Source organism: Mycobacterium sp. ML4, assembly GCF_054515735.1.
The window spans coordinates 168,443-226,113 of sequence record NZ_JBTNSY010000010.1 but is presented as its reverse complement, the minus strand read 5'-3'; the positions used below and the strand labels follow the sequence as shown (position 1 = coordinate 226,113).

48 protein-coding genes and 2 pseudogenes (2 of these 50 running past the window's edge) are annotated in these 57,671 nt (G+C 67.9%); 40 read left to right on the top strand and 10 right to left on the bottom strand.

Annotated features, from left to right (window positions below; all coding sequences use genetic code 11):
• A protein-coding gene (locus tag ACX9NE_RS13980) for a CocE/NonD family hydrolase (protein ID WP_459361936.1) crosses the window boundary here: on the bottom strand, positions 1-1,330 show its 5' portion. 365 nt of this gene lie to the left of the window's left edge; only the first 1,330 of its 1,695 coding nucleotides appear in the window; the start codon lies at positions 1,328-1,330; its stop codon lies beyond the left edge, outside the window.
• A gap of 22 nt (positions 1,331-1,352) precedes the next feature.
• Positions 1,353-1,928: a DUF3558 domain-containing protein gene (locus ACX9NE_RS13975; RefSeq protein WP_459361938.1), complete on the bottom strand. Its 576-nt coding sequence runs from the start codon at positions 1,926-1,928 to the stop codon at positions 1,353-1,355.
• 104 nt (positions 1,929-2,032) lie between these two features.
• Between ACX9NE_RS13975 and ACX9NE_RS13970 the strand changes: the two genes are divergently transcribed.
• The 6 genes from ACX9NE_RS13970 to ACX9NE_RS13945 all read left to right on the top strand — a co-directional run bounded on the left by ACX9NE_RS13970 (position 2,033) and on the right by ACX9NE_RS13945 (position 10,486).
• Positions 2,033-3,031: a metallophosphoesterase family protein gene (locus tag ACX9NE_RS13970; protein WP_459361939.1), complete on the top strand. Its 999-nt coding sequence runs from the start codon at positions 2,033-2,035 to the stop codon at positions 3,029-3,031.
• Positions 3,028-3,708, top strand: a complete 681-nt coding sequence (pptT, locus tag ACX9NE_RS13965; protein ID WP_459361941.1) for a 4'-phosphopantetheinyl transferase PptT — start codon at positions 3,028-3,030, stop codon at positions 3,706-3,708. Before ACX9NE_RS13970 ends, pptT begins: the two co-directional genes overlap by 4 nt.
• A complete protein-coding gene (truB, locus tag ACX9NE_RS13960) occupies positions 3,705-4,592 on the top strand; it encodes a tRNA pseudouridine(55) synthase TruB (protein ID WP_459361942.1) in 888 nt (295 codons plus the stop codon). Before pptT ends, truB begins: the two co-directional genes overlap by 4 nt.
• A gap of 153 nt (positions 4,593-4,745) precedes the next feature.
• Complete coding sequence (locus tag ACX9NE_RS13955; protein WP_459361944.1) at positions 4,746-5,948, top strand: lipid-transfer protein; 1,203 nt, start codon at positions 4,746-4,748, stop codon at positions 5,946-5,948.
• A gap of 3 nt (positions 5,949-5,951) precedes the next feature.
• Complete coding sequence (locus ACX9NE_RS13950) at positions 5,952-7,202, top strand: acyl-CoA dehydrogenase family protein (protein ID WP_459361946.1); 1,251 nt, start codon at positions 5,952-5,954, stop codon at positions 7,200-7,202.
• 1,508 nt (positions 7,203-8,710) lie between these two features.
• Positions 8,711-10,486, top strand: a complete 1,776-nt coding sequence (locus ACX9NE_RS13945) for a PE family protein (protein WP_459361947.1) — start codon at positions 8,711-8,713, stop codon at positions 10,484-10,486.
• An 87-nt stretch (positions 10,487-10,573) separates the two neighbouring features.
• On the opposite strand, the gene mntR is transcribed toward ACX9NE_RS13945, so the two are convergent.
• On the bottom strand, positions 10,574-11,266 hold the full coding sequence (gene mntR / locus ACX9NE_RS13940; RefSeq protein ID WP_459361949.1) for a manganese-binding transcriptional regulator MntR: 693 nt from the start codon (positions 11,264-11,266) through the stop codon (positions 10,574-10,576).
• 416 nt (positions 11,267-11,682) lie between these two features.
• Here mntR and ACX9NE_RS13935 point away from each other — a divergent pair, with 416 nt between their 5' ends.
• From ACX9NE_RS13935 to ACX9NE_RS13885, 11 genes are all read left to right on the top strand, one after another.
• Positions 11,683-11,808 (top strand): hypothetical protein, encoded by a 126-nt coding sequence (locus ACX9NE_RS13935; RefSeq protein WP_459361951.1) that lies wholly within the window; start codon positions 11,683-11,685, stop codon positions 11,806-11,808.
• A gap of 1 nt (position 11,809) precedes the next feature.
• On the top strand, positions 11,810-13,768 hold the full coding sequence (locus tag ACX9NE_RS13930; RefSeq protein ID WP_459361953.1) for a PE family protein: 1,959 nt from the start codon (positions 11,810-11,812) through the stop codon (positions 13,766-13,768).
• A 34-nt stretch (positions 13,769-13,802) separates the two neighbouring features.
• Positions 13,803-15,761 (top strand): PE family protein, encoded by a 1,959-nt coding sequence (locus ACX9NE_RS13925; protein ID WP_459361955.1) that lies wholly within the window; start codon positions 13,803-13,805, stop codon positions 15,759-15,761.
• 82 nt (positions 15,762-15,843) lie between these two features.
• Positions 15,844-17,655 carry a PE family protein gene (locus ACX9NE_RS13920; protein WP_459361957.1) on the top strand — a complete coding sequence of 604 codons (1,812 nt, stop codon included), beginning with the start codon at positions 15,844-15,846 and terminating at the stop codon, positions 17,653-17,655.
• A gap of 66 nt (positions 17,656-17,721) precedes the next feature.
• On the top strand, positions 17,722-19,662 hold the full coding sequence (locus tag ACX9NE_RS13915) for a PE family protein (protein ID WP_459361959.1): 1,941 nt from the start codon (positions 17,722-17,724) through the stop codon (positions 19,660-19,662).
• Between the two features lie 42 nt (positions 19,663-19,704).
• On the top strand, positions 19,705-20,685 hold the full coding sequence (locus ACX9NE_RS13910) for a bifunctional riboflavin kinase/FAD synthetase (RefSeq protein ID WP_459361961.1): 981 nt from the start codon (positions 19,705-19,707) through the stop codon (positions 20,683-20,685).
• An 89-nt stretch (positions 20,686-20,774) separates the two neighbouring features.
• On the top strand, positions 20,775-21,044 hold the full coding sequence (rpsO, locus tag ACX9NE_RS13905) for a 30S ribosomal protein S15 (protein WP_055580898.1): 270 nt from the start codon (positions 20,775-20,777) through the stop codon (positions 21,042-21,044).
• Positions 21,044-21,577 (top strand): LppU family putative lipoprotein, encoded by a 534-nt coding sequence (lppU, locus tag ACX9NE_RS13900; protein WP_459362148.1) that lies wholly within the window; start codon positions 21,044-21,046, stop codon positions 21,575-21,577. The genes rpsO and lppU overlap by 1 nt, the downstream gene beginning before the upstream one ends.
• A gap of 324 nt (positions 21,578-21,901) precedes the next feature.
• Entirely contained in the window at positions 21,902-24,178 is a 2,277-nt protein-coding gene (locus ACX9NE_RS13895; protein ID WP_459361963.1) for a polyribonucleotide nucleotidyltransferase, read from the top strand.
• Positions 24,156-25,487: a M16 family metallopeptidase gene (locus ACX9NE_RS13890; RefSeq protein WP_459361965.1), complete on the top strand. Its 1,332-nt coding sequence runs from the start codon at positions 24,156-24,158 to the stop codon at positions 25,485-25,487. The genes ACX9NE_RS13895 and ACX9NE_RS13890 overlap by 23 nt, the downstream gene beginning before the upstream one ends.
• Positions 25,488-25,491: 4 nt before the next feature.
• Positions 25,492-26,520: a nitronate monooxygenase gene (locus ACX9NE_RS13885; RefSeq protein WP_459361967.1), complete on the top strand. Its 1,029-nt coding sequence runs from the start codon at positions 25,492-25,494 to the stop codon at positions 26,518-26,520.
• Here the strand turns inward: ACX9NE_RS13885 and ald are convergent.
• Complete coding sequence (gene ald / locus ACX9NE_RS13880) at positions 26,517-27,635, bottom strand: alanine dehydrogenase (protein ID WP_459361969.1); 1,119 nt, start codon at positions 27,633-27,635, stop codon at positions 26,517-26,519. The two genes, ACX9NE_RS13885 and ald, sit on opposite strands and share 4 nt — an antisense overlap.
• A gap of 101 nt (positions 27,636-27,736) precedes the next feature.
• Here ald and aldR point away from each other — a divergent pair, with 101 nt between their 5' ends.
• The 5 genes from aldR (at position 27,737) to ACX9NE_RS13855 (ending at position 32,518) form a co-directional block, all read left to right on the top strand.
• The gene (gene aldR, locus ACX9NE_RS13875) at positions 27,737-28,219 is read left to right on the top strand and encodes an HTH-type transcriptional regulator AldR (RefSeq protein ID WP_459361971.1); all 483 of its coding nucleotides are present in this window, start codon (positions 27,737-27,739) and stop codon (positions 28,217-28,219) included.
• A gap of 28 nt (positions 28,220-28,247) precedes the next feature.
• Positions 28,248-28,709 (top strand): SRPBCC family protein, encoded by a 462-nt coding sequence (locus tag ACX9NE_RS13870; RefSeq protein WP_459361973.1) that lies wholly within the window; start codon positions 28,248-28,250, stop codon positions 28,707-28,709.
• 64 nt (positions 28,710-28,773) lie between these two features.
• On the top strand, positions 28,774-29,691 hold the full coding sequence (locus ACX9NE_RS13865) for a metal-dependent hydrolase (protein WP_459361975.1): 918 nt from the start codon (positions 28,774-28,776) through the stop codon (positions 29,689-29,691).
• A 3-nt stretch (positions 29,692-29,694) separates the two neighbouring features.
• Entirely contained in the window at positions 29,695-31,431 is a 1,737-nt protein-coding gene (locus ACX9NE_RS13860; protein ID WP_459361977.1) for an SDR family oxidoreductase, read from the top strand.
• A 4-nt stretch (positions 31,432-31,435) separates the two neighbouring features.
• Positions 31,436-32,518: a PDR/VanB family oxidoreductase gene (locus tag ACX9NE_RS13855; protein ID WP_459361979.1), complete on the top strand. Its 1,083-nt coding sequence runs from the start codon at positions 31,436-31,438 to the stop codon at positions 32,516-32,518.
• On the opposite strand, the gene ACX9NE_RS13850 is transcribed toward ACX9NE_RS13855, so the two are convergent.
• Both ACX9NE_RS13850 and ACX9NE_RS13845 read right to left on the bottom strand, forming a co-directional pair.
• A complete protein-coding gene (locus tag ACX9NE_RS13850; protein WP_459361981.1) occupies positions 32,515-34,242 on the bottom strand; it encodes an alpha/beta fold hydrolase in 1,728 nt (575 codons plus the stop codon). The genes ACX9NE_RS13855 and ACX9NE_RS13850 overlap by 4 nt on opposite strands.
• Before the next feature lie 80 nt (positions 34,243-34,322).
• A complete protein-coding gene (locus ACX9NE_RS13845; protein ID WP_459361983.1) occupies positions 34,323-35,696 on the bottom strand; it encodes an HNH endonuclease signature motif containing protein in 1,374 nt (457 codons plus the stop codon).
• A 103-nt stretch (positions 35,697-35,799) separates the two neighbouring features.
• Between ACX9NE_RS13845 and dapB the strand changes: the two genes are divergently transcribed.
• The 3 genes from dapB to ACX9NE_RS13830 are packed head-to-tail and all read left to right on the top strand — an operon-like array spanning position 35,800 to position 37,438.
• Entirely contained in the window at positions 35,800-36,537 is a 738-nt protein-coding gene (gene dapB / locus ACX9NE_RS13840) for a 4-hydroxy-tetrahydrodipicolinate reductase (RefSeq protein ID WP_459361985.1), read from the top strand.
• Positions 36,534-36,989, top strand: coding sequence for a hypothetical protein (locus ACX9NE_RS13835; RefSeq protein ID WP_459361987.1), 456 nt, complete (start codon positions 36,534-36,536; stop codon positions 36,987-36,989). Before dapB ends, ACX9NE_RS13835 begins: the two co-directional genes overlap by 4 nt.
• On the top strand, positions 36,986-37,438 hold the full coding sequence (locus ACX9NE_RS13830; RefSeq protein ID WP_459361989.1) for a flavodoxin family protein: 453 nt from the start codon (positions 36,986-36,988) through the stop codon (positions 37,436-37,438). Before ACX9NE_RS13835 ends, ACX9NE_RS13830 begins: the two co-directional genes overlap by 4 nt.
• Positions 37,439-37,485: 47 nt before the next feature.
• Here ACX9NE_RS13830 and ACX9NE_RS13825 read toward each other — a convergent pair.
• Positions 37,486-37,721: pseudogene (locus ACX9NE_RS13825) on the bottom strand (thioesterase family protein); the annotation flags it as partial.
• A 194-nt stretch (positions 37,722-37,915) separates the two neighbouring features.
• Here ACX9NE_RS13825 and ACX9NE_RS13820 point away from each other — a divergent pair.
• The 6 genes from ACX9NE_RS13820 to ACX9NE_RS13795 all read left to right on the top strand — a co-directional run bounded on the left by ACX9NE_RS13820 (position 37,916) and on the right by ACX9NE_RS13795 (position 46,675).
• The gene (locus ACX9NE_RS13820; protein WP_459361991.1) at positions 37,916-38,317 is read left to right on the top strand and encodes a nitroreductase family deazaflavin-dependent oxidoreductase; all 402 of its coding nucleotides are present in this window, start codon (positions 37,916-37,918) and stop codon (positions 38,315-38,317) included.
• A gap of 54 nt (positions 38,318-38,371) precedes the next feature.
• Entirely contained in the window at positions 38,372-39,898 is a 1,527-nt protein-coding gene (locus ACX9NE_RS13815) for a class I adenylate-forming enzyme family protein (RefSeq protein WP_459361993.1), read from the top strand.
• Between the two features lie 205 nt (positions 39,899-40,103).
• Positions 40,104-40,892, top strand: a complete 789-nt coding sequence (locus ACX9NE_RS13810) for a PPE family protein, SVP subgroup (protein WP_459361995.1) — start codon at positions 40,104-40,106, stop codon at positions 40,890-40,892.
• Between the two features lie 21 nt (positions 40,893-40,913).
• A complete protein-coding gene (locus ACX9NE_RS13805; RefSeq protein WP_459361996.1) occupies positions 40,914-42,053 on the top strand; it encodes a PPE family protein in 1,140 nt (379 codons plus the stop codon).
• Between the two features lie 205 nt (positions 42,054-42,258).
• Positions 42,259-43,413, top strand: coding sequence for a PPE family protein, SVP subgroup (locus ACX9NE_RS13800; protein ID WP_459361998.1), 1,155 nt, complete (start codon positions 42,259-42,261; stop codon positions 43,411-43,413).
• 22 nt (positions 43,414-43,435) lie between these two features.
• The gene (locus ACX9NE_RS13795) at positions 43,436-46,675 is read left to right on the top strand and encodes an acetyl-CoA carboxylase family protein (protein ID WP_459362000.1); all 3,240 of its coding nucleotides are present in this window, start codon (positions 43,436-43,438) and stop codon (positions 46,673-46,675) included.
• Between the two features lie 10 nt (positions 46,676-46,685).
• Here the strand turns inward: ACX9NE_RS13795 and ACX9NE_RS13790 are convergent, their stop codons facing one another.
• Positions 46,686-48,896: a PE family protein gene (locus ACX9NE_RS13790; RefSeq protein WP_459362001.1), complete on the bottom strand. Its 2,211-nt coding sequence runs from the start codon at positions 48,894-48,896 to the stop codon at positions 46,686-46,688.
• A gap of 237 nt (positions 48,897-49,133) precedes the next feature.
• Here ACX9NE_RS13790 and ACX9NE_RS13785 point away from each other — a divergent pair.
• Positions 49,134-49,546, top strand: a pseudogene (locus tag ACX9NE_RS13785) (carbamoyl-phosphate-synthetase); the annotation flags it as partial.
• 12 nt (positions 49,547-49,558) lie between these two features.
• Here ACX9NE_RS13785 and ACX9NE_RS13780 read toward each other — a convergent pair.
• Positions 49,559-49,906 carry a PE-PGRS family protein gene (locus ACX9NE_RS13780; RefSeq protein WP_459362002.1) on the bottom strand — a complete coding sequence of 116 codons (348 nt, stop codon included), beginning with the start codon at positions 49,904-49,906 and terminating at the stop codon, positions 49,559-49,561.
• An 81-nt stretch (positions 49,907-49,987) separates the two neighbouring features.
• On the opposite strand from ACX9NE_RS13780, the gene ACX9NE_RS13775 reads away from it, so the two are divergent.
• From ACX9NE_RS13775 to ACX9NE_RS13765, 3 genes are read left to right on the top strand one after another with little or no spacing between them, the layout of a single operon-like run.
• Complete coding sequence (locus ACX9NE_RS13775; RefSeq protein ID WP_459362003.1) at positions 49,988-50,764, top strand: SDR family oxidoreductase; 777 nt, start codon at positions 49,988-49,990, stop codon at positions 50,762-50,764.
• Positions 50,761-51,954, top strand: a complete 1,194-nt coding sequence (locus tag ACX9NE_RS13770) for an acyl-CoA dehydrogenase family protein (RefSeq protein WP_459362004.1) — start codon at positions 50,761-50,763, stop codon at positions 51,952-51,954. Before ACX9NE_RS13775 ends, ACX9NE_RS13770 begins: the two co-directional genes overlap by 4 nt.
• Positions 51,951-53,045: an acyl-CoA dehydrogenase family protein gene (locus ACX9NE_RS13765; RefSeq protein WP_459362005.1), complete on the top strand. Its 1,095-nt coding sequence runs from the start codon at positions 51,951-51,953 to the stop codon at positions 53,043-53,045. Before ACX9NE_RS13770 ends, ACX9NE_RS13765 begins: the two co-directional genes overlap by 4 nt.
• A 66-nt stretch (positions 53,046-53,111) precedes the next feature.
• Here ACX9NE_RS13765 and ACX9NE_RS13760 read toward each other — a convergent pair whose 3' ends face one another.
• A complete protein-coding gene (locus ACX9NE_RS13760; protein WP_459362006.1) occupies positions 53,112-53,849 on the bottom strand; it encodes a dienelactone hydrolase family protein in 738 nt (245 codons plus the stop codon).
• A 91-nt stretch (positions 53,850-53,940) separates the two neighbouring features.
• On the opposite strand from ACX9NE_RS13760, the gene ACX9NE_RS13755 reads away from it, so the two are divergent.
• The 5 genes from ACX9NE_RS13755 to ACX9NE_RS13735 form a co-directional block, all read left to right on the top strand.
• The gene (locus ACX9NE_RS13755; protein WP_459362007.1) at positions 53,941-54,741 is read left to right on the top strand and encodes a thymidylate synthase; all 801 of its coding nucleotides are present in this window, start codon (positions 53,941-53,943) and stop codon (positions 54,739-54,741) included.
• Entirely contained in the window at positions 54,738-55,220 is a 483-nt protein-coding gene (locus ACX9NE_RS13750; protein WP_459362008.1) for a dihydrofolate reductase, read from the top strand. Before ACX9NE_RS13755 ends, ACX9NE_RS13750 begins: the two co-directional genes overlap by 4 nt.
• A 90-nt stretch (positions 55,221-55,310) precedes the next feature.
• A complete protein-coding gene (locus ACX9NE_RS13745) occupies positions 55,311-56,036 on the top strand; it encodes a cell division protein DivIVA (RefSeq protein ID WP_459362009.1) in 726 nt (241 codons plus the stop codon).
• A 49-nt stretch (positions 56,037-56,085) separates the two neighbouring features.
• Entirely contained in the window at positions 56,086-57,315 is a 1,230-nt protein-coding gene (locus ACX9NE_RS13740; RefSeq protein WP_459362010.1) for a winged helix-turn-helix domain-containing protein, read from the top strand.
• On the top strand, positions 57,312-57,671 hold the 5' portion of the coding sequence (locus ACX9NE_RS13735; RefSeq protein ID WP_459362011.1) for a restriction endonuclease subunit S. 762 nt of this gene lie beyond the right edge of the window; only the first 360 of its 1,122 coding nucleotides appear in the window; the start codon lies at positions 57,312-57,314; the stop codon falls past the right edge of the window. Before ACX9NE_RS13740 ends, ACX9NE_RS13735 begins: the two co-directional genes overlap by 4 nt.

The following is a 57,671-nucleotide window of genomic DNA, read 5'->3' as shown; positions in this document are numbered from 1 at the left end:
CGGGGTTGCCGTAGACGAACAGGTCGCGGGTGAGGGTGGCACCGGTGAAGCTCAGCACGTCGTCGCGCAGGGCGAGGTGGGTGTCCTCCCGGTAGCCGCCCTTGGGCGACAGCAGCGGACCCCCGGTCGTGGGCGTCGGATCGGCCGGGTGGTAGTGAAAGTTCGCCGGTCGTGTCTTGGTCTCCGGCGGTGTTTCGCCCAGACGCCCATAGGGCTGCAGATACAGCGGATGCTCGCGGGTGGCGGGCGGCCACTGGGGCAGGTGACGCCAGCCCTGGCCGGTGACGAAGATGTGCACCGGACTGCGACGGCGCGGCGCCGGCGCATCGCCCAGATGGGCGTCGAGCCAATCCAGCGTTTCGCGGGTGCACAGGGGAAGGCCCTTGGTAAGCATCTGGACGTGCGTCCAGGGCCCCACCGTCAGCGCCACGTCCACGCCGCGGTCGAACAGATGCCGATACTGCCGCATCGTCTGGCCGATGAAAATGTCCTGCCAGCCACTCAGCAACAGGACGGGGACGTCGACTCGGTCCAGCGCGTCGGGGAAACGCAACCGGTCCCAAAACGGGTCGGCGGGGTCGTGGCTGTCCGCCCACGACTCGAACCAGGGTGCCCCCGACCCGAGCAGGTCCCGGGCCGCAGGCCCCAGGGGCACGGCACCGATGGCGCGCGCCACCTTACGCTGGGCTCGCAGTTGACGGAGGCCGGCCCGGAGGCGACCGGCCTCTTCCTGGCGGCTCACCATGTGGCTCCAGCCGAGAAAGTCGTTCACCGCGAAGGTGCCGGTGCCCCAGGTGGATTGCCTGAAGTCGTGCGGGCCGACCATGATCACCGCTGTGGCCAGCTCCGGCGGCGGGTCGTTGAGCAGCGCCCACTGGGTGAAGCCCAGGTAGGACAGCCCGACGGTGGCGAATCGGCCGGTGAACCACGGTTGCTCGCGCAGCCACTGCACGGTGTCGGCGCCATCGGCCGCCTCGTTGACCATCGGCTCGAACTCGCCGGCCGACCCGAAGGTGCCCCGTACGCTCTGCAGCACCACGTGGTAGCCCCGGGCGGCATACAACTTGGCGAAGGCCAGGGAGAACGGCATCGAGCGGCCGTAGGGCCCACGGGCCAACAACGTGCCGGCCGGCGTGGACGTCTGTGGTGCGTAGTGATCGGCCACCAGGCGCACCCCGTCGCGCATCGGGATCTCGACGTGGTTGACGGCAAAGCGGGTGGTGGCGCGGGGCAGGCCGAACGCGGCGCCCAGGGCGCCCAGGGCAACTCGGCCGGCGGCGGTCGGCATGCGCGATTCGGCCCGCTCGCGGCCCAGGGATGTAATGCTCACATTCCCCAGAGTAGGTAGCCGATCAGAACTTGTAGAACGGAGCGAGATCGTTGGCCCGCTGCAGATTGGTGGACGGGCAGTCGACGTCTGGCTCCGAGTAGACCGTGGAGTAGAACAGCGCCTGCTGGATCACGCCGTAACTGGTCTTGAAGGTCACCATGCAGGAGATGTACCAGAAGCTGTTGTGGTAGGTCGGCTTCAAGGTCCAGTACTGGGCGGCGCGGTGTCCCTGGATCGTCGTCTCGACGGCATCGGCGGGCAACGTCTGGGCGTAGGTCCGCCAGACGATGGGCTCCACGGCCAGCTGGTAGTTTCCGGCATCGAACTGGCAGCGCAACCCTTCCAGCGGCTCCGGCGGCGAGAAAGCCAGGCCGAGCCGCTGCACCGCGTCGAAGGGGATGTCCGTGCAGGGATCGAACGGGCTGGGGTCGGTAACTCCGACGATCGGGCTCTTCATCGTGGTTTCCATGGGCTGAGCCGTCGATCGCAATTCGACGGGCGCCCGGGCCGCCGGGACCGGGGGAGCGTACTGGAAGCCCACGATCACCGCTGTGACCAGCGCACTCAGCGCTGCGGCCAGACGCACCTTCGCGAACACGACACCCCCTGCTCCCGGTGATCCTATTTCCGGGAGTTTACAAGTCGTGTTCACGCGGTCACAGAGAACCGCGAACTTGATTCGCCCGTGGCGATCGCAATCGGATGCTTTTCGATCGATCGCTAGGGTGGTTAGTCGTGGCAGGACATGAGTCGACGGGCGGGGGACAGCCCACGCTGTGGGCTGTCTCGGACCTGCACACCGGTCACCTGGGCAACAAGCCCGTCACCGAGTCGCTGCATCCGTCGTCGCCCGATGACTGGCTGATCGTCTGCGGCGACGTCGCCGAACGCACCGACGAGATCCGGTGGGCCCTGGACCTGCTACGGCGGCGGTTCGCCAAGGTGATCTGGGTGCCCGGAAATCACGAGTTGTGGACCACCAACAGGGATCCGCTGCAGATCTTCGGTCGCGCCCGCTATGACTACCTGGTCAACATGTGCGACGAGATGGGTGTCGTCACCCCCGAACACCCCTTTCCGGTGTGGACCGAACGCGGTGGGCCGGCCACCATCGTGCCGATGTTCCTGCTCTACGACTACACGTTTCTGCCCGATGGCGCCGCCACCAAAGCCGAGGGCCTGGCCATCGCCAAAGAACGCAACGTGGTGTGCACCGACGAGTTCCTGCTCTCGTGCGAGCCGTACCCCACCCGTGACGCCTGGTGCCGCGAACGGGTCACCACAACACGCGCCCGTCTCGAACAGCTGGACTGGATGCAGCCGACCGTGCTGGTCAACCATTTCCCGCTGGTGCGCCAACCCTGTGATGCCCTGTTCTACCCGGAGTTCTCGCTATGGTGCGGCACCACCAAGACCGCCGATTGGCATACCCGCTACAACGCGATCTGCTCGGTCTACGGGCACCTGCACATTCCTCGGACCACCTGGTACGACGACGTGCGCTTCGAAGAAGTGTCGGTCGGGTATCCGCGGGAGTGGCGGCGCCGCAAGCCGTACAGCTGGCTGCGGCAGGTGCTGCCCGATCCCCGGTACGCGCCGGGCTACCTCAACGACTTCGGCGGCCACTTCATCATCACCCCGGAAATGAAGGCTCAAGCGGCCCAGTTTCGGGATCGCTTGCGGCAAAGGCAGAACCGGTGACCGCACGGACACTGGTGTCGACGCTGTTGCCCGGCACCCTGGTCGACCATCTAGCCTATGCGGAGTTGTACTCCGACCCGCCCGGACTGACGCCGCTGCCGGAAGAGGAACCGCTGATCGCCCGGTCGGTGGCCAAGCGGCGCAACGAATTCATCACCGTACGGCACTGCGCCCGCATCGCGCTCGGCGAACTGGGCGTGCCGCCGGTGCCGATCCTGAAGGGCGGCAAGGGAGAACCGTGTTGGCCCGACGGCGTCGTCGGCAGTCTCACCCACTGCACCGGCTACCGCGGTGCTGTGGTCGGACGCGACGGCGCGGTGCGTTCGTTGGGAATCGACGCCGAGCCACACGACGTACTGCCGAACGGCGTGCTGGATGCCATCAGCCTGCCGGCCGAACGGGCCGAGATTCCCAGGGCGCTGCCGGGAGGCCTGCATTGGGACCGGATCCTGTTCTGCGCCAAGGAAGCAACGTACAAGGCGTGGTTTCCGCTGACCCAACGCTGGCTCGGCTTCGAAGATGCCCACATCGAGTTGCAGGCGGACTCCGACACGGCCGGGCGGTTCACCTCCCGGATTCTGATCGATCCGGGGGCCCTGTCGGGTCCGCCATTGACGTCGCTGTCGGGGCGCTGGTCGGTCGAGCGCGGCCTGGTGCTCACCGCGATCGTGTTGTGAGCGAGGTTGGCGCCGGGCTGGTCATCGTCGACAAGCCGGCGGGAATGACCAGTCATGACGTCGTCGGGCGGTGTCGCCGGATCTTCGCCACTCGCCGGGTGGGCCATGCGGGGACGCTGGACCCGATGGCCACGGGTGTGCTAGTGGTCGGCATCGAGCGTGCCACCAAGATCCTCGGTCTGCTGACCGCCACCTCCAAGTCTTACGCGGCCACCATCCGGCTCGGCCGGTCCACCAGCACCGACGATGCCGAAGGTGAACTGCTGCAAGTTATTTCGGCGGATCATGTCAGCGATGAAGCGATCGGCGCGGCGCTGGGCCCGCTGCGCGGCGACATTCGGCAAATCCCGTCCGCGGTCAGCGCCATCAAGGTCGCAGGCCGTCGCGCCTATCAACTGGCCCGCGAGGGCCACGCCGTCGAGCTGCAGGCCCGCCCGGTGCGCATCGATCGTTTCGAAGTGTTGGCGGTGCGGCGCACGGACGGCCTCATCGACCTCGACGTGGAGGTCGACTGCTCGTCGGGCACCTACGTCCGGGCGCTGGCCCGCGATCTCGGCGATTGCCTGGGTGTCGGCGGTCATTTGACGTCATTGCGGCGTACCCGGGTAGGTCGTTTCGACCTGAGCCACGCGGTCTCACTCGACGACCTGGCTCAGCGCCCGCGACTATCTCTGAGCCTCGACGAGGCCTGCCTGCTGATGTTCCCGCGCCGCGACCTCAGCCCCGAGGAGGCCGACGCCTCGGCCAACGGCAGGGCCCTGACGCCCGGCGGGATAGACGGCGTCTACGCGGCTACCGCGCCCGACGGCCGGGTAATCGCGCTGCTGCGCGACGAGGGTCGCGGTACGAAATCGGTGGTGGTGATCCGCCCGTCGACCTTGTAGCGGTCCTTCTCCGCCGAGACTGAAAATCAGCGGTCATAGTTCGACCAGGGGTCTGCAGATTTTCAGTTTCGACGTTGGGACGGCCCCGATCCGCGGCACCGCACGGCCACGCTGCACACTGGGAGGCGAGTCGATCAAGCCGAGGGGGCAAAGATGCCTGCGAAGAGTCGTAACAAGGTCTACGTCGTGGGCGTGGGCATGACGAAGTTCGAGAAGCCCGGCCGCCGCGAGGGCTGGGACTACCCGCAGATGGCAAAAGAGTCCGGCACAAAAGCTCTGGCGGACGCCGGGATCGACTACACCGAGATCGAGCAGGGCTACGTCGGGTACGTGGCCGGAGACTCGACCTGCGGCCAGCGTGCCCTCTACGAACTCGGCATGACGGGAATCCCGATCGTCAACGTCAACAACAATTGTTCGACGGGTTCCACCGCGCTGTACCTGGGCGCGCAGGCCATCCGGGGCGGATTGGCCGACTGCGTGCTGGCGCTGGGTTTCGAGAAGATGCAACCTGGTTCGCTGCAGGGTGGCGCCAACGACCGGGAGTCGCCACTGGGCCGGCACGTCAAGGCGCTGGCCGAGATCGACGAATTCGCCTTTCCGGTGGCACCGTGGATGTTCGGCGCGGCCGGGCGCGAGCACATGAAGAAATACGGCACCACCGCCGAGCATTTCGCCAAGATCGGCTTCAAGAACCACAAGCATTCGGTGAACAACCCCTACGCCCAGTTCCAGGACGAGTACACCCTCGACGACATCCTGGCCGCAAAGATGATCTCTGACCCGCTCACCAAATTGCAGTGCTCGCCCACCTCGGACGGCTCGGCCGCGGTGGTGCTGGCCGGCGAGGACTACGTCGCACGCCACGACCTAGCCGGGCAGGCCGTTGAGATCGTCGGGCAGTCGATGACCACCGACTTCGCCTCCACCTTCGACGGCAGTGCCCGCAACATCATCGGGTACGACATGAATGTGCAAGCCGCTCAGCGGGTTTACCATCAGTGCGGCCTCGGCCCCCAGGATTTCCAGGTGATCGAACTGCACGATTGCTTCTCGGCCAACGAGCTGTTGCTGTATGAAGCGCTGGGCCTGTGCGACGAGGGAGAGGCGCCGAAGCTGATCGACGATGAGCAGACGACCTACGGCGGACGCTGGGTGGTCAACCCCTCGGGTGGGCTGATTTCCAAGGGCCACCCCCTCGGCGCGACCGGGCTCGCGCAGTGCTCCGAGCTCACCTGGCAATTGCGGGGTACCGCCGACAAACGCCAGGTGGACGATGTGAGCGCCGCATTACAGCACAACATCGGGCTCGGCGGCGCGGCAGTCGTCACCGCTTACCAGCGCGCCGAGCGCTGAGCCGTGATCGAATGGTCGGACACCGATCTGATGGTGCGCGACGCCGTCCGTCAGTTCATCGACAAGGAAATCCGCCCCAACCTGGACGCCTTGGAAACCGGCGAGATACAGCCCTATCCGATCGCACGCAAGCTGTTCAGCCAATTCGGTCTGGGCGTGCTGGCCGCGGAATCGGTGAAGAAGATGCTGGACCGCGAGCGGGTGCAGGGCAAGGATGCCGCCGAACCTGAAAAGCAAGATGGCTCAGGGGGTTTCGGCGCCCAGGCATCGATGATCGCGGTGCTGGTATCCGAACTCGCCAGCGTCAGCATCGGATTGCTGAGCACGGCGTCGGTTAGCCTGGGCCTGGGAGCCGGGACCATCATGAGCCGCGGCACTCTGGCGCAGAAGGAACGGTGGCTGCCGGAGCTGATGACGCTGAACAAGATCGCCGCATGGGCCATCACCGAACCCGACTCCGGTTCCGATGCGTTCGGCGGCATGAAGACCTACGTCAAGCGCGACGGACAGGACTACCTCCTCAACGGCCAGAAGACCTTCATCACCAACGGGCCGTACGCCGACGTCCTGGTTGTTTACGCCAAGCTCGCGGAAGACACTGCCGGTGAGGCCGCCACGGACCCACGCAACCGGCCGGTCCTGGTTTTCGTGCTGGATTCCGGCATGCCGGGTCTCACGCAGGGCAAGCCGTTCAAGAAGATGGGCATGATGTCCTCGCCGACGGGAGAACTGTTCTTCGACAACGTGCGGCTGAGCCCGGACCGGCTGCTGGGTGAGAGCGAACAGCACAGCGACGGTGACGGCCGGGAAAGCGCCCGGGCCAACTTCGCCGCCGAACGCATCGGGATCGCGATGATGGCGCTCGGCATCATCAACGAATGCCACCGGCTGTGCGTGGATTACGCGAAGAGTCGCACGTTGTGGGGCAAGAACATCGGCCAATTCCAGTTGATCCAGCTCAAGCTGGCCAAGATGGAGATCGCCCGAATGAACGTGCAGAACATGGTCTTTCACACCCTCGAGCGCCAACAAGCCGGCAAGCCACTGACGCTCGCCGAGGCGTCCGCAATCAAGCTGTACAGCTCAGAGGCTGCCACCGATGTCGCAATGGACGCCGTGCAATTGTTCGGCGGCAACGGTTATATGGCGGAGTATCGCGTGGAGCAGCTTGCGCGCGATGCCAAGTCGTTGATGATCTATGCCGGCAGCAACGAGGTCCAGGTGACTCACATCGCCAAGGGGTTGTTGGCCTGAGCCGCGGACGCCGGGGCGGGTTTCGCGGCGGGTTGGCGCAGACGTCCGGCTCGCGATCAGCGGGCCTTGCAGGTTGCTGAGGCGCGTGGCTGCGCCGGCAACGGGCCGCCGGCCTCGCCGGCGGTGGTGCTACCGGCATCATTTCCTGTACGGCCGCGGCGCCACCGCTCTGGTCGAGGCCACCGTCCCCGTGGCACCTGAGTTGCCGGGCAGGCTCAACGGCCCAAATGCGCCGCCGGGGCCACTGAGACCGCCTGCGAGTCGGACGGCTTGGCATAACTCCGGTGAAGATCTGCCCAGAAGGCATTGACTGAATATGTCATCGTAACTGACACTATATTCAAATATAGTCGACGAGTTGGCAGCGTCCGACTTCAATAACGGGCTGAACAGCGATCGAGACCGCCGCCAGCTTGGTAGCATCCCTGTAAGTGAATATTTCTTCAGTGATGCTTGCGTCGAGATGATGCGAGCACAGCAGGCTGGCGATCGTGGAGCTTCCCGCGCACTACCGGACGCCGTGCGATAGGAGGATCTGTTATGTCAGCTGAGAGACCCTCGGGAGCCATAGGCCCGGGCGACGTGGCTCCAAGCATCGATTACGGCCTCGGTGAAGGCACGGGAGCGGTTGAATATGCCTATAGCCAGAGCGGTGACCACACCGACGCTGGACCGGACGATTCCGGCTACAGCCATGCATATGATCGTGGCACCGCAGGCGGACCGGGGACTGAGCCGACGGGCTGGCATCGCAACGCTGCGGTGTTGATCGGGCTCGGCGCGTTCGCCGCGGTAACGATCGGGTTTATCATTTACGGCCTGGTGGTGCTGCTCTATGGCAGCCACGGCGGCGTGCCCGCCGACACGACGTCGTTGCCTTCCTCGGCGCACTCGCCAGCCCCAACGTCATCGCCAATTTCGACACCGATTTCTACGACAACCGTCGCAGGACCCCCCCTCACGACGCCCGCAACCAACACGGTGCCAACGACCGCGGCGCCGGCGCCCGGCACGACTACCCTGTCGTCGACGGAAAGCCCAACCGGTGCGGCCACTACCAGCGCGACGACCGGGCCGTCATCTACTCCGGTCGGCCCCCCACCCCCGCAGGGCCCGGTCGTTCTTGTCCCTCCACAGCCTCGGCTGGGTCCCTAACTCGGGCTGACTGCTGGCGAGCTCCAGCCTGCTGGGCCGGCGTCCGGCGAGCGTCGGCGATTCCCGACCTGCGAGGTTTGGGTCGAACCATCGTTTGCCGCGCGGTCCTGCCGAATGGTGCCGTCGCCCGATCGCTGGGCTGCAGTTGCCGGCCACGCGCAGCACCTACTTCCGCGTGTTGTCAAGGGGCCACGCCGAGCTGAGACCAGTTCGTGAAGAAATCCTCAGTAAAGGCTTGACTGAACAATCCATCATTTATGACAATTACGTCACAAATGGTGAGCGGCAGTGAACCCGCGACGACGGTCGACCTCCCGAGCGGCTGGCACGGCCCATGACAGGGAAGAGCGAACATGGCCCATCTCGTGGTGACCCCAAACCTGGTCAGCGCCGCCGCGGGGGATTTGGCCCGTATCCAATCGGTGATTCACGCCGCTAACGCCGCGGCGGCCCAGACGACGGAGCTGGCGGCGGCGGGCGCTGATGAGGTCTCGGCGGCGATCGCCAGCATGTTCAGTAGCCACGGGCAGGCCTATCAGTCGGTGAGCGCGCAAGCGGCGGCATTCCACCTTCGATTTGTGCAGGTTCTGAACGCGAGTGCGGGATCGTATGCCGGCGCCGAGGCCGCGAACGCCTCGCCCCTGCAGGCCCTCGAGCAGCAGGTCGTCAGTGTGGTGAACGCGCCGACGCAGGCGCTGCTGGGACGCCCGTTGATTGGTAACGGCGTTGACGGTTTGCCGGGCACCGGGCAGCCCGGCGGGCCCGGTGGGCTGCTCTACGGCAACGGCGGCAACGGCGGGTCCGGTGGCGCGGTCGGGCAGGTCGGTGGGGCGGGTGGGGCCGCTGGGCTGTTCGGTGATGGCGGCGCAGGCGGTACCGGTGGCACCGGTGCGGCCGGCGGCCACGGTGGGGCCGGCGGGATGCTGTACGGGTCGGGTGGGGCCGGCGGAGCCGGCGGTGTCGCTGGCGCGGCCGGGACCGTCGGCGGCATGGGCGGTAACGGTGGCAGCGCCGGATTGTGGGGCAATGGTGGGGCCGGTGGAGCTGGCGCAGTCGGTAGTACAGGTTCCGGCGGTGTCCACCCAGGGCCGGCAATCCCGGTGACACCGGCCGCCAACGGCGCTGACAACTCGAATTCCGTGTTTCCCATGCCTGGCGGCGATGGCGCTCCCGGCGCGGCGACCGGGCAAGCTGGGGGCAACGGCGGCACCGCCACTAATCTGTCTTTTTTCAGTGATACTCCACACGGCCTGTCGGGCGGTAACGGCGGCCACGGCGGGTTCGGCGCGCCAGGTGGCGACGGCGGCACCGGCAGCCGGTCTACTGCCGCCGGTTCCGGGAATTTCGCCGTCAACGCGATTGGTGGCGTCGGCGGCACCGGCGGTGATGGCGGCGCCGGCGCGCCTGGCGGTGCGGGTGGCAGCGGCGGCGATGCCGGCAGTCGTGTATTGGGTGGCTTCAGCAAGGGCGGCGCTGGCGGTACCGGCGGTCACGGCGGCATTGGCGCTTCCGGTGGGGACGGTGGCGGCGGCGGGCACGGCGGCGCCGGTGGATTTGGCGCCAGTGGTGGAGCTGGTGGTCACGGCGGCGAAGGTGGTGCCGCTGCCAACAACGCGGGCACCGGCGGTGCCGGCGGAATCGGTGGGACCGGGGGTCGGGGCGGGATCCTGTACGGCGACGGCGGCGCCGGCGGTGTAGGCGGCGCCGGCGGCACGGGCGGGGTCGGTGCAACCGGCGGCAGCGGAGGCCACGGCGGAGTCGGCGGCAACTCGGATCAATGGCGCGCGGGCGATGGCGGCGATGGTGGCACAGGGGGTCAGGGCGGCGATGGCGGCCAGGGCGGCGCCGGGGGAAACGGCGGCGCTGGCGGCCAAGGCGGGCTGTTCGGGCACTCGGGCAGTAACGGGGCCGGCGGCATGGGTGGCTCCGGTGGCGCCGGCGGAACCGGCGGTGACGGCGGAGACGGTGGGCATGCCGGGACCGGCGCGAGCGCCGCGAACGGTGGTAAGGGCGCTGCGGGCGGTTTGGGCGGTCAGGGCGGTGCTGGCGGCGTCGGAGCGGTTGGAAGTGCTGGCAATGGTGCGAATGGCGCTATCGGCGGACACGGCCGCACCGGCAAAGACGGCTGATCGTCGCACCGCGCGGATACGACGACGTCCGCGGGCTCACCACTGCCAACCGAGCAGAGATCCATCGGCGGTAACGGGGGACCTGGTTTACCGCACCACCCAAATCGATCGGGCGGCTGGACTTCCCAACTCGAGGTTGGTCGCGGTCTCACCCCGTGGTTCGAACGCGACGGTGATCGTGCCTGCGAATTCGCGACGCGTCACCACCCGCACCCGCGAGTCCAGGTTGATGCCCACACTGTCGAAATACCGCAGCATCTCGGGGTCGGCATCGGAGATCCGGGCCACCGTGCCGGTTTCGCCGTCCCGGCAGTCCCACAGCTGACGAGCCGGCGGAGTAGGCACTTGCCCGTCGGGGGCCGGAATAGGGTCACCGTGCGGGTCGCGGCGCGGAAAGCCCAGCTTGGCGTCGATGCGAGCCACCAGTCGATCCGACACGGCGTGCTCGAGAATCTCGGCCTCGTCATGTACTTCGTCCCAGCCGTAGCCGAGTTCGCTGACCAAGAAGGTCTCTAGCAGGCGGTGCCGACGCACCATCGCCAGGGCTGCTCGTCGACCGGAGTCGGTCAATGTGATCGCGCCGTATTTCGCGTGATCGACCAGACCCTGCTCGGCGAGTTTGCGGATTGACTCCGATGCGGTGCTGGCCGATACGCCGATCTTCTCGGCCAGCATCTTGGTGCTTACCTTCTCCCGCGACCATTCCTGGGCGGTCCAAATGACTTTCAAGTAGTCCTGAGCAACTGCGGTGAGACCGCCAGGTTCATCGTCAGCGTTCACAACATCAAAGTTTAGGCCGATCGAGCCGTAGTGGGTGTTGACCTGCGCTGCCTGGTTCCTCAAGCCAACTGCGTCTCTCTCCTTGAGGCAGATCCGCACGACGGCTTGACTGAAGCTTTATTCATACATGTGAATTTGGTCACACAGTTGATAGTGGACGGAGCGGCCTCCCAGCGGCGACTCGCACTCGGCGGAAGCAGGGGGCAAACAGTCTCCCGCAGCAAGCCGCATCGCGGTACCCGGAGGGCCGCCGTGCACGCTCATCAGAAGTTGTTTCTTGGTGTCGAAGGTGCCAGATGTCGCTTGCCCGTAGTCCGTTCGAATCCTTTTGAAGAATTCCTCATTTCCTCTTGACTGAAGAAATCCTCGTATATGAGAATCCTTTCAGTTAGGGCCCGAGAGGTGGTGCGGAGAGCGTGATCGACGTCCTGCAGGACGGCGCAGGCGCAACCAACCTGCGCACCCACCTGACGGCATTGGGCCCTCGAGTTTTCCCGACGGCGAACAGCTACGAAGCCAACGTCACTGACGAAAGGAACTGAAATGTCCTATCTGCTCGTCGCGCCGGAGATGGTCCGCGCCGCCGCCGGTAATTTGACAACGATCGGGTCCACCATCGGCGCCGCCAATTCCGCGGCAGCCGCTTCGACGACGGGTCTGCTCGCCGCGGGTGCCGATGAGGTGTCCGCCGCCATCGCGGCACTGTTCAGTTCGCACGGACAGGCCTATCAGCTGCTGAGCTCGCAGGCCGAGGCGTTCCAAAGGCAATTCGTCCAGGCTCTGCAGACCGGCGCAAGTTCATATGCGGGCGCCGAGGCGGCCAATACTTCGCCGCTGGGCCAGCTTGAGCAGCAGGTCTTGGGTGCGGTGAACGCCCCCACCCAAACGCTGGTGGGGCGCCCGCTTATCGGTAACGGTATGGACGGCTTGCCCGGAACTGGGATGCCCGGCGGGCCCGGTGGGCTGTTATACGGCAATGGCGGTAACGGCGGATCGGGCGGCGCGCTGGGGCAGGCCGGCGGTGCCGGCGGCTCAGCCGGTTTGATCGGCAACGGCGGGGCCGGCGGCGTCGGCGGCACGGGCGCGGCCGGGGGACAAGGCGGCGCGGGCGGGTATCTGTACGGCTCGGGCGGGGCGGGCGGTGCCGGCGGAATCGCCGGAACGTCCGGTGTCGGTGGTGTCGGTGGTATTGGCGGTGACGCCGGATTGTGGGGTCACGGCGGTTCGGGCGGCACCGGTGGCGTCGGTGCCGGCGGCGGCAATGGGGGCGACGGCGGCCGGGTGTACGGCATGGGCGGGAACGGCGGTGCCGGTGGCGCGGGTACCGCCGGTGGTGGGACCGGGGGCGCCGGGGGTAGCGGCGGCGACGCCGGATTGTTGGGCCACGGCGGGGCCGGCGGCGCAGGAGGCGTCGGCGGGGCCGGCGCTGACGGGAAAAACCCGGGTCTGGCGACCCCGGTGGCCCCCGCTGCCGATGGCGTGGACAACAGCGGCAACAACGGCAAACAGGGCGGTAACGGCAGCCCGGGTACCGTCGCCGGCCAGGCCGGGGGTAACGGCGGCGGCTCCGGCGACGTCGTCACGGGCTTCCCCAATCCGGCAAATGGCCTAGCCGGCGGTAACGGTGGTAACGGTGGCTTCGGGGCGCCGGGAGGCGACGGCGGCACGGGAAGCCTGGCGGTCAGCGGTGGCAGTCCTTCGGCTGCCACAACAGGCGGCAACGGCGGCAACGGCGGCAATGGCGGAGCCGGGGCGCAGGGAGGCGCCGGAGGCAACGGCGGTGGGTCCCGGAGTCAGACCTCTGGTCTGTTATCCCAGGGTGGTACCGGCGGGACCGGTGGCAATGGCGGCACCGGTGCAAATGGCGGCGCCGGCGGCAACGGCGGCACCGGTACGTTTGCCGAGCACCCGACTTTCAGCGCCAATGGCGGCGACGGCGGGGCGGGCGGTAAGGGCGGGAATGCCGCCAACAACGCGGGTATGGGAGGTACCGGCGGGGTCGGCGGGGCCGGTGGGCGTGGCGGCACTCTGTGGGGCGACGGCGGCGCCGGCGGGTTCGGCGGCGCCGGCGGAAGCGGCGGAAACGGCGTCAACGGCGGTCACGGAGGCTACGGCGGTAGCGGCGGCGACGCGGGTACCGACAACGGGAATCTTCTGATTGCGGGCAAAGGCGGCGACGGCGGCTTAGGCGGTAACGGCGGCGACGGCGGCCAAGGCGGAGCCGGGGCCGCCGGTGGCGCCGGCGGTGCCGGCGGGCTATTTGGCAAGGCAGGTAGCACCGGAGCCGGCGGTATGGGGGGTACCGGAGGCGACGGAGGCGATGGAGGCGGCGGCGGCAACGGAGGCCAAGCAGGGTCGGGTATCTCCCCTCTGGGCGGTAATGGCGGCTTGGGCGGCTTCGGTGGTCTGGCTGGTAAGGGCGGCGTCGGCGCATTCGGAAGCGGCGGTAACGGTGCATTTGGGAACGCCGGGACAAACGGGTCGAAGGGCTCTGACGGCTGATCACCCGCAGGTCGGGACCGTCGAAGGAGCCGAGTTGTCGTACGTACTCATAGCGCCGGAAATGGTAGATGCCGCGGTGGGCGAGTTGGCCCGCGTGGAGGCGGCGGTGAGCGCCGCGGGCAAATCGGTGGCGGCGTCGGCGACGGCGCTACTGGCTCCGGGTGCCGATGAGGTCTCGGCGGCGGCCGCGGCGCTGTTCAGCGAGCATGGGCTGGCCTACCAGTCGGCCAGCAAACAAGTGGCGGCATTTCAAGCTCGGTTTATCGAGGCCTTGGCTGCCGGTGCGCACTCGTACGCCACCGCCGAGTCCGCCAACGTCTCGTCCTTGCAGACAGTGGAGAGGCAGCTGCTGGGCGTCATAAACGCTCCTACCGAGGCGTTGTTGGGGCGTCCCTTGATTGCCGACGGTGCTGATGGGGCACCCGGCACTGGCCAGCCCGGCGGAGCTGGCGGACTGCTCTACGGCAACGGCGGCAACGGGGGTTCGGGCGGCATCGGACAGGCCGGCGGTGCCGGTGGACCGGCGGGGCTGATCGGCAATGGCGGGGCCGGCGGCACCGGCGGCGCGGGCGCGGCCGGTGGTGAAGGCGGTGCTGGGGGCACCTGGCTCGGTTCGGGTGGGCGCGGCGGGTGCGGAGGCATCGCAGCGCCCGGGGGTGCCGCGGGGGTGGGGGGTGACGGTGGCAGCGCCGGATGGTGTGGCAACGGTGGGGCCGGCGGGAACGGTGCGGCCGGTATGGCCGGCGGTAACGGTGGTAACGGCGGAACGTTGTACGGGGCAGGCGGGTCCGGCGGCGATGGTGGGCCCGGTGTGCCAGGCGGCGGCACCGGCGGCGCAGGCGGTAATGGCGGCAACGCCGGATTGTGGGGTCACGGAGGCGCCGGCGGAGCAGGCGGGATCGGCGGGACCGGCACCGACGGCGTCAATCCACATCTGGCATCCCCGGTAAGCCCTGCGGCCGACGGGGCCGACAACTCGAATGTCATTCCCCCGTCGCAGGGCGGCAATGGTGCCGACGGTCGGGTCGCTGGGCAGGCCGGCGGTGATGGTGGCACCGCGACCACCATCGATACCGACCGCGGCAACGCCAAGGGTTTGCGCGGTGGTGACGGCGGTGACGGATGGACCGGAGCACCCGGCGGTGCCGGCGGCACCGGCAGCTTGGCTCGCGCCAGCGGCGCCAATACCGCGGGCGGCATAGCGGCCGGCGGCCGGGGTGGTGACGGCGGCGCGGGCGGCGACGGCGCACCCGGGGGCGCCGGCGGCGCCGGCGGCGAAGCCGGAAGCCGAACGCAGCCGGATCGCAGTGGAGGCGGCGATGGCGGACAGGGCGGTCAGGGCGGCGTCGGTGCGCCTGGCGGCGCAGGAGGGCACGGTGGCCTTGGTGGCCACGGGCCAGACCTCAAGGCGAGCGGGGGCAGCGGCGGACAGGGCGGCGCAGGCGGGGATGCTGCCAACAACGCCGGCACCGGCGGGACTGGCGGAGTCGGCGGTGTTGGAGGTCGCGGCGGACTGCTCCTGGGTGACGGAGGCGCCGGCGGTCTCGGCGGCCCCGGGGGCACCGGAGGAGCCGGCGCGAGCGGCGCACCCGGCGGTGGCGGCGGAGACGGTGGTGACTCGGAATATTTGCAGCCGGGTGACGGCGGCGACGCCGGCCGCGGGGGTAAGGGCGGTGCAGGTGGCATGGGCGGCGCCGGCGCGGCTGGTGGCGCGGGCGGAGCGGGCGGGCTGCTGGGCCACGCGGGTAGGGACGGGGCCGGGGGCGTGGGCGGCAACGGCGGGGCCGGCGGCGACGGAGGTGACGGCGGCGCCGGTGGCAGTCCCGGGTCCATCGTCACAAGTGGCGGTCATGGCGCCGCCACCGGCGGCAAGGGTGCCGCCGGGGGTTCGGGCGGGGCGGGCGGTGCCGGCGGCGCGGGCGCGTATGGAAGCGCCGGCGTCGGTGCGCGCGGCCTGGACGGTGCCCAAGGGGCTACGGGCGCGGACGGTTGATTAGTCAACGCGTGCAATCGCTGACACGGGGTGCTGGCGACTGCCGGACGAGTCCCTTGGTCTGTAGGCAAAGGAGTCGATGATGTCGTATTTGCGCGTTGCGCCGGAGCTGATTGGTGCCGCGGCCAGCGATTTGGCCGGTATCGGGTCGGCGCTCAATACGGCCACTTCGGCGGCATCGGCAGTGACCACAGAGCTGATGGCGGCGGGTCAAGACGAGGTTTCCATCGCGGTCGCGGCACTGTTCAGTGAGCATGCGCAGTCCTACCAGTGGTTCAGCGCGTACGCGGCGGCATTCCAGCGTCAGCTGATAAACACGCTGGTGACCGGCGCCGATTTCTATGCGAGTGCCGAGGCCGCCAGCGCGTCACCGTTGCAATTGTCGCAGCAACAAGTGCTCAATGCGGTCAACGCACCCACTCAAACGCTGTTGGGGCGACCCCTGATCGGGGATGGCGCGGCTGGTGGCACGGTCAATGGAGTGGGGCAACCTGGCGGTGCCGGCGGAATCCTGTACGGAAACGGCGGGACCGGCGGCGCCAGTACCGCTGCCGGGGCCGCCGGCGGTGCCGGCGGTGGCGCCGGCCTGTGGGGTGACGGTGGGGCCGGCGGACAAGGTGGCACCGGGGCGGCGGGGGGAAGTGGCGGTACCGGCGGGTTGCTGTACGGCAACGGCGGTGCCGGCGGCACCGGTGGCGCCGCCTCAGCCAGCATCAACGGCGGCATTGCCGGACGCGGCGGCGACGGCGGCAGTGCGCTGCTGTTCGGCACCGGTGGTAGCGGCGGACACGGTGGCACAGGGTTGGCCGGGGCCGACGGCACCAATGCCACCCCCAACGGAGCCACCGCAGCCACCGGACGTTATGGCACGACTGCTCAGCTGACCTCCGGCGATAACTTCCAGGTTGCGGCGGGTACGGGGACCGCCGGTGCCGCCGGTGGTCCCGGGGTCGGTGGCGGCGCCGGCGGGGGCGGCGGCGAAGCCATTGCGACGGGTGTGAGCGGCGGTGCGAACTTCATTCAGGCATCCGGCGGTCCGGGCGGCGCGGGGGGCGCAGCCGGTGCCGGCGCTACCGGCGGTGCCGGAGGCCCCGGAGGCGCAGCAGTCATCAGCGATTCGACCGCCGGACCGAATGGTGTCGCGATCGCCTTCGGCGGCCAGGGCGGTATCGGGGCGCCGGGCGGAGTTGCCGGCGGCGCGGGCGGCGCCGGCGGTGACGGCGGTACCGCAGGGGTGACCGTACCCAATGACCAGGGTGTCGCACTGGGCGGAAAGGGCGGCCCGGGAGGCGTCGGCGCCGGCGGTGTCGCCGGCTCGGCTGGCGGCACGGGCGGGGCGGGGGGAAGCGGCGGCCGGGGTGGACTACTGGTCGGCAATGGCGGTGCCGGTGGCATCGGCGGGGCCGGCGGGAACGGCGGCGTCGGCGACATCGGTGGTGCAGGAGGGATGGGCGGTAACGGTGCCGCCGGCACCATCAACGGCGTGTCAGATCCGGCGTATACCACTGGCGGCAACGGCGGTGACGGTGGCGCGGGTGGCGCTGGTGGCGATGGCGGTGCCGGCGGTGCCGGCGGTGCGGGTGGTCACGGCGGCGCGGGCGGACTGCTTGCGGGGACCGGTGGCGCCGGCGGAGCCGGCGGCAGCGGCGGCGACGGAGGCACCGGTGGCCAGGGCGGGAACGGCGGGGCAGGCGGTAAGGCCGGCGGCGCGGGCGGCGACCACGGTATCGGCGGCGCTGGTGGCGATGGGGGCGGCGGAGGCACCGCGGGGGTCGCAGGCAGTGGCGGAGCCGGCGGGTCCGGCGGCGTTCTGGCTGGTGGAGGGGGTGCCGCGGGTTCCGGCGGCGGCGCCGGTTCGAAAGGCGCGGTGGGAACCAACGGTCAACCGGGATGACGCCGGACAAGCGCCATTCAGCAGCTGCCCTGACGAGCCGGCTCGTCAGGCATGAGAGGAGAAGCAGTGTCATATCTGCTGTGTGCGACGGAGTCGGTCCATGCCGCGGTCGGAGAATTGACCGGCATTGAGCGTGCGATAGCTACCGCGAACACGGTGCTGGTTTCCGCCGCAGCAGGGCTAGATGCGGCCGCTGGTGACGAGGTGTCTGCCGTGATCGCGGCGTTGTTCAGCGACCACGCACTCGCGTACCGGTCGGTGAGCACACATGCGGAGATGTTCCATGATCAGTTGATTCAGAGGCTTGCGGCCAGCGCGGAAACCTATGCCGGTGCCGAGGCTGCGACCGTTCCATCTTTGTTGGCAATCGAACAGCGACTCCTGAATGTGGTGAATGCACCCACGCAGGCACTCTTCGGGCGGCCATTGATTGGCGATGGGGCAAACGGGGCTGCCGGCACGGGTCAATCCGGCGGTGCTGGGGGGTTGTTGTGGGGCAATGGTGGCAACGGCGGTTCGGGCGGAATCGGACAGGCCGGCGGTGCCGGCGGGCCGGCGGGTCTCATCGGCTCGGGTGGTGCGGGTGGAACAGGGGGTACGGGAGCGGCAGGGGGCGCTGGCGGCGCCGGAGGAACGTGGTGCGGTTCGGGTGGAGCCGGCGGGGCCGGCGGGATCGCCGGCAGCGCGGGGACCGGTGGCGTCGGGGGTAACGGCGCCGGCGCCGGATGGTGGGGTAACGGCGGTGCCGGCGGCGCCGGCGGCGCTGGCATGACCGGTGGCGACGGCGGCCACGGCGGAGCTGTGTTTGGGTCTGGCGGTGCTGGCGGCAGCGGCGGCACGGGCGTGGTCCACGGCGGCGCCGGCGGCGCGGGCGGCAACGGCGGCAATGCGGGGCTTTGGGGCCACGGCGGAGCCGGTGGAGCGGGTGGCATCGGTGCGGCCGGCGTCGACGGCGTCAATCGCGGCCTGGCGCCACCGGTGCAGTCCGCGGCCGACGGATCCAACGCCACCAACGCCGGACAGGTCGGCGGCGCCGGCACTGACGGCGCTTTCACTGGACAGGCCGGCGGAGTCGGCGGAACGGGTGGGCCCCAGACCACCAGTCCGGGATTCGGGGGCGACGGTGGCAAAGGCGGCGACGGTGGACTCGGCGCGCCCGGGGGCATGGGCGGCGCCGGTGGCGTCGCCATCAACGGCTCGACGACTCCGGGCAGCGCCAGCGGCACCGTGGGCGGTAGCGGCGGTGACGGCGGCAACGGCGGGGCTGGCGCACCAGGCGGTAACGGGGGGATCGGCGGCGAATCCGGCAGCGCGACGTATCAGACCTTCAGCAGCCAGGGTGGCACCGGCGGTGACGGTGGCGACGGAGGCTTCGGCGGGATCGGCGGAAACGGCGGAAGGGGTGGCTTCGGCGGTGACGGCGCGTCGATGAGGGCTGCTGGTGGCATAGGCGGGAACGGGGGCGATGGCGGAGATGCGGCCCATAACGCCGGCAGCGGCGGCGGCGGCGGGATCGGTGGCTCAGGAGGGCGAGGCGGGACGCTGTGGGGCAACGGCGGAGATGGCGGGCTCGGGGGGGCCGGCGGCACCGGCGGTGCTGGTGCGGCTGGTGCCGCGGGCGGAGCCGGCGGGAACGGCGGGGATTCGGAATACCTGCGTGGTGGCCACGGCGGCAACGGCGGCAATGGTGGCGACGGAAGTGACGGCGGCACGGGAGGAGCCGGTGCCGCGGGCGGCGCGGGTGGCGCCGGCGGGTTGCTGGGTCATGCGGGCAGCACCGGTGCCGGCGGGTCGGGTGGCACCGGAGGCGCGGGCGGCGACGGCGGTCCCGGCGGCATCGGTGGCGCCGGAGGGACGTCTCAGGCGGCTGGCGGAAAGTCTGGGTCCGCCGGGATCGGCGGCCTCGGTGGGACGGGTGGAGCGGGCGGCTTCGGCGGTACCGGCGCGGCGGGCAGCGCTGGTGCTGGCGCGATGGGTACTCCCGGCAACAAAGGTGCGGACGGCTGAAAGCGGCTGCGAAGGTCTTGCCGTGCGCCGTAGGCTTGCCTCGTGCAGCGGTGGCGCGGTCAGGACGAGATCCCCACGGACTGGGGCAGATGCGTGCTGACCATAGGAGTCTTCGATGGAGTGCACCGTGGGCACGCCGAGCTGATCGCTCACGCGGTCAAAGCGGGCAGCGCCCGCGCCGTGCCATCGGTGCTGATGACGTTCGATCCGCACCCGATGGAGGTGGTGTACCCAGGCAGCCACCCGGCGCAGCTCACCACACTGACGCGCCGCGCGGAACTCGTCGAAGAGCTCGGCATCGATGTCTTCCTGGTCATGCCGTTCACCACCGACTTCATGAAGCTCACGCCGGATCGCTACATCCATGAACTGCTGGTGGAGCACCTCCATGTGGTCGAGGTGGTCGTCGGTGAAAACTTCACATTCGGCAAGAAGGCGGCCGGCAACGTCGACACATTGCGCAAGGCGGGCGAGCGGTTCGGGTTCGCGGTGGAGGCCATGTCCTTACTGTCCGAACATCACAGCAACGAGACGGTGACGTTCTCCTCCACCTACATCCGGTCGTGCGTCGACGCCGGCGACGTCCTGGCTGCGGCGGAAGCGCTGGGCCGCCCACACCGGGTCGAGGGAGTCGTGGTGCGGGGCTACGGACGGGGGGCCGAGCTGGGTTTTCCGACCGCCAATGTGGCGCCGCCGATGTATTCGGCCATTCCCGCCGACGGCGTGTACGCCGCCTGGTTCACCGTCCTCGGGCACGGGCCGGTGACCGGCACCGTGATTCCCGGAGAGCGCTACCAGGCGGCCGTCTCCGTCGGCACCAACCCGACGTTCTCGGGGCGGACCCGCACCGTGGAGGCGTTCGTGCTGGACACCAACGCCGACCTGTACGGCCAGCATGTCGCGCTGGACTTCGTCTCGCGGATCCGCGGCCAGAAGAGGTACGACTCGATCGACGACCTGGTGCAGGAGATCGGCCGGGACACCGAGCGAACCCGCGGCCTGCTTGCTGATTCCGACCACTGATAAACTGCCCGTCGACATCGGCGCGTGCTGCGGTTCGCGGTGGCCGCGCTGTGAATTCATGATCGCGGACCTATTGATGGGAATGTTTCATGGCGCTTACTGCCGAGCAGAAAAAAGAGATTCTGAAGTCCTACGGTCTGCATGAGACCGACACCGGGTCGCCCGAGGCGCAAATCGCAATGCTGACCAAGCGTATCGCGGACCTCACCGAGCACCTCAAGGTTCACAAGCACGACCACCACTCGCGTCGCGGCTTGTTGCTGCTGGTGGGGCGCCGTAAGCGGCTCGTCAAGTACCTCACCCAGGTCGACGTGGAGCGTTACCGCTCGCTGATCGAGAGGTTGGGCCTGCGCCGCTAATCCGTGGCTCGTTAGTCGCCGCCACCGCCGCCTTGCTGGCCGGCATCGTCGGTGCGTTGACGGGGTGTTCGGCGGGAAGAAGTGGCTCCGACCTGACCGAATTCACAGTGGGGGATTGCCTCAAGCTCGGCGGCACCGCCGATCGTCCGGAGGCCGCCAAGGCACCGTGCGGGAGCCCGGCGTCCAACTTCAAGGTGGTGGCTGCGGTCGCCGAGCGGTCCCAGTGCCCGGCTGACGTGGATTCCTCCTACTCGACCCACAATTCGATCACCGGGTTGAACAACACTGTCTGCCTGGACATCGACTGGGTGATCGGCGGCTGCATGAGTGTCGATCCGCACCACACCGCCGATCCGGTTCGCGTCGACTGCAACGACACCGCGGTGCCGAATCGGCAGCGGGCCACCCAGATCCTCACCGGCCTCGAACCGCCGGTCACCGTCGACCAGTGCACCAGCGGCCTGGGTTACACGTACTCCCAGCGACGGTTCGCCGTGTGCGTCGAGGACATCAGCAGCGCGCCCCGGAACTAGAGGTCGGACGTATCGAGGCAACGGGTTCGGCGCCGTAGCCAGAGTTAGCCGGTGTAGAGTGAGGACGTTCTCGGGCCGGTGGTCCGAGTAACTTGGTGCGGCTCACGCAGATCCGCGTGCGCCGTTCCAGCGAGTCACCATGCGTGTCACGGAGAGCAGCACTGTATCGGGCGGTCTTCGGTAGTGGCTGCCGGGCTCCCAGGATCTGGGGCAGGTCGGCAGCTTCGATCGATGGCCGTAGCCGTATTCAGACACTGCTCTCTGGTTTGCTGCACACGGGATCCGCGAAACAGCTGATTAACCAAGAGAGGCCGCACTGACGTTATGTCTGCGACTGAAATCGAAGAAGGTGTCTTCGAGTCAACCGCCACCATCGACAACGGGAGCTTCGGCACCCGCACCGTCCGGTTCGAGACGGGACGCCTGGCCTTGCAGGCCGCCGGCTCGGTAGTCGCCTACCTGGACGAAGAGAACATGCTGCTGTCGGCGACGACCGCCAGCAAGAACCCCAAAGAGCATTTCGACTTCTTCCCACTGACCATCGATGTCGAAGAGCGGATGTACGCCGCGGGACGCATCCCGGGCTCGTTCTTCCGTCGTGAGGGCCGGCCCTCCACCGACGCGATCCTGACCTGCCGGCTGATCGACCGGCCGCTGCGCCCGTCGTTCGTCGACGGCCTGCGTAACGAGATCCAGGTCGTCGTGACGATCCTGAGCCTGGACCCGAACGACCTGTACGACGTGCTGGCGATCAATGCCGCCTCGGCATCCACCCAGATCTCCGGCCTGCCCTTCTCCGGACCGGTCGGGGGCGTCCGAGTGGCGCTCATCGACGGCACCTGGGTTGCTTTCCCCACCGTCGAGCAGCTCGAGCGGGCGGTATTCGACATGGTCGTGGCCGGCCGCATAGTCGGCGCTGATGACGAAAAAGACGTGGCGATCATGATGGTCGAGGCCGAGGCCACCGAGAACGTCATCGAGCTCGTCGAAGGCGGTGCCCAGGCGCCGACGGAAACCGTGGTCGCCGAGGGTCTCGAGGCCGCCAAGCCGTTCATCGCCGCGTTGTGCACCGCGCAGCAGGAGCTGGCCGACGCGTCTGGCAAATCGGGGAAGGCGACGAAAGAATTTCCGACCTTCCCCGACTACGAGGAAGACGTCTACTACTCGGTGGCCTCGGTGGCCACCGACGAGCTGACCGAGGCGCTGTCGATCGGCGGCAAGGCCGAGCGCGACAGGCGCACCGAGGAGATCAAGGCGCAGGTGCAGGAGCGCCTCGCCGGGACCTACGAGGGTCGGGAGAAGGAGATCGGCGCCGCGTTCCGCTCACTGACCAAGAAGCTGGTCCGCCAGCGCATCCTCACCGACCACTTCCGCATCGACGGCCGCGGCATCACCGACATCCGCGCGTTGTCGGCCGAGGTCTCGGTGGTTCCGCGGGCGCACGGCAGCGCGCTGTTCGAGCGCGGCGAGACCCAGATCCTGGGTGTGACCACGCTGGACATGGTCAAGATGGCCCAGCAGATCGACTCGCTCGGTCCTGAGACGTCCAAGCGCTACATGCACCACTACAATTTCCCGCCGTTCTCCACCGGCGAGACCGGCCGCGTCGGCTCGCCCAAGCGGCGCGAGATCGGGCACGGCGCCCTGGCCGAGCGGGCCCTGATGCCGGTGCTGCCCAGCGTCGAGGAATTCCCCTATGCCATCCGGCAGGTGTCCGAGGCCCTGGGCTCCAACGGTTCGACGTCGATGGGATCGGTCTGTGCGTCCACGCTGGCGCTGCTCAACGCCGGGGTGCCGCTCAAGGCGCCGGTGGCCGGCATCGCGATGGGTCTGGTCTCCGACGATGTCGAGGTGGATGGCAACACCGAGCGCCGGTTCGTCACCCTGACCGACATCCTCGGTGCCGAGGACGCCTTCGGCGACATGGACTTCAAGTGCGCCGGCACCAAGGACTTCGTCACCGCCCTGCAGCTGGACACCAAGCTGGACGGGATCCCGTCAAAGGTCCTGGCAGGTGCGCTCGCCCAGGCCAAGGACGCCCGTCTGACGATTCTGGAAGTCATGGCCGAGGCCATCGACCGGCCCGACGAGATGAGCCCGTACGCGCCCCGGGTCACCACCATCAAGGTCCCGGTGGACAAGATCGGTGAGGTCATCGGGCCCAAGGGCAAGGTCATCAACGCGATCACCGAGGAGACCGGCGCCCAGATCTCGATCGAGGACGACGGCACCGTGTTCGTCGGCGCCACCGACGGGCCCTCCGCGCAGGCCGCGATCGACCGTATCAACGCCATCGCAAATCCGCAGCTGCCGACGGTCGGGGAGCGGTTCCTCGGAACCGTGGTCAAGACAACCGATTTCGGTGCGTTCGTGTCGCTGCTGCCCGGCCGTGACGGTCTGGTCCACATCTCGAAGCTCGGCAAGGGCAAACGGATCGCGAAGGTCGAGGACGTGGTCAACGTCGGTGACAAGCTGCGCGTGGAGATCGCCGACATCGACAAGCGGGGGAAGATCTCGCTGGTCCTGGTGGACGACGACGCCGCCGCAGCTGCCGAGCCCGCCGGAGCAGCGCCCGCCGATGCCGCGACGGTCAGCAGCTGACATCGGGGGCGCTCCGCCCCCGGAAAAAGGAGCGGTGCGTCGCACCACGCTGCCGGGCGGTCTGCGGGTCGTCACTGAATACTTGCCTGCCGTGCGCTCGGCATCGGTCGGTGTCTGGGTCGGGGTGGGATCGCGCGACGAGGGCACCACGGTGGCCGGTGCCGCGCACTTCCTCGAGCATCTGCTGTTCAAGGCGACCCCGACCCGCACCGCGGTAGACATCGCCCAGTCGATGGACGCCGTCGGCGGCGAGCTCAACGCCTTCACCGCCAAGGAACACACCTGCTACTACGCGCACGTGCTGGACACCGACCTGGCGCTGGCGCTCGATCTGGTCGCCGACGTCGTTCTCAATGGCCGCTGCGCCCCTGACGATGTCGAACTGGAACGCGACGTGGTCCTCGAGGAGATCGCCATGCGCGACGACGACCCCGAGGACGCGCTGGCCGACATGTTCATGACGGCGTTGTTCGGCGACCATCCGGTGGGTCGTCCGGTGATCGGCAGCGCGCAGTCGGTGTCGTCGATGTCGCGCTCCCAGTTGCACTCTTTCCATCTGCGCCGCTACACCCCCGAGCGGATGGTCGTGGCGGTGGCCGGCAACGTCGACCACGACGAGGTCGTCGGGCTGGCGCGCGAGCACTTCGCGGGCCGGCTGGTCCGCGGACGCCGGCCCGTTGCGCCCCGCAAGGGCGCGGGCCGGGTGACCGGTGACCCCGGACTCGTGCTGGTCAGCCGCGACGCTGAGCAGACCCATGTGTCGCTGGGCGTCCGCACGCCCGGACGGGGCTGGGAGCACCGGTGGGCGATGTCGGTGTTGCATACCGCGTTGGGCGGCGGCCTGTCCTCCCGGTTGTTCCAGGAGATCCGCGAGGCGCGGGGACTGGCGTACTCGGTCTACTCCTCGCTGGACATCTTCGCCGACAGCGGCGCGCTGTCGGTGTATGCCGCCTGTTTGCCGGAACGGTTCGCCGACGTCATGAAGATCACCACCGCGGTCCTGGAATCGGTGGCCCGCGACGGCATCACCGAGGAGGAATGTCGCATCGCCAAGGGTTCGCTGCGCGGCGGGTTGGTGCTGGGCCTGGAGGATTCCGGCTCCCGCATGAGCCGGATCGGCCGCAGCGAATTGAACTACGGTGCACATCGCAGCATCGAACACACGCTGCGGCAGATCGAGAAGGTCACCCTCGACCAGGTCAACATGGTGGCCCGGCGGCTGCTGAACAAGAGTTACGGCGCTGCCGTCCTGGGTCCCTATAGCGCGAAACGATCGCTGCCCCAACAACTTCGAGCGATGGTAAGTTAACCCGATGGTTTTGGGTTTCTGGGACATTGCCGCGCCCATTGTGGGTGCGCCGATGGCCGGTGGCCCGGGGACGCCGGAGCTGGCCGCCGCGGTGTCGAACGCCGGCGGGCTCGGTATGGTTGCCGGCGGCTATCTGACCGCCGAGCAGTTCGCCGACGACATCGCCAAGGCACGCGCCGCCACCACCGGCCCGATCGGGGTCAACCTGTTCGTACCGCAGCCCAGCGTCGCGGACTGGGTTCAACTCGAGTACTACGCCGAGGATCTCGAAGAGGTCGCCGATCACTACCGCGTCGAGGTGGGCCATCCGGTGCACGGCGACGACGACGATTGGGAGCGCAAGCTCGAGGTGGTGGCTGACGTGCGCCCGGAGATGGTGTCGTTCACCTTCGGGGCCCCGCCGCCGGATGTCATCCGGAGGTTGAGTGCGCAAGGGCTGTTGGTGTCGGTCACGGTGACCTCGGCCTACGAGGCTGGGGTGGCCATCGCGGCCGGCGCGGACAATCTGGTCGTGCAAGGGCCCGCGGCCGGTGGGCATCGCGGCACTTTCGCGCCCGACATGGAGCCCGGCGCCGAGTCGCTGCACCAGTTGCTGGACCGGATCGGTCACGCGCACGACGTGCCGCTGATCGCGGCGGGCGGTCTGGGTACCGTGGAACAGATCGCGGCGGCGTTGCGCAGGGGAGCCGTCGCCGCGCAGATCGGTACCGCGCTGCTGCTGGCCGACGAGGCCGGCACGCACCCGGCCTACCGGGTCGCGCTGAAGAACCCGGAGTTCGACTCGACCGTCGTCACCCGGGCGTTCTCCGGGCGCTACGCGCGCGGTCTGGCGAACAACTTCACGCGTCTACTCGATCATGTTGCGCCGCTGGGTTATCCGGAGGTCAACCAGATGACCAAGCCGATCCGGGCGGCCGCGATCGAGATGGAGGATCCGCACGGCACTAACTTGTGGGCGGGCGAGGCCTACCGGGAAGCCCGCACCGGGCCGGCATCCGATATCGTCAGCGCCCTGGCGCCCTACATCCGCTAGCCGGCCAGCACACCGGCCGGATCGGTGAACGGCAGCCCCAGGTCCTCGGCCGCATGGTCAGCCAGCAATGCGCCGGCATGAGTTGAAAGTCCTTTGGCCAGAGCCGGATCCGAGCGACACGCCGCCAGCCAGCCGTGATCGGCCAGCTTGAGTACGTAGGGCATGGTTGCGATGGTCAGCGCATAGGTCGACGTCTTGGGCACCGCGCTGGGCATGTTGGCCACACAGTAGAACAGAGTGTCGTGCACGGCGAACGTCGGTTCGTCGTGCGTGGTCGGCCGGGAGTCCTCGAAGCAGCCACCCTGGTCGATGGAGATGTCGACCAGCACTGCTCCCGGCTTCATCTGTGCCACAAGCGAATTCGGGATCAGGCTCGGCGCTTTCGCGCCCGGGACCAGGACCGCGCCGATGACCAGGTCGGCGCGTTTGACAGCGCCCTCGAGTTCGTAGGCCGACGAGTAGCGGGTGCCGATCCGGCCGGCGAACTCCGCGTCGAGCAACCGGAGTTTGGTGAGATTGACGTCGAGCACCATGACGGATGCGCCCATGCCGCTGGCGACGCGGGCGGCGTTGTAGCCGGCCGTACCGCCGCCGATCACCACGACGTCCGCGGGCTTGACCCCTGGCACCCCGCCCATCAACGCACCGCGCCCGCCCTTGGTCCGCATCAGGTGGTATGCCCCCACCTGCGCCGAGAGTCGCCCGGCCACTTCGCTCATCGGAGCCAGCAGCGGCAACGATCCGTCAGGGGTCTGGACCGTCTCGTAGGCGATCGACGTGGTTCCGGAAGCCAGCAGTGCCTCGGTGCAGGATCGGGAGGCGGCCAGGTGCAGGTAGGTGAAAAGCACCTGCCCCGAGCGCAGGCAGCCATATTCGGCCGGCAGCGGTTCCTTGACCTTCAGCAGCAATTCTGCCTCGGCCCACACTTGTGCCGCGGTGTCGGCCACCACGGCACCGGCCGCCTTGAATTCCGTATCGGAGAGGGCCGATCCTTCCCCGGCGCCGGCCTGGACCAGTACCTCGTGACCCCGCTGAGTCAGTTCGGCGACGCCGGCAGGGGTGATGGCTACCCGGAATTCGTTGTTCTTGATCTCGGTGGGGATACCGATACGCATGACCTCAAGTGTGAAGAAAATTCGAGATCCACGCAATCTGGATGGTGATTATTCTATAAAGTTCACCTGTGACCGATAAATCGACGGAATCTGCGGATCAAATGGCTAGCGCCCCGAAGGATGTTCGGCAGGCCGATCTCGACGACGTGGACCGCAGGATCCTGGCTCTGCTGCACGGCGATGCACGCATCACCAACAACGCCCTGGCCGAAACGGTCGGCATCGCGCCGTCGACATGCCATGGTCGCGTGCGCCGTCTGGTGGAGCTCGGCGTCATCCGCGGCTTCTACACCGACATCGACCCGGTGGCGGTGGGGTTGTCGCTGCAGGCGATGGTCGCGGTTCGACTTCATTCCAACGCCCGCCGCAAGCTGCGCGGTTTCATCGAGCAGATCCGCCGCAAGCGGCAGGTGGTCGATGTCTACTTCCTGGCCGGCGCAGACGATTTCATCCTGCACGTCGCGGCACGCGATACCCAGGATCTGCGTTCCTTCGTGGTCGAGAACCTCAACGCCGACGCCGATGTGGCAGGCACTCAAACGTCGTTGATCTTCGAGCATCTGCGCGGGGCTGCGCCGGTTTAGCGGCCGCCGGCCTGGCTATGATCAGGCCATGAGCGAGCCGTCTGTGACCGCGACCGTGCAGATCGACGCCAGTCCAGAGGTGGTCTACGGCCTGATCACAGACCTGCCGACATTGGCCGCGCTGGCCGAAGAAGCGGTGTCGATGGAGCTGCGCAAGGGTGAGGCGGTCACCGAGGGGGCGGTGTTCGTGGGCCGCAACGAGAACGGCAGCAAACGCTGGACGACGAAATGCACCGTCACCCACGCCGAACCCGGCAGGGTCTTCGCGTTCGATGTGCGGCACACGATTTTTCCGATCGCACGCTGGCAGTACGACATCGTCCCGGCCGGCGAAGGCTGCGAGGTCACCGAGAGCACGTGGGACCGGCGGCCCGCCTGGTTCGCCAAAGTGGCCGGTAAGGTCACCGGCTTAGCCGATCGGAAGGCCGCGAACGCCCAGCACATCGAGCTGACGCTGCAGCGGCTCAAGCAGCGGGCCGAAAAAAGGTAGTACCGCGGGTATCGCATACCTGTGGCTGTTCAGTACACTTGCCACTCGAGGCAAGGGGGCCGTGATGAGCGCAGTTGACGATCGGGCGGTGGGTCCGCACTCCAGACAGTCGGACGCTGCCGAGCATGAACGGCTGGTCCTGGAGGCTCGCGATGTGGAGTTCGACTGGTCTGCGCTGCCGTTCCACTATGTGCCCGGCCAGCCGATGGCCACCCATGTCCTCAACGTGCTGCACCTGCTGCTGCCCGCCGGAGAGGAGTTCTTCGTCGACGTCTTCAAGCAGACCCTTCCGCTGATCAAGGATGACCAACTGCGCCTCGACGTGCTTGGATTCATCGGGCAGGAGGCGATGCATTCGCAGGCGCACTCCGGCGTCCTCGCCCACTTCGATGCGCAGGGCATTGACGTGACGCCGTTCACCGACCAGGTGCGCTGGCTGTTCGGCAAGCTCCTGGGAAACAAGCGGCATCGCAGCGTACGTCGCCAGCACGGTTGGTTGTTGGAGCAGGTTGCGTTCATCGCGGCCATCGAGCACTACACCGCCGTGCTGGGGGAGTGGATTCTGGATTCGCCCGCGCTGGACGCCGTCGGCACCGACCCGGTGATGCTGGACATGCTGCGCTGGCACGGGGCCGAAGAGGTCGAACACAAGGCCGTGGCGTTCGACACCATGAAACATCTGCGGGCCGGGTACTGGCGGCAGGTCCGTGCCCAGCTCGCGGTGACGCCGGTGCTCACGCTGTTATGGATTCGCGGGGTGCGGTTCATGTTCTCGGTGGACCCGTGCGTGCCGCCGGGCACCAAGGCGCGCTGGCGCGATTTCTTGCGGGCCGCGCGACGTGGGTTGGTGCCCGGGCCGCTGCGGTTGATCAGCATTGTCGGTTCCTACTATCGACCAGGTTTCCACCCATCTCAACTGGGCGGGCTGAAGCGAGCCGTCGATTATCTGGCGGTGTCGCCGGCGGCGCGCGCCTCGCACTGAAACATGGCTGAGATCAACGCATCTGACGGTGTCGTCCTGGCAGTGCACCGTTACAACGACCTGGACCCGGCGCGCCCGACCATCCTGGCCCTCCATGGCTACCCGGACAACCACCACGTCTGGGACGGTGTGGCCGAACTGCTCGCGCAGCGCTGCAACGTCGTCGCCTACGACGTCCGGGGCGCGGGCGAATCATCCTCTCCGGCAACCAGGTCCGGCTACCACCTGGACCAGTTGGTAGCCGACATCGGTGCCGTGATCGACAGCCTGGGCGTCGAGCGGGTGCACCTGCTGGCGCATGACTGGGGTTCGGTCCAGGCATGGTCGGCGGTCACCGACGACACCGTGATGCCCAGAGTCGCCTCCTTCACCTCCATCTCGGGTCCGCACGTGCGCCATATCGGCCAGTTCGTGCGCTCGGCGCGCACTCCGCGCGATGTCGCCCGGGTAGTCAGACAGGCGACGTCATCGGTGTACGTCGGATTCTTCCTGAGCCCCGGGCTCCCGGAGCTGTTCTTCCGGTCCGGGCTCGGAGTGAAAGTCGTTGAGGGTCTTGAACGAGTGGGGCGTTCGAGCACGATGAGCCGCCGAGTCACGTCGCCGCGCACGATCGGCGATTACGTCAACGGTTTGAACCTGTATCGCGAAAACCTGCCCGCCCCACTGGTGGCGCCGGGCGAGGATGTCCGGCAGACCACGGTCCCGGTGCAGGTGTTGATCCCCGGCAAAGACCTCTTCATCACCCCGGCCCTGCAGCGGTACGTCGGTGCGATACCACCGACCGGCCGGGTCGTCCCGATCCAGGGTGGGCACTGGGTGGTGACGTCGCGCCCCGACGTCATCGCGCGGCTGACCGCGGAGTGGATCGACCAGGTCGTCGGCGGCAAGCCGGAATCAGGGCTGCGGGGTGGCCCCCGTGAGGTGGGCGGCAAGCTGGCGCTGGTCACCGGGGCGGGGGCGGGCATCGGCCGTGCGACCGCCGTGGAATTGGCCCGCAACGGTGCGGCCAAGGTCGTGATCGTGGACCGTGACCCCGGGGCTGCCGACGAAACGGCGGATGCGGTTCGCGCGGCCGGCGCCCAGGCCGCCGTCTACCAGGCCGACGTCAGTGACGAAGACATGATGAACGATCTTGCCGCGCAGGTCCATCACGATCACGGTGTGGTCGACATCCTGGTGAACAACGCCGGCATCGGAATGGCGGGCCGGTTCCTGGAGACGACGTCGCGGCACTGGGACGACATCATTGCGGTCAACCTCCGCGGCGTGATCACCGGCAGCCGGGCCTTCGGCGCCCAGATGGTGAAGCGCGGTGAGGGCGGGACCATCATCAACCTTTCCTCGGCCGCGGCGTTCCTGCCGTCGAAGTCGATGGTGGCCTACAGCACGACGAAGGCGGCAGTGCTGGGATTCAGCGAGGCCTTGCGCGCCGATCTCGCCGACGAGGGCATCACCGTCACGGCGGTGTGCCCGGGTTTCGTCAATACCAATATCGCCAAGAACACCGTCTACGCCGGCATGTCGGCGGAGCAACAGGATCGGGCCCGAGCGAAGGCGGACGCGACCTACCGGCGGCGCAATTACGCTCCGGAAGCCACCGCCAGGGCCATCGTCAAATCCATCAGGACCGGGCCCGCCGTGCTGCCCGTCGCTCCGGAGTCCAGGCTCGGTTATGCGATGCGGCGCATCAGCCCGTCCGCCATTCGGTTGCTGGCTCGCCTGGACATCCGGCAGCAGTAGGGGAATGACTGTGCCGGACAGCATCTGGACGAGCAGGCCCGCCGACCTTTATGGCCGTCGCGAACACGACCGCTTCTTCACCGTGTTGTGTGGTATTCGCACCGTGATGGGGGGGCTCTCAGCCGCATCGCGGTGGAAGCCCTCTCGGGTGACGCCCGTGCCGCGCACCCACCGTGCGCGGGTCATCGAGCGTAGGCTCGTCGCGCCCGATGTCGTCGCCCTGACGTTGGCTGACAAGGACGGCGGGTTGCTGCCCTCCTGGACGCCGGGCGGGCATATCGACGTGCAGCTGCCCTCGGGGCGTCGTCGGCAGTACTCGCTGTGCGGACCGCCCGGACGACGGACCGACTACCGCATCGCGGTGCGGCGCATCGCCGACGGCGGCGGCGGGTCGATCGAGTTGCACGACGCCTTCGATGTCGGTGACACGCTGCTTTTCGAAGGTCCCCGCAACGCTTTCTATCTCGGCACGTCGGAGCGCGACGTGTTGTTCGTGATCGGGGGCATCGGCGTGACGCCCATCCTGCCGATGATGCGGGTCGCGGCCCAGCGCGGAATCAATTGGCGGGCAATCTATGCCGGTCGCACCCGGGAGTACATGCCGCTGCTGGACGAAGTGCTGTCGGTGGGCCCCGAGCGGGTGACGGTGTGGGCCGATGACGAGCGTAGGGGGTTGGCGTCGGTGGATCAGCTGCTCGCCGGTGCCGGGCCGACGACCGCGGTGTACGTCTGCGGACCGGCCGCCATGCTCGAAGCGGTCCGGGTGGCCCGCGACCAACACGCCAATGCGCCACTGCATTACGAGCGATTCAGTCCCGCGCCGGTCATCGACGGAACTCCCTTCGAGTTGGAGCTGGCGCGCTCGCGTCAGGTACTGAGCGTCCCCGCCAATCGCTCGGCGCTCGAGGTCATGCTTGACCGGGATCCGATGACTCCCTACTCGTGCCGGCAGGGATTCTGCGGCACCTGTAAGGTCAAAGTCGTTGCGGGGCAGGTGGATCGGCGTGGCCGTACCGTCGAAGCCGCCGACGAAATGCTGGTCTGCGTCTCCCGCTCCGAAGGTGGCCGGCTGGTGATCGACCGCTAGAACACGCCTTTTTCGGTCAGCGTATCGGCAAACTTCGTCAGGTCGGCGGCGAACAATCGGGGTTGTTCGAAGGCGGCGAAGTGGCCGCCGCGGTCGTGGACGGTGTAGTGAACAAGGTTGTATCGCGCTGCGGCCCACGCGCGCGGGGTTTGCAGCATCTCGCCGGGGTAGACGGCGTAGCCGGTCGGGACGTCGACGCGGCCGGTCCATTCGTTGAGTGGGCCGGTGCCGGCCCGCGCGGATTCGCAATACATGCGGGCGGCCGAGGTGGCGGTGCCGGTGAGCCAGTAGAACATCAGGTTGTCGATCAGCCGGTCGGTGCTGATGGGCATGCCGTCGGAGATGTCGCACCAGGCGTGGAACTTCTCGAGTATCCAGCCGGCCAGACCCAGCGGGGAGTCGTCCAGGCCGTAACCCAGCGAATGTGGCCGTGTCGACTGTACTTCCATGTACCCGGTGCCGTCCTTGATTCGTTCGACGCCGGCCGCCATGGCCGCCCATTCGGATTCGGTGACGTCCGCCAGCAGCGCCTGATCGTTTTGGTCCGGCGGTGCGAACAGCATGTTGGTGTGAATCGCAACGGCGTGCTGCGGGTAGTGCTCACCGAGATGGCGGGTGACCAGTGCGCCCCAGTCGCCGCCTTGCGCGACATAGCGGTCATATCCCAGCTGGGCCATCACCCCGGCGACGGCAGCGGCGACATTCGCGACGTCCACCCCGCGCTCTTTCGTGGGGCCGGAGAACCCGTAGCCCGGCATCGACACCAAAACCACGTGAAATCGCTTTCGCAGTAACGGCAGCACGTCGAGAAACTCCACCACCGAGCCCGGCCAACCGTGCGTAATGACCAGCGGGACAGCATCGTTGAGCTCTGAGGTGGCATGCAGGAAGTGCACTCGCTGCCCGGCGGCCTCGGTGAGGAACGAACCGGCAGCGTTGACTTCGGCTTCGGTGGCCCGCCAATCGTAGCGATGCAGCCAGTGATCGACGACGTTTCTCAGGAATGCCTGCTCGGTGCCGTAATCCCAATCTGCTCCGGCGATTTCGGCCGGCCAGCGCGCCATGCTGAGGCGGCGGCGTAGGTCATCGAGTTGGGACTGGGGTACCTCGATGGGGTAGGGCCGCACCGATGAGCCAATCGTCGGGGCGATCAGTGAAGCCACGGCGGGAGTGCTCGCCGGAGCCGCAACCTTGGTTGTTCCCTGCTCGGCTGCCCAACGATACAGCCGGTAGCCCACGTGCGGCACCGTCACGCCGGGCAGTGGCTTCCACACGTAGGTCCGGTCGTCCAGTTCGAAGCCGTGCTTTTCGTAGAAGTTGCGGGCCTTCTGGTTCTTGTCGGCGGCCCACAGGATGATGTCGTTGTCCGGGTAGGTGCGCAGCACCTTGTTCAGCAGCATGCTCCCGATGCCGTGCCGCTGGTTGTCATCCGCGATGTACAGCGCGTCGATTTGAATGTGGTTGGGATTCGACAGGTCCGGACCGAACAGCGTCATCCCCAGTAGCTTGCCTCGCGCCTCGGCCATCAACATCTGCCAGCCGCCGCGTTTGAGTGTCGACGGGTAGAAGGTCTCGGCCCAGGTCTTCGGCGTGCTGATCATGTCCAGCACGTGTGTGGCCACGATGCCCTTCCAGGACTGTCGCCAAACCGGATAGTGCATCGCGGCGACCCGGGCGAAATCCTTCGGCTTGGCCTCGCGGATCCGAATTTCGCTGGATCTCACGTCCGCACCTCCGCTTGTTGGGTCTGCCTCTCGACCTCTCAGCCTAGAGAGGTGAGGGTGTGTCTTGTTTTGGCACATGGCTACGGCCCCGCCCGTTCGTCGTCGTTGTCGTCGAGGAGGCGTTCGGGGTGGTGGTAGTCGTTGGTGCGGGGTCCGCCGTGGTCGAACCCCGCGGGTGGGGTCCAGGCGGTGCGGTGGTTGGTGAGTTTGGTTGTTTTCCACCCTTTTCCGATGAGTTTGTGGTTGGGAGCGCAGGCCAGGGTGAGGGTGTCGATGTTGGTCTGCCCGCCGATGGCCCATTCGATGATGTGGTGGACTTCGCATTTGTCGGCGGGAACGTCGCAGCCGGGGTGCGTGCAGCCCCGTTCGGCGGCGAACAGGGCGAGGCGTTGGTCGGCTGAGGCGATGCGGCGGCTACGGCCCAGGTAGAGGGGCCGGTTGGAATGTCCGTCGAAGATGGCGAGGTAGTGGTAGGCGCGGGTCGCCATCGTAATGAGGTCGCGCATGGGAATCACGGTGCCGCTGGCGGTAACGCCGTGGCCGGTGGCGGTGGTGAGTTCTTGCAGGGTGGTGGTGACGACGAGCGTGACGGGTAGGCCGTTGTGTTGTCCGAGGGCGGGGTTGCCGAGTTGACCGCGGACCAATGCGCACAGGGCGTCGTGTTGTCGTTGCCCGGTGGTGCGCGTGTCGGTGCCGGCTGCATCATCGCTGGGCTGACCCGTAGGGCAGGGGGTTTGGTTGTCGGGGTGGCACATGCCGGGGGCGGCGAAGCGGGCCAGCCAGGCGTCGATGTTGGCACGCAGTTCGGGGGTCGCGATCAGGGTGCCTTCGCTCATGCCGTCGGCGCGCTGGGGTTTCCAGGTGAAGCGGCGTTGGCGGGCGCGGTCGCGCTCGGAGAACTTGCCGTCGGGGTCGATCAGGACGGCGGCGCGTTTGGCGGCTTTATCGAGTTGGTCGGGGCGCAGGTGGGTGGCCTGGCGGGACAGTAGCTGTTCGGCGCGTTCAACAACAGCGGCGGGGATGTCGGCGGGCAGGTCGTGGATGAAGGCTTGGATGACGCGCAGGTGCTGGGCGTCGAGCATGCCGTCGCGCCATTGCCGGGCGGTGGCGGGCAATTCGGGAGGCAACTCCTGGCCGGTGAGCGTGGTTCGGGGGGCCAGTTGGGCGGCGTCGCGGATGCGGCGGCGGGCTTCGGTGTAGCTGATGCGACACCAGTCGGCGATGACCTGGTGGGCGGGTCCGCCGATGTCGCCGGGGTCTTCGCCGGCGAGACTGTGAATGATGTCGTGGCAGAGCACGGCTTGGTTGCGGCGGGAGGTTTCGAGGCGTTCCAGCGCGCGGCATCGCACGACGGGGTCGAGGGCCGAATGGTCTAGTTCCCGGAGTGCGGCGACCGCGGAGTCGAGTGCGTCAAACGCGGCGACCACTTCCACCGGCGCCGTGATCGCACTCATGTTCGAATCATATTTCGGGAGCAGGCGCCGTGCCGCTGCAGAACCCCAACCTGTGGACCAATCTCCGACTGTGGATAAAACCCAGCCCAGTAGGCTTCACGCCATGCGGGTAGGCGTGCTGGGAGCCAAGGGAAAAGTCGGTGCGACGATGGTGCGTGCGGTTCGGGCCGCCGATGATCTGACCCTGTCGGCGGAGGTGGACGCGGGTGACGCGCTGAGCCTGTTGACCGACAGCGCCACCGAGGCCGTCATCGACTTCACCCACCCCGACGTCGTGATGGATAATCTAAAATTTGTGATCGACAACGGAATTCACGCCGTCGTGGGTACCACGGGCTTCACCGATGAACGGGTCGAACAGGTACGGTCGTGGCTCGCCGGAAAGCCCGGAATCTCCGTGCTGATCGCGCCGAATTTCGCGATCGGCGCGGTGTTGTCGATGCACTTCGCCAAACAGGCCGCGCCGTTTTTCGACTCGGTCGAGGTCATCGAACTGCATCACCCGCACAAGGCCGATGCGCCCTCGGGTACCGCGACCCGGACCGCCAAGCTGATCGCCGAAGCCCGAAAAGGCTTGCCGCCCAACCCGGATGCCACCAGCGCCAGCCTGCCGGGCGCACGCGGCGCCGACGTCGACGGTGTGCCGGTGCACGCGGTACGACTGGCCGGACTGGTCGCCCATCAGGAGATCTTGTTCGGTACCGAGGGCGAGACATTGACCATCCGGCATGACAGCCTGGATCGCACGTCCTTCGTGCCCGGCGTGCTGCTGGCGGTACGTCGCATCCGGGAGCATCCGGGACTGACCATAGGCCTAGAGCCACTGCTCAATCTGCAATGACGCGGACGCTGCGCATACAACTGCTCATCGTCTTCCTTTGTGTGGCGATGCTGGTGTATTTCGTCCTGCTCGGCCGCATCGCCCTGCTGATGATCGGTTCGGGGCGCCCCGCTGCGGTGGGCCTGGGCGTAGCCCTGCTGATCATGCCGTTCCTGGGCCTGTGGGCGATGGTCGCGACACTGCGGGCCGGTTTCGCCCACCAGAAGCTGGCCCGCCTGATCGCCGAAGACGGACTGGAACTCGACGTCAGCGCGCTGCCCAGGCGAGCCTCGGGCCGTATCGAACGCAGTGCCGCCGACTCCTTGTTCGCGGCCGTTCGCGCCGAACTGGAGAACGATCCCGACAACTGGCGGTGCTGGTACCGGCTGGCGCGGGCCTACGACTACGCGGGGGATCGGCGTCGGGCCCGGGAGGCGATGAAGGCGGCGGTGCAGCTGGAGGCGCAAGGGTGACCAGGCTGCTCGTCGTCCATCACACGCCGTCGCCGCATTGCCAGGAGATGTTCGAGGCGGTGGTGGCCGGAGCCACCGACCCGGAGATCGAGGGTGTGGAGGTGATCCGGCGTCCGGCCCTCACCGTGTCGCCGGTCGAGATGCTGGAAGCCGACGGGTACCTCCTCGGTACCCCGGTCAACCTCGGATACATCAGCGGCGCCCTCAAACACGCCTTCGACCAGTCGTATTACCAAATCCTCGACTCCACCCGCGGCCGTCCGTACGGCCTGTGGCTGCACGGCAACCAAGGAACCGAGGGAGCGCAGCGAGCGGTCGACGGGATCGCCGCGGGGCTGGGTTGGGTGAAGGCCGCCGATGACGTGGTGGTGTCGGGGAAGCCGGCCAGGGCGGACGTGGAGGCGTGCTGGAACCTTGGCGCGACGGTCGCCGCGACGTTGATGGGCTGAGTGTCGGGGGTGAGAAATGACAACGAGCGGCTCCCGCTCGGCCGTTGCGTATGGATTGGCTGGAACGCATCGGCGGGCTGATCCAGGGCCAGCGCCGAGCCGGTGCCGATCGGTCCGTGCCGGTCGAACAGCCGTAATGACTCTGAGCCGCCAGCCCCACGTACTCGCCGTCGGGCAACCGGGTCGCGGTGACGGTGTAATCGGCGTTGATATAGCGCAGTCCGCCTGTGCCCCAATGAGTTAGCGAACCGGTCCCATCACCGGCAAAGCTAGGCGGCCCATGCTCGCACCCCGCCGCCCTCGGGCCATCGGACTGGCCCGTAGAGGTCACCGCCGGCGGTGAACTACGCAGCAGCTTCCTGAATCGGCACCGCTACGACGATAGGGCAGGCGCGGTCCGGCATCGGCAGAAGTCCCCGCCAGGAGTGGACCAAGGCCTCTGTCTCGAGGCCTGTCGTGCGAGCAGGCTCGATCAGTATGGCGACCTACACCAAGCCGCGCGTTCGAGACGCGGTCCGACACTTCAACAAGCATGTCCTCAACCCGGCCATGATGGCTGTAGCCGGCCGCAGCTATTGGTACGCGTCGGTGATCGAGCACACCGGCCGAAATTCGGGACGACACTACGCGACCCCGATCGTCGCAGTCCCGGTCCCGGACGGCCTCGTCGTGCCGCTGCCCTACGGCACGGGCGTCGACTGGCTGCGCAATGTGCTTGCCGCCGGCTCCGCGACGATCAGGTGCAAAGGCCGGACCTACCACGTGGCGCGACCGGAAGTAGTCGACGCAGCCGCCGTCGAACCCGAATTGCCGGCGGCGCGGAGCAAGGTTTTTCGCACCTTCCACGTCGACAGCTATGTCAAATTTTCACTGGTCTGAGCCTCGGGTAGCTCCTACCGTTGAGAAGTAGGCGACGGCAGGTGAGGAACGGGCATGCCCCCAGTGGTGGAGATTTCGCGCAGTGGCAACCCCTTCCCGCGCACCGGGATCACCGTCGATGAGAACGGCGTGCCTCAGTACGACGGCATCCCCGCCACGCTGCTCGACATGCTCGCCGACCAGGTCAGTGTCCGCCCGCACAGCGAAGCCGTGGTCGAACTGGGCGCAGATCGGCTGACCTACCAACAACTCTGGGACCGGGCTTCGCGGGTAGCCGGCGGTTTGCGCGCCGGCGGTCTGAAACCCGGTGACCGCGTCGCGGTGCGCTACCCGGCGGGAATCGACTGGGTGCTTGCGTTCTGGGGCACGGTGATGGCCGGCGGCATTGTGGTCGCGGTCAATACGCGATCGGCGCGGCCCGAGGTCGATTTCGTGCTGTCGGACGCCGGGGCGCACGTTGATCTCAACGCGGACACCCCACAGCCGGACGGTCGGCCATACGTCGCCGAACAGCTCGGCCCGAAAGACGTTGCCGCCCTGTTCTACACGTCGGGAACCACCGGACATCCCAAGGGCGTGCCCACCACTCACGAAGCGTTCGTCACCAACACCGAGAACGGAATTCGGTGTCTGGACCAGCCGCGGGATCTCGGCGAGAACCTGCGCACCCTGATCTCGGTGCCGCTTTTTCACGTGACCGGTTGCAACTCACAACTTCTGGCCGCGACGCGACTCGGTGGAGCGGCGGTGATCATGCCCGCGCTCAACCTCGACGAATTGGTTGCCACGCTGGCCGCCGAGCATATCTCGGTGATGGTCACTGTTCCGGCGATCTACGCGTTGTTGCTCCGACACAAGGACTTCGCCACGGTAGATGTGTCCGGTGTCCGCTGGGTCGGTTACGGCGGTGCACCCATCGCGCCATCGTTGGTCCGGTCGGTCAAGAACGCGTTTCCGCACGCCGCCGTGTTCAACGGGTACGGCATGACCGAGACCGCCTCGCTGATGACCGTGCTGCCCGACGCCGAGGCCATCGAGCACGCCGACTCGGTCGGATATGCGGTGCCCTCGGTGGATCTGGGCGTGATCCCGCACCAAGACGGTGAACTCATCGGCGAATTGGTGGCCAGGGGCGCCAACGTCACCACCGGGTACTGGAACCGGCCGGAGGCCACTGCCAGCACCGTCGTGGACGGTTGGCTGCATACCGGTGACGTGGTCCGTGTCGACGAGGCCGGACGGGTGCACATCATCGACCGGCTCAAGGACATCATCAACCGCGGCGGCGAGAACATCTCCAGCGTCGAAGTCGAAGCGGCGCTCCTGGCGTCGCCCGGCGTCGTCGACGCGTGCGTTCTCGGGGTGCCGGACGAGGTCATGGGCGAGAAGGTCGGCGCGGTGCTGTTCGGGGAGCAGGTCGACGTGCCGGCCGTCCTCGAACACTGCCGGGGGCAGCTCGCCGACTACAAGGTTCCCCAGTACGTCACGGTGGTGACGACTCCATTGCCACGCAATGCCGGCGGGAAGCTGCTCAAAGGCAAGCTCCGCGAACAGGTCCAGTGGGGTTCCGCGCTCCGGTGAGCTGACGCGCTACCCGCCATCAATCGCCAGGATTCTCGTGCTGCATGCGTCGTTTTGGAGCGAATACCACAGCAAGATGACACGCTCGATATGGCGGCGTTACGAAGCCGTGAACCGACTTTGATGCGCGGTTCTCACGAACGGGGGTGTGAATCATCAACAGTCACGAATCTCACTGTCCGCCCGGATATTTGAGGAGCAACGAATGTCTTTCTTAACCGCACAGACTCAAGAGCTGGCCGCCGCGGCGGGAAAGCTGCAGACGGTCGGCGCTCAGCAGGCCGCCCAGAATGCGGCTGCCGCGGCCCCGACCACCGGCGGGGTGATCCCGGCGGCAGCCGATGAGGTTTCTGCGCTGCAGGCATCGCTGTTCGCCGCGTACGGCGCCCTTTATCAGCAAGTCAGCGCCGAAGCGACAGCCCTGTACGACGCCTTCGTCAACACCCTGGGAGTCAGCGCCCAGACGTATGCCGCTACCGAGGTGGCCAACTCTGCCGCCGCGGCCTCGTCGCTGCCGGGCGCCACGGCTTTGCCCAGCGCCGTGACGGATTCGCCGCTGGCCAACGTGGCCAACATCGTCAACATCGGCGTCGGAAACTGGGCGTCCGCCGCGTCGAACCTGGTGGGGATGGCGAACGGTGGTCTGATGCCTCCGCTCGAAGAGAACGCAGCGACCGCCGCCACCGACAGTGCGGCTCTGCCCGGCGCTGCAGGGATCGGTGCCGGTCAGGCGCCGGCCGCGGCCGGGTCGGGTGGAGCGTTCCCGATCGGGGCCATGTCGGTGCCCCCGACGTTGGCCGGCCCGGCGAGCCTGGTGTTCGGCACTGCGCCGGCGTCGGTCGGCTGGACCGCCGCGGCGGCGCAGACGCCTGGCGCCACGACAGTGTTGCCCGGGATGCCGGGGATGGTGCCCACGAGCCGAAGTAGTACGGGGTTCGGGGCACCGCGCTACGGCGTCAAACCGATCGTCATGACCCGCCCGGTAACCGGTTGACTTCGAAAGGAATTGACGACGATGGATTTCGGAGCATTGCCCCCGGAGGTCAACTCCGTGCGGATGTACACCGGTGCCGGTGCTGCGCCGATGATGGCAGCCGCCACGGCGTGGAACGGTCTTGCGGTCGAGTTGAGCGCCACGGCGGACTCCTTCGGGTCAGTGGTCGCGCAGTTGACGGCCGAGCAGTGGATGGGTCCCGCCTCGCTTTCCATGGCAGCGGCGGCTCAGCCCTTTCTGGCCTGGCTGACCAGTACCGCTGAATCCGCCGCGTTGGCTGGATCGCAGGCCGTGGCCTCGGCTGCCGCGTTCGAGATGGCCTATGCCATGACGGTCCCGCCGGGTGAGGTGGCGGCCAACAGGGCCCTGCTGTCGATGCTGGTGGCGACCAACGTGTTGGGGCAGAACACGCCGGCAATCGCAGTCACCGAGGCACAGTACGGCGAGATGTGGGCGCAAGACGCGTTGGCCATGTACGGGTATGCAGCGTCGTCGGCGGCAGCGGGGAAGCTGAATCCTTTGGCACCACCGGCGCAGGCGACCAGCCCCGCTGGAATCGCGAACCAGGCTCAGGCGGTCAGCCAGGCTGTCCAGCAGTCGGGGCTCAACCACCTGCTCACCAATCTCCCCAACGCTGTGATGGGGCTGGCCTCGCCGGCGGCCGCGAACGCGGCGGCGCTCGATACGGTCGTACAGGACATCACCGATGTGCTTGCCATCCCGTTCGTGCAGAACGCCATCAACGGCGCCGTCAACACCGCGGGGTGGTTCACCACCGCAGGGATCACCACCGGAGTGTTCCTGCAGCACACCCTCGATGCCGCATTACCCGTGGCCGATGCCGCGGCCGGGATCGGTCCGGCCGCGACGGCTGCGGTGGCTAACTCGACGCCGCCGATCACCGCGGGAGCCGCGCGGCTGATTGGAACGGCGTCCACCGTCGGAGGCTTGTCGGTACCGGCGAGTTGGTCGCCGGCGACCCCGGCCATCACCGCCGGCGCAAGCGCGGCCGAGGGCAGTGGTTGGACCGTGCCAGAAGATGGCTCGGCAGTGGCAACCGTTCCGGGTGCGCCCGGAATAGCGCTGGCCGCCAAGGGTGCCGGTAGCTACGCGGGACCGCGGTACGGGATCAAACCGGTCGTGATGCCCAGGGTCATCTGATGATTGGAACTCTCTATGAGTCGGCTCGGTTGGCCGGAGCCCTTTAGCAGCCTTCGTTAAAATCGCGGTGAGCGGCATCCGAATTGGCGGTGCTGCATCGCGCAGGGCGACCACGGGCCGACGTGCCCCCCAGCAGCGAGGCTGATGGCACCGGCTCACTGGAGCAGGCCCCCCGCGGGGCTCCACACCAAAACGGAACATCCACGTGGACTTTGGAGCGCTACCACCGGAGGTCAACTCCGCGCTGATGTACGCGGGCGCGGGTGCCGCTCCCTTTATGGCCGCCGCGAGTGCCTGGCACGGCATAGCCGACGAGTTGAGCGTTGCCGCGTCCTGCATCGCGTCCGTCGTCACCCGGCTCAGCACCGAACAATGGGTCAGCCCCGCCTCGCTGTCGATGGCGGCCGCGGCGCAGCCATTCATAGCCTGGTTGAACCGCACCGCGGAATCTTCGGCGCTGGCGGCGACCCAAGCCATGTCATCCGCGGCCGCATACGAGACGGCTTTCGCCTCGACCGTGCCCCCGGCTGAGGTTGCTGCCAACCGGGCTCAGCTGGCTGCCCTGACAGAGACCGACACCCTCGGGCAGAATAGGCCGGCCATCGCCGCGACCGAGGCGCAGTACAGCGAGATGTGGGCCAGAGACGCCTCGGCCATGTACCGCTATGCGGCATCCTCGGCTGTCGCTGGACGTCTGAACCCGCTGACCAGCCCGGCGTCCTTCGCGCGCCCGGCAGGGATCGCCGAGCAGGCCGGCGCTGTCGAAAAGACGGCCGCGGCCAGCGCGCAGCAGGCCGCGCTGAGCAATCTCATCAGCAACGGTCCGGCTGCCGCCACGAGCCTTGCATCCCCGAGGGCCTCGACGGCTGCCGCACCCGCCACAGGCATCCTCGGTGTGTTTGCCGCCGTCGAGGGATACGAAGGGAAGGTCACGGTCGAGGCCCTCAGTCACACCTCGGCCACGTTCGCGGACTTCGGCTGCGGTTCCGAAACCTACTTCGAAGGCGATGATGATGCGGTCCTCGCCGAGGACGAGGCCCGGGTGCATGCAGCAAAAGCCGCGTTGTCTCACCTGCTGGGGCAACCAGAGGCCGGCGGGGTTAAACCCGCTCTGGTCACTGTGGGCAATGCTCGCTCGGTCGGTCATCTGTCGGTGCCGGCAAGCTGGCCCAATTCGCACCCGGCGACAACGGCCGCCCCGGCCGTGAACGGCACCTACTGGGCGGTCCCCGAGCACGACGAATCGATTGACGAGATACCGCTTGCACCGGGAGTGGCCGCAACCTTCGGCCGTCCCGTTGCCCTCGGGCCCCGATACGGAGTCAAGCCGGTGGTCATGCCCAAACACGGAATCTTCTGAACCTGCCCGTACGCTGTGCCCTATGCGGCCACCACCGCGCGATGTCCTGATCGCAAATCGCGGCGAGATCGCCCTCCGCATCATCCGCACCGCAACCGAACTGGGCTCGCGGACCGTCGCGGTCTACGCCGAGGACGACGCGGACAGTCCCCACGTACATGCGGCCGACGAAGCGATCGCGTTGGCGGGCAACGGAGTAGCCGCCTACCTGGACCAGACCGCGGTGCTGGCCGCGGCACACGCGTCGGGTGCGACAACGATTCACCCGGGCTACGGATTCCTCAGCGAGAAACCCGAATTCGCCCGCGACTGCGCGGCCGCCGGCTGCGTCTTCGTCGGTCCGCACCCAGACGTTCTCGAACTGGTGGGCAACAAGTCCTCGGCGCGCGCGGCGGCGATCGCCGCCGGCGTGCCGGTGCTGGCCGCCACTGAGGGTCCGAGCGGCGTCGAGGATATCCGGGCGTTCTTCGCCGCCCAGAACGGCGCCATCATGATCAAGGCCCTTGCCGGCGGCGGGGGCCGGGGGATACGCAGCGTCGAGCGCGCCGACCGGCTCGAGGACGCCTACCGCTCCGCCGCGGCGGAAGCGCAGCTCGGTTTCGGCAATCCGGCGCTGTTCGCCGAAGCGTTGCTTACCGACGCACGACACATCGAGGTTCAGATCGTCGCGGCACCCGCGGGACGCCGGACCCGTGCCCTCGCGCTGGGCGACCGTGACTGCAGCATCCAGCGCCGTCACCAGAAGCTGGTGGAAATCGCGCCCGCGCAGCACCTTTCCGACGGCCTGCGTCGTGGCCTGCATCGGGCTGCGGCCCGGCTTTGTGCCAGCGTGGGTCTTCATGGGGTGGCCACCGTCGAATTCCTGGTAACCGGCCGAGAATTCGTCTTCCTGGAAATCAATCCGCGCATTCAGGTGGAACACACCGTCACCGAGCAGGTCACCGGTGTCGACCTGGTCGCCATCCAGCTGGCCATCGCCAGCGGTGCCTGCTACGACGACCTCGGGGTTCCTGCCGGAATCACCTGTGACGGCACCGATGCCGTCGGTGATCCCGCTGCCCGGTCGGGCATCGCGATCCAGACCCGGGTCAACATGGAGACTTTCGCGCCCGACGGCTCGGTGCTGCCCAGCGCCGGCACCCTGACTGCGTTCACCCCACCGACGGGTCCGGGGGTGCGCGTCGACACCTACGGACGGCCGGGGCTGGCGCCCAGCCCGAGGTACGATTCGCTGTTGGCCAAGGTGGTTACCCACGTGCACAGCGCGTCGTTTCCCGCCGCGGTCCGCAAGGCGCACACCGCCCTCGGTGAGTTCAGCATCGAGGGGATCGGGACCAACATCCCGGTGCTGCGAGAGCTGTTGTCCGACAGTGAAATTCAATCCGGTGCGGTGACTACGACCTTCGTCGACGACAAACTTCCCCAACTGGCTTCGGCGGCCGCGGCGCACCGGCGTCAGCACCCGGCCCAGGCGGCGATCGAGCTCTACCCGGGCGAGGAGGTACTGCGCGCCCAGCTGGCCGGGACGGTCGTCGAAGTGGCTTGCGAGGGCACGGAGGTGGGCGCCGGCGGGCAGGTTGCGATGCTGGAGGCGATGAAGATGCAACACGTCCTCGTCGCACCGAACGCGCTGCGCACGCTCCGCACCCTGGTGACGCCCGGACAGGTGGTCGGAACCGGCGACGCGCTGGTGGTGTTCACCCGCACCGGATCCGATTCCGGAGACGAACTGGCCGCTGCCGCAGTCGATCTGGATCGTCCCCGGGAAGATCTCGATGAAGTCCGGCAACGGCACCTGGTCACTCGCGACGAGGGTCGTCCGGCCGCTGTGGCCAAGCGGCACAACAAGGGCCGCCGCACCGCGCGGGAGAACATCGCCGACCTCGTCGACCCCGGCAGCTTCGTGGAATACGGTGCGCTGGCCATCGCCGCTCAGCGCAGCAGGCGCTCCGAAGAAGACTTGATCGCCAACACCCCCGCCGACGGCCTGGTCGCCGGCCTGGCGACCATCGGCGCGGATCGCTTCGGGCCGCAGGCCGCAGGGGCGGTGGTGGTGTCCTACGACTACACCGTGCTGGCCGGGACGCAAGGCATGCGCAACCACGCCAAGACCGACCGGGTGTTCGACCTCGCCGTCCGAAGACGCTCGCCTGTGGTGCTTTTCGCCGAGGGCGGCGGTGGGCGCCCGGGCGACACCGACGTCGGGGGAATGGCGGGCCTGGACGTACCGACGTTCCGCATGCTCGCCGGGCTGTCCGGCCGGGTGCCCCTTGTCTCGATCGTGTCGGGGCGATGCTTCGCCGGTAACGCGGCGCTGGCCGGGGTGTGCGACGTGATCATCGCGACGCCGGATGCCAACATCGGGATGGGCGGGCCGGCAATGATCGAGGGAGGGGGACTGGGCCTCTATCCTCCCGAGGCGATCGGACCAGTCGACGTGCAACGACGCAACGGAGTGGTGACCCTGGTGGCTCGCGACGAGGCACATGCGGTGTCGCTGGCCAAACAGTATCTGGCCTACTTCCAGGGCGCGGTGGCTGATTGGGAAGCACCCGACCCACGGCTGGCCCGGCATGTGGTGCCGCAGAACCGCTTACGCGGCTACGCCGTGCACCGGGCGATCGCAAGCATCGTGGATGTCGGTTCGGTGCTGGAACTGCGTCCCGACTACGGAGTAGGGGTGGTCACTGCCCTGGTCCGGGTGGAAGGCGCGGCCTATGGCTTGATTGCCAACAGCAGCCATCACCTGGGCGGTGCGATCGATGCGGAGGCGGCGGACAAGGTCGGTGACTTCTTGACGTTGTGCGACTCGTTTCGGCTGCCGGTGGTGTCCCTGTGCGACACGCCGGGATTCATGGTCGGGCCGGAGGCCGAGAAAGAAGCCGCGGTGCGGCGTTTCGGCCGGATGTTCATCGTGGGCGCGCGATTGAGCGTGCCGTTCGGAATGATCATCCTGCGCAAAGGATATGGCCTGGGGGCCATGGCAATGGCCGGCGGCTCATTCCGTGCACCGCAGTTCACCGTCGCCTGGCCGACTGGTGAAATCGGCGGCATGGGGCTGGAAGGTGCTGTGCGCCTTGGGTTCAGCAAGGAACTAGCCGCCGCCGAAAGCGAATCCGCGCGTCAGGCGCTGTTTGACAAGCTCGTCGCGGCTGCCTACCAGCACGGCAAGGCACTGCGCGCCGGCACCACCTTCGAACTGGACGACGTGATCGACCCCGCGGAGTCGCGGGCCTGGATCACCAGGCTGCGGGAACCCTGACGCTTCTGGGCTACGTTCCGTCAATCCCGTTCTGCCCGAACAGCAGGCCCCCGACCCCACCAATCCCACCGATTGCACCGGGCACAGCGGCAAACCCGGCATTACCGCCGTTGCCGCCGTTGCCGATCAGTTGGGCGGCGCCGCCGCGACCACCGTTGCCCGCGGCATTGAGGCCGACGTTATACCCGCCCTGGCCTCCGTTCCCGCCGTTGCCGATCAGGGCAGACCTGCCTCCGGCCCCTCCATAGCCTGAGCCGCCGTCACCGTCGCCGCCGCTTCCGCCAACCCCGCCGTTGCCGTACCACCCGATCGCGTTGCCGCCGGCTCCTCCCGCCCCGGCACCGAAACCACCAGTCCCGCCGGCACCTCCTGAGCCTGCGAGTCCTCCGCTGTTTCCGCCGGCGCCCCCGTTGCCGCCGGTGGCTACGGTGGAGACGCCGCCGGTGCCGCCGCCGCCGCCATTACCGAAAAGCATTGCGGCGTTGCCGCCTTTCCCGCCGGCACCGCCCGTTCCGAAGTGGGATCCGCCGCCGAGACCGCCGGCCCCGCCATTGCCGAAGAACACGCCCGCATTGGCCCCGGCGCCTCCGGTCCCGCCGGTGATCGTCTGGCCGAAGCCGCCTCGACCGCCCGCGCCGCCGGTGCCGCCCAGCGCGCCGGCCCGGCCGCCGGCACCACCGGTCCCGCCGGTGTTGGCGCTGTCGCCGCCGTTCCCACCCGCGCCGCCTGCGCCGACGAGCGCAGCGCCGGTGCCCCCGGAACCCCCGGCCCCACCGACGTCGCCGCCTCCGCCGGCGCCGCCGGTGCCGCCGGTGCCGTAGAACACACCGCCGTTACCGCCCGCACCCCCGGCTCCTCCGACGAATCCCGCCTTGCCGGAGCCGTCCCCGCCGGCGCCACCGTCACCGCCGCTGCCGAAGAAACCGGCACCGTTGCCGCCCTTGCCCCCGATCCCGCCCGAGCCTCCAGGGGAGCCACCGCCACTGCCGCCGGCACCGCCGTCGCCGAAGAGCAGACCGGCATTGGCTCCAGCCCCGCCGGTTCCGCCGGCGCCGCCGGTGGCGAAGCCGCCTTGACCGCCGGCGCCGCCGGAGCCGCCGAGCGCTCCGGCGCGCCCGCCGTTGCCACCGGCACCGCCGTCGCCGAAACTGGAGCCGCCGTCGCCGCCAACGCCGCCCGCGCCGAAGAGCGCGGCGCCGTTGCCGCCGGTGCCGCCGTTGCCGCCGGCACCGCCAGCGACCCCACCGGCGCCGCCGGCGCCGCCGCCACCGAAGAACGCACCCGCCGAGCCGCCGGCGCCGCCCGCTGCGCCGGCCGCGCCGAGTAAGGGCGCGCCATTTCCGCCGACTCCGCCGGCGCCACCGTCGCCCAGGAACAAACCGCCCGTACCGCCGGCTCCGCCGACACCGCCATTCGCTACCGGCGAGCCCCCGCCTGATCCCCCGGTTCCGCCATTGCCGAACAAGAGACTGGCTCCGCCCGCTCCGCCAGGGCCGCCATTGCCGGTAAGGCCACGTCCCCCAGCTCCTCCCATGCCGCCGTCGCTCAATATCCCTAAGCCGCCGGCACCGCCGGCCCCGCCGACCGACCCGCCGCTGCTCAGACCGCCGGCACCGCCGACCCCACCTGGGCTGAACAATCCACCCATCCCGCCTTGGCCGCCGGCGCCACCGACGCCGCCGGGACCGGTGGCGGCGCCACCGGCTCCACCGCTGCCCGCGGAGCCGAACAGCAGACCGGCGGCACCTCCGTTGCCGCCGGGCCCGCCACTGGCGCCGTCGGTGCCTGACCCGCCTGCCCCGCCGTTGCCGATCAAGATCCCGCCAGCCTTGCCGTGCTGTCCTGTTCCCGGGGCTCCGTTGGCGCCGTTACCAATGAGTGGGCGCCCCAGCAGTGCCTGAGTGGGCGCATTGACCAGACCCAGCAATGCCTGTTGGGCGTTGGCGGATTCAGCGGCGGAATAGGCGCCCGCCCCGACCGCCAAAGTGTTGACGATCCGGGCATGGAGGTGTTCGGCCTGAGCGTTCAACGCCTGATAGCTCTGCGCGTGTTCGCGAAACAGCGCCGCGATCGCCACTGACACCTCATCGACAGCCGCCGGCGCCAACTGTGCTGTCGGAACCGCCGCCGCTGTTGCTGCCGCGTTGATCGACGAACCGACCGTGGCCAGTTCCCTGGCCGCCACCTCGATGAATTCCGGCATCGCGGCCAAGAACGTCATTGTGTCTCCTAGCTGAGAATGGCGGATCCGGCACGATTTATCTTGGCGGGCGACTTTACTTTCCTGCTGGAAGGCCGTCCAGCACAAACCGCAAAACCGGCCGTCGCCGATCGGGAATGAGAATAGTCGGCGCGTCGTTGACCGGGTCGATGACGGGTTACCGGTAAGTGGCTGACTGATGCTGAGCGCCGACCTGCCAGACTTGAGGGTATTGCGTCGTTGGCGTCGAGAACACGTTTGGGCGACATACTCGGATTCATCGTCGGGCCGGAGTCGGAGTACTGCGACGATTCGGCCGGATCTTCGTACTCAGGGCCCGCTCTGCGGTGCCATTCGAAATGATCGTCCTACGCAGAGGGCATGGCCTGGTGCCAGGGCAATCTCTTCCGGGGCTGGCGGCTCGTTTCGGGCACCGCACTTCATCGTCGTGTGGTGACTGGCGAAATCGGTCGGCATGGGGCTGGAAGGTGCTGTGCGCCTTGGGTTCAGCAAAGAATTAGCCGCGACCGCCGCCGGGTGCAACGCCGCATTGTTCGACAAGCTTCGCGGACGCCTACCCACATGGCAGGGCACTGCGCGCCGTCGAACATGACGACGTGATCGATCCCGCGGAGTCCCGGGCCCGGATCACCAGGCGCCGGGAATCCTGACCTTCAGCGATGTCAGGCGTGGCCGGAGCCGCAGCCGACGCCGGGCAGGCAGCCCTCGCCGCCGGGAACGCCGCCCGGGCCCCAGAATTGGCCACCGTTACCGCAGCCGACACCGGGGATGCAGCCCTGTCCGCCCGGACCGCCGTTGGGCCCGTTGTCGATGCCGCCGGAACCGCAGTTGCCGTTGGCGTCGCAGCCACCGCCACCCGGATCGAGGGGGACGAAGTGTGTGATTCCGGTGCTGCCAGTGCCCGGCCCGGGCGCGACAACGTCGGCCCCGGCGACCGGTGCCGCGACAATCGCTGTAGCGACAGCCCCGGCCACCACCAGTGGTTTGAGGAGTTTTGATTTCGCTAACATTTCATTCGCATACCACGTGCGCACGTATTCAAACCTGGAACCAGGCGGGTCAATCATCCATGCGACAGAAGGCGTAAACACATGACCTCTTTGGATTTGACCGGCCGCACCGCTATCGTCACCGGCGCCTCGCGGGGCATCGGACTGGCGATCTCGCAGCAGCTGGCGGAGGCGGGCGCCAACGTCGTGCTGACCGCCCGCAAGCAGGAGGCGGCCGATGCGGCCGCAGCGCAGGTGGGCGACCGTGCCCTGGGGGTAGGCGCGCATGCGGTCGACGAGGAGGCCGCGCGACGCTGCGTCGACCTCACCCTCGAGCGATTCGGACGGGTCGACATCCTGATCAACAACGCGGGCACCAACCCCGCCTACGGTCCGCTGATCGACCAGGATCACGCCCGCTTCAACAAGATCTTCGACGTGAATCTGTGGGCGCCGCTGCTGTGGACATCGTTGGTGGTCAAGTCCGGGATGAGTGAGCACGGTGGGGCCATAGTCAACACCGCATCGATCGGTGGCATGCACCAGTCACCGGCTATGGGCTTGTACAACGCCACCAAGGCCGCGCTGATCCATGTGACCAAGCAACTGGCATTGGAACTTTCGCCGCGCATCCGAGTCAACGCGATCGCCCCGGGCGTGGTTCGCACCCGGCTCGCCGAGGCGCTGTGGAAGGACCACGAGGATCCGCTGGCCCAATCGATCGCACTCGGCAGGATCGGCGAGCCCGACGATGTGGCCCGAGCGGTCGCGTTCCTGGTCTCCGATGCAGCGAGCTGGATCACCGGCGAGACGCTGGTGATCGACGGTGGTCTGCTACTGGGTGCGGCTCAGGGCTTCCAATCCGGCGGCGGGCAGTGACCACCGAAGCCGACCTGGACGCGCTGGTACAGACGCTGCTGGACCAGCACGATCCGGGGAGCACCGCGCCGCGCGACTTCCTTGGCGCCCAATACGACGCAGGTCTGGCCTGGGTGCACCAGCCGGTCGGCTTCGGCGGGTTGGGCCTGCCGCGGACCGCGCAGGAGCGCGTCAACACCAGGCTCGCCGCCGCTGGCGCGCCGATCGGCGGCACCGTGAAGAACTACATCGGCATGGGCATGGCCGCGCCGACGATCATGGCGTTCGGGACCGACGAGCAGAAGCGTAAGTTCCTGCGTCCGTTGTTCACTGGCGAACAGATCTACTGTCAGTTGTTCAGCGAGCCCGGCGCCGGATCCGACTTGGCCGCCGCGGCCACCCGCGCGGTGCGCGACGGCTCAGGAAATGGGGACTGGGTTGTCAACGGACAGAAGGTGTGGACATCGCAGGCGCAGCACGCCCAGATGGCGATCCTGGTGGCACGCACCAACCCGGACGTTCCCAAGCACGCCGGTCTGACCTATTTTCTGTGTGACATGACGCAACCGGGTGTCGAGGTCCGGCCGTTGCGCCAGATCACCGGCGAAGCCGAGTTCAACGAGGTATTCCTCACCGATGTCCGGGTGCCCGACGCCAACCGGCTCGGTCCCGAAGGCGGAGGTTGGCGGGTTGCGACCACCACACTGAACAACGAGCGCGTCGCTATCGGCTCGCGGGCCGGAACGCCCCGGGAGAGCGGCCATATCGGCAAGGTGGCCAAGGCCTGGCGCGCTGACGCGGCGCTGCGCAACCCGGCCATGCATGACGAGCTGATGCGGCTCTGGGTCGATGCGGAGGTGCTTCGCCTCACCGGTGAACGTGTGCGGCAACAGGCCGCAACCGGTCAGCCGGGCCCCGAAGGCGCAGGCATGAAGATCGCGTTCGCCCGGATAGCGCAGGCGATTTCGGGATTCGAGATCGAGCTGCACGGTGAGGCGGGATTGAGCTATGACGACTGGACCATGCGCCGGCCGGAAACCGTGGACCTGGTGGGTCGTGAACCCGGCTACCGGTACTTGCGGGCGAGGGGCAACTCGATCGAGGGTGGCACCTCGGAAATCCTGCGCAACACAGTATCCGAGCGGGTGCTGGGTCTGCCCGGCGAACACCGCGTGGACAAGGCCGTCGCCTGGAAGGACCTGCCGCGGTGAGCGACCTCCTGTATTCCGACACTGAAGAGGCGCTGCGCGACAGTGTTAGGCAGTTGTTCGCCGGCCGCGGTCCGCTGGACTCGGTGACCAAGTGTTATGACGCAACGCCACCGGATTTCTCTGGGCTGTGGCGCACGTTGGCCGCCGAGCTGGGGGTCGCGGGTCTGCTGGTGCCCGAGTCGCTCGGCGGGGCCGGCGCCGGTCCCCGGGAAGCGGCGGTCGTGATGGAGGAGATCGGTCGGGCGGTTGCGCCGGTGCCGTTCCTGCCCAGTGCGGTGCTTGCGACGGTTGCACTGCTGCAGTGTGGCGACACCGAGACGGTGTCGGCGTTGGCCTCGGGTGCCGTCACGGCGGCGCTGGTGGTGCCGCTGTCCACTGCCCCGTGGGATGCGGTGACGGGAGTGGCGAAGGGCGCTGACGGATTGAACGGGCAGATCACCAGCGTGGCGGGTGCCGCCGAAGCCGACCTGCTGTTGGTGCCGGTAGAGGGTTCAGACGGGCTTGAGCTGCACACCGTTTCGCGCGGCGACGCGGGTGTCGAGGTGTCGCCGCGCTTGGCGCTGGACATGACGAGACCGCTCGCGGATGTGCGATTCTCCGGCGCCGCTTCGGCTTTGGTGGGCCCGGGCTCCGATGCGCTGGCGGCGGGACTGCAGATGGGTGCGGCGCTGCTGGCCTCCGAGCAACTCGGTCTGGCGCAGTGGTGCTTCGACACCACTCTGGCTTACGTCAAAGAGCGCAAGCAGTTCGGTCGCGCCATCGGCTCTTACCAGGCGATCAAACATCGGCTGTCGGATCTGTGGTTCGAGGTCAGCTCGGCGACGTCGGCGGCTCGCTATGCGGCCGACACCAGTGCGCGCGGTGATGACGATGCGGCCATCGCCGCTTCTATCGCCCAGGCTTACTGCAGCGGAGCTGCGGTGCACGCCGCCGAGGAGTGCGTCCAGCTGCACGGCGGCCTCGGCATGACCTGGGAGTATCCCGCGCACCTGTTTCTCAAGAGGGCCAAGAGCGACCAGTTGGCCTTCGGTACCGCCTACCGGCACCGGTCCCGGCTCGCCACCCTGGTCGACCTGCCGGTCACCTGGTAGCGCGAGCAGACGCGAAATCGCACAAAAAGCGACAATTTTGTGCGATTTCGCGTCTGCTCGCGGGCGCTAGGCGAGCGCCTCGGCGAAGGTTTGTGTCATTGCCGCCCAATGGCGCTCATCGGCGGCAGCGTCATACGGCGGGTTGTCCGGGACCGCGAAGCCGTGGCCGGCCCGGTACCACTCGATGGTGTGCCGCACTCCTGCTGCCGTCAGCGCTTTGCCGAGTTGCTCGGCGTGATCTGCCGTGAACGACGGATCATTCTCGGCGCCGCCCACGTACACAAGTGCATTGATGTGGTCGGCCAGCAGATGGGGGCTGTGCTCGTTGTCGCTTACCAGGCCGCCGCCGTGGAACGACGCCGCCGCGGCGACCCGCTCCGGCAGGCGGCCCGCCAGCAGCACCGAGATCCGCCCGCCCATGCAGTAGCCGCACACGCCGAAACGCTCACCGCGGACCTCTGGACGGTTGGCCAGATAGTCGAACAACGCAGTGGCGTCGCGGGTGATCCGGTCCGGTGTCACGGTGCCGAGCATGAACATGATGCGGGCGCGCTCTTTCGGGTTGCTGAACGCGGTGGCCATGTCGAACGGGGGCCAGTCACCCTCGCGGTAGTACACGTCCGGAAGCAATACCGCGTAACCGAAATCCGCCAGCGTGGCCGCCATCTGCGCAAAGGTGTCCCGCACCCCGCCGGCATCGGGAAACATGACCACGCCCGGCCACGGACCCGTGCCGTCAGGGGTGAACAGGCGGATGGGGCAGGTTCCGTCGGCGGTGGTCACTTCGTCGGTGATCTTCGGCATGATCTCTGTTCTACTCCGTCGCCGTTCTGCTGCGTCGCCGGCCACGCGAGTCCAGCGGCGACGCTCGCCACCCGCCCGCTAAGCTAACCGAGTGCCGATAGCGACGCCGTATGAGGACCTACTGCGTCTGGTGCTCAACACGGGTACCGCCAAATCCGACCGCACCGGCACCGGGACACGGAGCCTGTTCGGCCGCCAGATCAGGTACGACCTATCGGCCGGTTTCCCGCTGATCACCACCAAGAAGGTGCATCTGAAGTCGGTCGTCTATGAGCTGCTGTGGTTTCTGCGCGGCGACTCCAATGTCGACTGGTTGCACGAGCACGGCGTCACGATCTGGGACGAATGGGCAAGCGAGACAGGTGATCTCGGCCCTATCTATGGCGTGCAGTGGCGATCGTGGCCCACGCCGAGCGGGGAGCATATCGACCAGATCAGCGCCGCGCTCGACCTGATGCGAAAAGACCCGGACAGCCGACGCATCATCGTCTCGGCATGGAATGTCGGCGAGATCCCACAGATGGCGCTGCCGCCGTGTCATGCGTTCTTCCAGTTTTATGTCGCCGACGGACGGCTGAGCTGCCAGCTGTATCAGCGCAGTGCCGACCTGTTCCTCGGCGTGCCGTTCAACATCGCCAGCTACGCGCTGCTCACCCACATGATGGCGGCACAAGCCGGTCTCGCGGTCGGCGAGTTCATCTGGACCGGCGGCGACTGCCACATCTACGACAACCACGTCGAGCAGGTTCGGCTGCAACTCGCCAGAGAACCCCGTCCCTACCCGAAACTTTGGCTGGCGCAACGAGATTCGATCTTCGACTACACCTACGAGGACATAGACGTCCAGAACTACGACCCGCACCCTGCGATCAAAGCGCCCGTAGCCGTATGACGGTCGGCCTGGTCTGGGCTCAGTCGACATCTGGTGTGATCGGGCGCGGAGGCGATATCCCGTGGCGAGTGCCGGAGGATCTCGCGCGCTTCAAGAAGATCACCATGGGCCACACGGTGGTGATGGGCCGGCTCACCTGGGAATCGCTGCCGCCGAGGTTCCGGCCGCTGCCGGGCCGGCGAAACGTGGTGCTGAGCCGCCAGGCCGGCTTCCGGGCTGATGGTGCGGAGGTGGTCGGCTCGCTCGACCAGGCTCTTACCGAACCACGGGCCTGGGTAATCGGCGGCGGGCAAATCTACGCGCTGGCGCTACCGCAGGCCAGTAGGTGCGAGGTCACCGAGGTCGATATCGACCTACCGCGCGACGACGAGGACGCGCTGGCCCCGGTGCTCGACGAGACGTGGCAGGGTGAGACGGGGGAGTGGCAGGTCAGCCGCGCGGGGTTGCGCTATCGATTTCACAGCTACTTTCGTCCGTGATCGGTGCCGCCAGCGCGACCGATACAGCTGACATACTCGGCTTGGGGGCGGTCGCAACGGGTATCAGGCATTTCTGGAAGGGGATTGACAGTGGTAACCGAGCCCGCAAAAACATTTTCGCGCAAGTTCATGGGCTACGACCAGGCCGCGGTGGACGCGCACATCGAGGTGCTGACCACCAAACAACGACTGCTACGCGATGACGTCGAGAGCCTGCGGGCCCGCTTGCGGGATTCCGGTGACGAGGTGGCCGCGCTTCGCAAAGAGGTGGCCTTGTTGACCGACACGTCGACTTCGCCACACGCGATGCAACAGCGGATGGCCACAATGCTCAGGCGAGCGGTCGAAGAGGTCTCGCAGATGCAAGCCGAGGCGCGTGCGGAGGCGGACGCGCTGATCGCGGCGGCGGAGGCCGACATCGAAGCGCAGCAGCAGAAGTCGAAGGAGCAGTTGGCCGAGATGGCTGAGCGGTTGAGAGCCCTGCAAGCCGAGTACGAGGAGACCAAGGCAAAGCAGGAGTCGGAGCTTGCAAACATGCGCGCGGACGCCGAATCGGAAATCGGGGAAGCCTGGCAGCAGGCTCAGCGGGAGCGTGACCAGCTGCTCGCCGATGCGAAGCAGGAGGCAGATCACTACCGTGAGCAGGCCCGCCGTGCAGTGGACGAGGCGACACAGCAACGAATCAACGTGCTGGAGCAGCTGATGAACGTCTACCGCGACCTCGAACCGGTGCCGGCCGCACTCGAGTCCGCATACGAACAACGCAACCAGTCGGCAACCAACGGGACGGGGGAACGCAATGTCAGAACCGCCTAACCCGCGCCGGTCGCGCGGCTGACCCGCGTGGACCGGTAGTCTCGGCGCCGTGTCGGTCCGCAACGCCAGGCTGACTGCCGCGCAGGCCCGGCGGATCGCCGTTGCGGCGCAAGGCTTTAGCGAGCCCAGGCCGGTCGGCGACGTCAACCGTGCCCACCTGCGGCGGCTGATCTCGCGGATCCAGGTGTTGCAGCTTGACTCCGTCTCGGTGGCGGTGCGTGCCCACTACGCCCCGGTATTCAGCAGGTTGGGACCCTACGACCGCGACATGCTGGACAACGCGGCGTGGGGGCCACCGAAATCGCGCCTGTTGGCCGAATACTGGGTCCACGAAGCCGCGCTGATGGCCGTGGACGACTGGCCGCTGCTGCGTTGGCGGATGCGCCAGTACCGGCACGGCCGCTGGGGTACCCACATTGTCAAGGCCAACCCGCAGCTGGCCGACGACATCGTGGCCGCCGTCGGCGAACTCGGACCCAGCACTGCCGGACAGATCGAGGCGCACCTGGAAGCCGCGCCCCGCACAGCCAAGGGCGCCTGGTGGAACCGCAGCGACACCAAATGGGTGTGCGAGGCGCTGTTCGCCTCCGGGGTATTGACCACCGCTACCAGGGTGGGTTTCGCCAGGCACTATGACCTGGTGGAACGCGTGCTGCCGGCGCGGGTGCTGGCCCGGCAGGTCGACGACGACGCCGCCGTCCGGGAGCTGACGCTGCGCGCGGCCACCGCACTGGGCGTCGGCACCGAGGCTGACATTCGCGACTACTTTCGGCTGTCCGCGCGGCAGGTCAAACCTGCCGTCGCTGACCTGGTGGCCTCCCGTGAGATCGAGCAGGTCAGCGTCGAGGGCTGGACCGCCCCCGCCTACCGGCGGGCCGGGAGGACCGTGCCGCGCCTGGACCGCGGCACTGCGCTGCTCTGTCCCTTTGACCCGCTGATCTTCTTCCGGCCCCGGGTGGAGCGCATCTTCAATTTTCGTTACCGCATCGAGATCTACACCCCAGCCGCCAGACGGCGCTACGGCTATTACGTGTGGCCGTTTCTGCTCGACGGTGAGCTCGTGGCGCGGGTGGACCTCAAGGCCGATCGCGGCGCGGATACCCTGCTGGTGGTGGGCGCATTCGGTGAGTCCGACCGACAACGGCCCAGGGTTGCCGCGGCGCTGGCCGATGAGCTGTCACAGATGGCGTCATGGCTGGGGTTGGGCGGCGTCAGCGTCTCACGCCGAGGTGACCTGGCCAGCGAATTGCGGAGCATCGGCAAGCGGGCAGGCTGGTGACCGAATCAGTCTTGCTGGGCGACCACCTGGACTTCGCCGCCGGAGCTACCCCGCCGGTCCGGGGGACCGCGGGTTGCCATCCCATCTACGGTGCCAACGGGGCTATCGGATGTACGGCTCAACGTAACGCACGCGGCCCACTGATCGTGATCGGGCGGGTCGGCTCCTACTGCGGCACCGTGCATTACTGCGAAGGCGACGTATGGGTAACCGACAATGCGCTCATCGGCCGCGCGAGGAATCCTGAAGAAACCCGGTATTGGTTCTACGCCCTGAAGTGCTGCGGGCTCAACCGCTTTCGCGCCGGATCCGGTCAACCGTCGCTCAACCAGAGCACTCTTCGAAGCGTGCGGTTC

Coding starts and splice junctions, on each gene's coding strand:
- ACX9NE_RS13970 (WP_459361939.1), top strand. CDS start 2,033: ATGCTTTTCGATCGATCGCTAGGGTGGTTAGTCGTGGCAGGACATGAG.
- ACX9NE_RS13955 (WP_459361944.1), top strand. CDS start 4,746: ATGCCTGCGAAGAGTCGTAACAAGGTCTACGTCGTGGGCGTGGGCATG.
- ACX9NE_RS13945 (WP_459361947.1), top strand. CDS start 8,711: ATGGCCCATCTCGTGGTGACCCCAAACCTGGTCAGCGCCGCCGCGGGG.
- ACX9NE_RS13930 (WP_459361953.1), top strand. CDS start 11,810: ATGTCCTATCTGCTCGTCGCGCCGGAGATGGTCCGCGCCGCCGCCGGT.
- ACX9NE_RS13920 (WP_459361957.1), top strand. CDS start 15,844: ATGTCGTATTTGCGCGTTGCGCCGGAGCTGATTGGTGCCGCGGCCAGC.
- rpsO (WP_055580898.1), top strand. CDS start 20,775: ATGGCGCTTACTGCCGAGCAGAAAAAAGAGATTCTGAAGTCCTACGGT.
- ACX9NE_RS13895 (WP_459361963.1), top strand. CDS start 21,902: ATGTCTGCGACTGAAATCGAAGAAGGTGTCTTCGAGTCAACCGCCACC.
- ACX9NE_RS13890 (WP_459361965.1), top strand. CDS start 24,156: ATGCCGCGACGGTCAGCAGCTGACATCGGGGGCGCTCCGCCCCCGGAA.
- ACX9NE_RS13885 (WP_459361967.1), top strand. CDS start 25,492: ATGGTTTTGGGTTTCTGGGACATTGCCGCGCCCATTGTGGGTGCGCCG.
- ald (WP_459361969.1), bottom strand. CDS start 27,635: ATGCGTATCGGTATCCCCACCGAGATCAAGAACAACGAATTCCGGGTA.
- aldR (WP_459361971.1), top strand. CDS start 27,737: ATGGCTAGCGCCCCGAAGGATGTTCGGCAGGCCGATCTCGACGACGTG.
- ACX9NE_RS13870 (WP_459361973.1), top strand. CDS start 28,248: ATGAGCGAGCCGTCTGTGACCGCGACCGTGCAGATCGACGCCAGTCCA.
- ACX9NE_RS13865 (WP_459361975.1), top strand. CDS start 28,774: ATGAGCGCAGTTGACGATCGGGCGGTGGGTCCGCACTCCAGACAGTCG.
- ACX9NE_RS13860 (WP_459361977.1), top strand. CDS start 29,695: ATGGCTGAGATCAACGCATCTGACGGTGTCGTCCTGGCAGTGCACCGT.
- ACX9NE_RS13855 (WP_459361979.1), top strand. CDS start 31,436: ATGACTGTGCCGGACAGCATCTGGACGAGCAGGCCCGCCGACCTTTAT.
- ACX9NE_RS13845 (WP_459361983.1), bottom strand. CDS start 35,696: ATGAGTGCGATCACGGCGCCGGTGGAAGTGGTCGCCGCGTTTGACGCA.
- dapB (WP_459361985.1), top strand. CDS start 35,800: ATGCGGGTAGGCGTGCTGGGAGCCAAGGGAAAAGTCGGTGCGACGATG.
- ACX9NE_RS13835 (WP_459361987.1), top strand. CDS start 36,534: ATGACGCGGACGCTGCGCATACAACTGCTCATCGTCTTCCTTTGTGTG.
- ACX9NE_RS13820 (WP_459361991.1), top strand. CDS start 37,916: ATGGCGACCTACACCAAGCCGCGCGTTCGAGACGCGGTCCGACACTTC.
- ACX9NE_RS13815 (WP_459361993.1), top strand. CDS start 38,372: ATGCCCCCAGTGGTGGAGATTTCGCGCAGTGGCAACCCCTTCCCGCGC.
- ACX9NE_RS13810 (WP_459361995.1), top strand. CDS start 40,104: ATGTCTTTCTTAACCGCACAGACTCAAGAGCTGGCCGCCGCGGCGGGA.
- ACX9NE_RS13805 (WP_459361996.1), top strand. CDS start 40,914: ATGGATTTCGGAGCATTGCCCCCGGAGGTCAACTCCGTGCGGATGTAC.
- ACX9NE_RS13795 (WP_459362000.1), top strand. CDS start 43,436: ATGCGGCCACCACCGCGCGATGTCCTGATCGCAAATCGCGGCGAGATC.
- ACX9NE_RS13790 (WP_459362001.1), bottom strand. CDS start 48,896: ATGACGTTCTTGGCCGCGATGCCGGAATTCATCGAGGTGGCGGCCAGG.
- ACX9NE_RS13780 (WP_459362002.1), bottom strand. CDS start 49,906: ATGTTAGCGAAATCAAAACTCCTCAAACCACTGGTGGTGGCCGGGGCT.
- ACX9NE_RS13775 (WP_459362003.1), top strand. CDS start 49,988: ATGACCTCTTTGGATTTGACCGGCCGCACCGCTATCGTCACCGGCGCC.
- ACX9NE_RS13760 (WP_459362006.1), bottom strand. CDS start 53,849: ATGCCGAAGATCACCGACGAAGTGACCACCGCCGACGGAACCTGCCCC.
- ACX9NE_RS13750 (WP_459362008.1), top strand. CDS start 54,738: ATGACGGTCGGCCTGGTCTGGGCTCAGTCGACATCTGGTGTGATCGGG.